57 protein-coding genes and 8 pseudogenes (1 of these 65 only partly in view) are annotated in these 54,744 nt (G+C 69.2%); 35 read left to right on the top strand and 30 right to left on the bottom strand.

The features are described from left to right. The 4 genes from ACIRF9_RS47775 to ACIRF9_RS47760 all read left to right on the top strand — a co-directional run. Nucleotides 1-1,032 carry the 3' portion of an amidohydrolase gene (locus ACIRF9_RS47775; RefSeq protein WP_403836345.1) on the top strand. 855 nt of this gene lie to the left of the window's left edge, so only the last 1,032 of its 1,887 coding nucleotides appear in the window; its start codon lies off the left edge, out of view; it ends in the stop codon at nt 1,030-1,032. A 128-nt stretch (nt 1,033-1,160) separates the two neighbouring features. Beyond that, nucleotides 1,161-1,823: a hydrolase gene (locus ACIRF9_RS47770; RefSeq protein WP_403836343.1), complete on the top strand. Its 663-nt coding sequence runs from the start codon at nt 1,161-1,163 to the stop codon at nt 1,821-1,823. A 55-nt stretch (nt 1,824-1,878) separates the two neighbouring features. After that, nucleotides 1,879-2,403, top strand: a complete 525-nt coding sequence (locus tag ACIRF9_RS47765) for a DoxX family protein (protein WP_403836341.1) — start codon at nt 1,879-1,881, stop codon at nt 2,401-2,403. Continuing rightward, complete coding sequence (locus ACIRF9_RS47760; protein ID WP_403836339.1) at nt 2,384-3,121, top strand: YoaK family protein; 738 nt, start codon at nt 2,384-2,386, stop codon at nt 3,119-3,121. The genes ACIRF9_RS47765 and ACIRF9_RS47760 overlap by 20 nt, the downstream gene beginning before the upstream one ends. On the opposite strand, the gene ACIRF9_RS47755 is transcribed toward ACIRF9_RS47760, so the two are convergent. The 7 genes from ACIRF9_RS47755 to ACIRF9_RS47725 form a co-directional block, all read right to left on the bottom strand. Then, nucleotides 3,057-3,422, bottom strand: coding sequence for an XdhC family protein (locus tag ACIRF9_RS47755; protein WP_403836374.1), 366 nt, complete (start codon nt 3,420-3,422; stop codon nt 3,057-3,059). The genes ACIRF9_RS47760 and ACIRF9_RS47755 overlap by 65 nt on opposite strands. Before the next feature lie 70 nt (nt 3,423-3,492). Beyond that, entirely contained in the window at nt 3,493-3,858 is a 366-nt protein-coding gene (locus ACIRF9_RS47750) for a hypothetical protein (protein WP_403836337.1), read from the bottom strand. A gap of 69 nt (nt 3,859-3,927) precedes the next feature. Continuing rightward, nucleotides 3,928-4,314: a hypothetical protein gene (locus ACIRF9_RS47745; protein ID WP_403836335.1), complete on the bottom strand. Its 387-nt coding sequence runs from the start codon at nt 4,312-4,314 to the stop codon at nt 3,928-3,930. 513 nt (nt 4,315-4,827) lie between these two features. Then, nucleotides 4,828-6,072 (bottom strand): MFS transporter, encoded by a 1,245-nt coding sequence (locus ACIRF9_RS47740; RefSeq protein WP_403836333.1) that lies wholly within the window; start codon nt 6,070-6,072, stop codon nt 4,828-4,830. Between the two features lie 247 nt (nt 6,073-6,319). Continuing rightward, complete coding sequence (locus tag ACIRF9_RS47735; RefSeq protein WP_403836331.1) at nt 6,320-6,619, bottom strand: hypothetical protein; 300 nt, start codon at nt 6,617-6,619, stop codon at nt 6,320-6,322. Nucleotides 6,620-7,013: 394 nt separating this feature from the next. Next, nucleotides 7,014-8,117: a sensor histidine kinase gene (locus ACIRF9_RS47730; protein ID WP_403836329.1), complete on the bottom strand. Its 1,104-nt coding sequence runs from the start codon at nt 8,115-8,117 to the stop codon at nt 7,014-7,016. Between the two features lie 8 nt (nt 8,118-8,125). Continuing rightward, a complete protein-coding gene (locus tag ACIRF9_RS47725; protein WP_403836327.1) occupies nt 8,126-8,779 on the bottom strand; it encodes a response regulator in 654 nt (217 codons plus the stop codon). Between the two features lie 232 nt (nt 8,780-9,011). On the opposite strand from ACIRF9_RS47725, the gene ACIRF9_RS47720 reads away from it, so the two are divergent. Next, entirely contained in the window at nt 9,012-9,575 is a 564-nt protein-coding gene (locus tag ACIRF9_RS47720) for a histidine phosphatase family protein (RefSeq protein ID WP_403836325.1), read from the top strand. A gap of 736 nt (nt 9,576-10,311) precedes the next feature. Beyond that, nucleotides 10,312-11,166, top strand: a complete 855-nt coding sequence (locus ACIRF9_RS47715; protein ID WP_403836323.1) for a Ku protein — start codon at nt 10,312-10,314, stop codon at nt 11,164-11,166. A gap of 86 nt (nt 11,167-11,252) precedes the next feature. Here ACIRF9_RS47715 and ACIRF9_RS47710 read toward each other — a convergent pair whose 3' ends face one another. After that, the gene (locus tag ACIRF9_RS47710; protein WP_403836321.1) at nt 11,253-11,471 is read right to left on the bottom strand and encodes a hypothetical protein; all 219 of its coding nucleotides are present in this window, start codon (nt 11,469-11,471) and stop codon (nt 11,253-11,255) included. Nucleotides 11,472-11,837: 366 nt separating this feature from the next. Here ACIRF9_RS47710 and ACIRF9_RS47705 point away from each other — a divergent pair, with 366 nt between their 5' ends. Together ACIRF9_RS47705 and ACIRF9_RS47700 are read left to right on the top strand one after the other, a co-directional pair. Further along, on the top strand, nt 11,838-12,017 hold the full coding sequence (locus ACIRF9_RS47705) for a hypothetical protein (protein ID WP_403836319.1): 180 nt from the start codon (nt 11,838-11,840) through the stop codon (nt 12,015-12,017). Continuing rightward, nucleotides 12,014-12,265 (top strand): hypothetical protein, encoded by a 252-nt coding sequence (locus ACIRF9_RS47700; RefSeq protein WP_403836317.1) that lies wholly within the window; start codon nt 12,014-12,016, stop codon nt 12,263-12,265. Before ACIRF9_RS47705 ends, ACIRF9_RS47700 begins: the two co-directional genes overlap by 4 nt. Before the next feature lie 234 nt (nt 12,266-12,499). Here the strand turns inward: ACIRF9_RS47700 and ACIRF9_RS47695 are convergent, their stop codons facing one another. The 3 genes from ACIRF9_RS47695 to ACIRF9_RS47685 form a co-directional block, all read right to left on the bottom strand. After that, a complete protein-coding gene (locus tag ACIRF9_RS47695) occupies nt 12,500-13,495 on the bottom strand; it encodes a phosphotransferase family protein (protein ID WP_403836372.1) in 996 nt (331 codons plus the stop codon). A 293-nt stretch (nt 13,496-13,788) separates the two neighbouring features. Next, the gene (locus ACIRF9_RS47690; RefSeq protein WP_403836315.1) at nt 13,789-14,538 is read right to left on the bottom strand and encodes a class I SAM-dependent methyltransferase; all 750 of its coding nucleotides are present in this window, start codon (nt 14,536-14,538) and stop codon (nt 13,789-13,791) included. 54 nt (nt 14,539-14,592) lie between these two features. Beyond that, nucleotides 14,593-14,727: a hypothetical protein gene (locus ACIRF9_RS47685; protein WP_403836313.1), complete on the bottom strand. Its 135-nt coding sequence runs from the start codon at nt 14,725-14,727 to the stop codon at nt 14,593-14,595. A 700-nt stretch (nt 14,728-15,427) separates the two neighbouring features. Here ACIRF9_RS47685 and ACIRF9_RS47680 point away from each other — a divergent pair. From ACIRF9_RS47680 to ACIRF9_RS47670, 3 genes and pseudogenes are all read left to right on the top strand, one after another. Continuing rightward, a pseudogene (locus tag ACIRF9_RS47680) lies at nt 15,428-15,591 on the top strand (cold-shock protein). An 89-nt stretch (nt 15,592-15,680) separates the two neighbouring features. Beyond that, nucleotides 15,681-15,908, top strand: coding sequence for a hypothetical protein (locus ACIRF9_RS47675; RefSeq protein WP_403836311.1), 228 nt, complete (start codon nt 15,681-15,683; stop codon nt 15,906-15,908). Between the two features lie 211 nt (nt 15,909-16,119). Beyond that, the gene (locus ACIRF9_RS47670; RefSeq protein WP_403836309.1) at nt 16,120-16,932 is read left to right on the top strand and encodes a hypothetical protein; all 813 of its coding nucleotides are present in this window, start codon (nt 16,120-16,122) and stop codon (nt 16,930-16,932) included. Nucleotides 16,933-17,748: 816 nt separating this feature from the next. On the opposite strand, the gene ACIRF9_RS47665 is transcribed toward ACIRF9_RS47670, so the two are convergent. Both ACIRF9_RS47665 and ACIRF9_RS47660 read right to left on the bottom strand, forming a co-directional pair. Next, a complete protein-coding gene (locus tag ACIRF9_RS47665) occupies nt 17,749-17,931 on the bottom strand; it encodes a hypothetical protein (RefSeq protein WP_403836307.1) in 183 nt (60 codons plus the stop codon). 17 nt (nt 17,932-17,948) lie between these two features. Next, nucleotides 17,949-18,335 (bottom strand): VOC family protein, encoded by a 387-nt coding sequence (locus ACIRF9_RS47660; protein WP_403836305.1) that lies wholly within the window; start codon nt 18,333-18,335, stop codon nt 17,949-17,951. A gap of 63 nt (nt 18,336-18,398) precedes the next feature. Here ACIRF9_RS47660 and ACIRF9_RS47655 point away from each other — a divergent pair, with 63 nt between their 5' ends. Further along, nucleotides 18,399-19,364 (top strand): helix-turn-helix transcriptional regulator, encoded by a 966-nt coding sequence (locus ACIRF9_RS47655; RefSeq protein ID WP_403836303.1) that lies wholly within the window; start codon nt 18,399-18,401, stop codon nt 19,362-19,364. Between the two features lie 232 nt (nt 19,365-19,596). Next, complete coding sequence (locus ACIRF9_RS47650; RefSeq protein ID WP_403836301.1) at nt 19,597-20,085, top strand: GNAT family N-acetyltransferase; 489 nt, start codon at nt 19,597-19,599, stop codon at nt 20,083-20,085. A gap of 297 nt (nt 20,086-20,382) precedes the next feature. Here the strand turns inward: ACIRF9_RS47650 and ACIRF9_RS47645 are convergent, their stop codons facing one another. The 3 genes from ACIRF9_RS47645 to ACIRF9_RS47635 all read right to left on the bottom strand — a co-directional run bounded on the left by ACIRF9_RS47645 (nt 20,383) and on the right by ACIRF9_RS47635 (nt 24,094). Continuing rightward, entirely contained in the window at nt 20,383-21,129 is a 747-nt protein-coding gene (locus ACIRF9_RS47645; RefSeq protein ID WP_403836299.1) for a phosphotransferase family protein, read from the bottom strand. Between the two features lie 144 nt (nt 21,130-21,273). Next, nucleotides 21,274-23,163, bottom strand: coding sequence for a pentapeptide repeat-containing protein (locus ACIRF9_RS47640; protein ID WP_403836371.1), 1,890 nt, complete (start codon nt 23,161-23,163; stop codon nt 21,274-21,276). A gap of 142 nt (nt 23,164-23,305) precedes the next feature. Continuing rightward, nucleotides 23,306-24,094 (bottom strand): metallophosphoesterase, encoded by a 789-nt coding sequence (locus ACIRF9_RS47635; RefSeq protein ID WP_403836297.1) that lies wholly within the window; start codon nt 24,092-24,094, stop codon nt 23,306-23,308. A gap of 312 nt (nt 24,095-24,406) precedes the next feature. Between ACIRF9_RS47635 and ACIRF9_RS47630 the strand changes: the two genes are divergently transcribed. The 3 genes from ACIRF9_RS47630 to ACIRF9_RS47620 all read left to right on the top strand — a co-directional run bounded on the left by ACIRF9_RS47630 (nt 24,407) and on the right by ACIRF9_RS47620 (nt 27,360). Continuing rightward, nucleotides 24,407-25,054: a hypothetical protein gene (locus ACIRF9_RS47630; protein ID WP_403836295.1), complete on the top strand. Its 648-nt coding sequence runs from the start codon at nt 24,407-24,409 to the stop codon at nt 25,052-25,054. Between the two features lie 563 nt (nt 25,055-25,617). After that, nucleotides 25,618-26,094 (top strand): nuclear transport factor 2 family protein, encoded by a 477-nt coding sequence (locus ACIRF9_RS47625; RefSeq protein ID WP_403836293.1) that lies wholly within the window; start codon nt 25,618-25,620, stop codon nt 26,092-26,094. A 597-nt stretch (nt 26,095-26,691) separates the two neighbouring features. Further along, complete coding sequence (locus ACIRF9_RS47620) at nt 26,692-27,360, top strand: Type 1 glutamine amidotransferase-like domain-containing protein (protein WP_403836291.1); 669 nt, start codon at nt 26,692-26,694, stop codon at nt 27,358-27,360. 842 nt (nt 27,361-28,202) lie between these two features. On the opposite strand, the gene ACIRF9_RS47615 is transcribed toward ACIRF9_RS47620, so the two are convergent. The 3 genes from ACIRF9_RS47615 to ACIRF9_RS47605 all read right to left on the bottom strand — a co-directional run bounded on the left by ACIRF9_RS47615 (nt 28,203) and on the right by ACIRF9_RS47605 (nt 32,464). After that, nucleotides 28,203-31,406, bottom strand: a complete 3,204-nt coding sequence (locus ACIRF9_RS47615; RefSeq protein ID WP_403836289.1) for a family 78 glycoside hydrolase catalytic domain — start codon at nt 31,404-31,406, stop codon at nt 28,203-28,205. 328 nt (nt 31,407-31,734) lie between these two features. Beyond that, the gene (locus ACIRF9_RS47610; protein ID WP_403836287.1) at nt 31,735-31,935 is read right to left on the bottom strand and encodes a hypothetical protein; all 201 of its coding nucleotides are present in this window, start codon (nt 31,933-31,935) and stop codon (nt 31,735-31,737) included. Between the two features lie 175 nt (nt 31,936-32,110). Then, nucleotides 32,111-32,464 carry a hypothetical protein gene (locus tag ACIRF9_RS47605; protein WP_403836285.1) on the bottom strand — a complete coding sequence of 118 codons (354 nt, stop codon included), beginning with the start codon at nt 32,462-32,464 and terminating at the stop codon, nt 32,111-32,113. 175 nt (nt 32,465-32,639) lie between these two features. Here ACIRF9_RS47605 and ACIRF9_RS47600 point away from each other — a divergent pair, with 175 nt between their 5' ends. The 4 genes from ACIRF9_RS47600 (at nt 32,640) to ACIRF9_RS47585 (ending at nt 37,506) form a co-directional block, all read left to right on the top strand. Next, nucleotides 32,640-33,113, top strand: a complete 474-nt coding sequence (locus tag ACIRF9_RS47600; RefSeq protein WP_403836283.1) for a nuclear transport factor 2 family protein — start codon at nt 32,640-32,642, stop codon at nt 33,111-33,113. 25 nt (nt 33,114-33,138) lie between these two features. Next, nucleotides 33,139-33,687: a TetR/AcrR family transcriptional regulator gene (locus ACIRF9_RS47595; RefSeq protein WP_403836281.1), complete on the top strand. Its 549-nt coding sequence runs from the start codon at nt 33,139-33,141 to the stop codon at nt 33,685-33,687. 525 nt (nt 33,688-34,212) lie between these two features. Then, nucleotides 34,213-34,365 (top strand): DUF6417 family protein, encoded by a 153-nt coding sequence (locus ACIRF9_RS47590; protein WP_403836369.1) that lies wholly within the window; start codon nt 34,213-34,215, stop codon nt 34,363-34,365. A gap of 510 nt (nt 34,366-34,875) precedes the next feature. Then, on the top strand, nt 34,876-37,506 hold the full coding sequence (locus ACIRF9_RS47585) for a SpoIIE family protein phosphatase (protein ID WP_403836279.1): 2,631 nt from the start codon (nt 34,876-34,878) through the stop codon (nt 37,504-37,506). Nucleotides 37,507-37,705: 199 nt separating this feature from the next. On the opposite strand, the gene ACIRF9_RS47580 is transcribed toward ACIRF9_RS47585, so the two are convergent. From ACIRF9_RS47580 to ACIRF9_RS47570, 3 genes and pseudogenes are all read right to left on the bottom strand, one after another. Further along, a complete protein-coding gene (locus tag ACIRF9_RS47580; protein WP_403836277.1) occupies nt 37,706-38,380 on the bottom strand; it encodes an L-2-amino-thiazoline-4-carboxylic acid hydrolase in 675 nt (224 codons plus the stop codon). Between the two features lie 291 nt (nt 38,381-38,671). After that, nucleotides 38,672-38,779: pseudogene (locus ACIRF9_RS47575) on the bottom strand (transposase); the annotation flags it as partial. Nucleotides 38,780-38,869: 90 nt separating this feature from the next. Next, nucleotides 38,870-39,766, bottom strand: a complete 897-nt coding sequence (locus tag ACIRF9_RS47570) for a LysR substrate-binding domain-containing protein (protein ID WP_403836275.1) — start codon at nt 39,764-39,766, stop codon at nt 38,870-38,872. 115 nt (nt 39,767-39,881) lie between these two features. On the opposite strand from ACIRF9_RS47570, the gene ACIRF9_RS47565 reads away from it, so the two are divergent. The 3 genes from ACIRF9_RS47565 to ACIRF9_RS47555 are packed head-to-tail and all read left to right on the top strand — an operon-like array spanning nt 39,882 to nt 40,811. Then, a complete protein-coding gene (locus ACIRF9_RS47565) occupies nt 39,882-40,322 on the top strand; it encodes a YybH family protein (protein WP_403836273.1) in 441 nt (146 codons plus the stop codon). A gap of 59 nt (nt 40,323-40,381) precedes the next feature. Beyond that, nucleotides 40,382-40,615 (top strand): YceI family protein, encoded by a 234-nt coding sequence (locus tag ACIRF9_RS47560; protein WP_403836271.1) that lies wholly within the window; start codon nt 40,382-40,384, stop codon nt 40,613-40,615. Beyond that, the gene (locus ACIRF9_RS47555) at nt 40,608-40,811 is read left to right on the top strand and encodes a YceI family protein (RefSeq protein WP_403836269.1); all 204 of its coding nucleotides are present in this window, start codon (nt 40,608-40,610) and stop codon (nt 40,809-40,811) included. The genes ACIRF9_RS47560 and ACIRF9_RS47555 overlap by 8 nt, the downstream gene beginning before the upstream one ends. A 62-nt stretch (nt 40,812-40,873) precedes the next feature. On the opposite strand, the pseudogene ACIRF9_RS47550 reads toward ACIRF9_RS47555, so the two are convergent. Continuing rightward, nucleotides 40,874-40,969, bottom strand: a pseudogene (locus tag ACIRF9_RS47550) (transposase); the annotation flags it as partial. Between the two features lie 233 nt (nt 40,970-41,202). Here ACIRF9_RS47550 and ACIRF9_RS47545 point away from each other — a divergent pair. Beyond that, nucleotides 41,203-41,964, top strand: coding sequence for a class I SAM-dependent methyltransferase (locus ACIRF9_RS47545; RefSeq protein ID WP_403836367.1), 762 nt, complete (start codon nt 41,203-41,205; stop codon nt 41,962-41,964). A gap of 158 nt (nt 41,965-42,122) precedes the next feature. Then, a pseudogene (locus ACIRF9_RS47540) lies at nt 42,123-42,376 on the top strand (IS110 family transposase); the annotation flags it as partial. Here the strand turns inward: ACIRF9_RS47540 and ACIRF9_RS47535 are convergent. Then, a complete protein-coding gene (locus tag ACIRF9_RS47535; RefSeq protein WP_403836267.1) occupies nt 42,374-42,805 on the bottom strand; it encodes a hypothetical protein in 432 nt (143 codons plus the stop codon). The pseudogene ACIRF9_RS47540 and the gene ACIRF9_RS47535 overlap by 3 nt on opposite strands. Nucleotides 42,806-42,886: 81 nt before the next feature. Then, on the bottom strand, nt 42,887-43,159 hold the full coding sequence (locus ACIRF9_RS47530) for a hypothetical protein (RefSeq protein ID WP_403836265.1): 273 nt from the start codon (nt 43,157-43,159) through the stop codon (nt 42,887-42,889). 234 nt (nt 43,160-43,393) lie between these two features. Between ACIRF9_RS47530 and ACIRF9_RS47525 the strand changes: the two genes are divergently transcribed. Both ACIRF9_RS47525 and ACIRF9_RS47520 read left to right on the top strand, forming a co-directional pair. Further along, nucleotides 43,394-43,804 carry a hypothetical protein gene (locus ACIRF9_RS47525; RefSeq protein ID WP_403836263.1) on the top strand — a complete coding sequence of 137 codons (411 nt, stop codon included), beginning with the start codon at nt 43,394-43,396 and terminating at the stop codon, nt 43,802-43,804. A gap of 153 nt (nt 43,805-43,957) precedes the next feature. Continuing rightward, nucleotides 43,958-44,737 (top strand): annotated as a pseudogene (locus ACIRF9_RS47520) (alpha/beta hydrolase); the annotation flags it as partial. 625 nt (nt 44,738-45,362) lie between these two features. On the opposite strand, the gene ACIRF9_RS47515 reads toward ACIRF9_RS47520, so the two are convergent. The 3 genes and pseudogenes from ACIRF9_RS47515 to ACIRF9_RS47505 form a co-directional block, all read right to left on the bottom strand. Next, on the bottom strand, nt 45,363-45,608 hold the full coding sequence (locus ACIRF9_RS47515) for a transposase (RefSeq protein WP_403836261.1): 246 nt from the start codon (nt 45,606-45,608) through the stop codon (nt 45,363-45,365). Nucleotides 45,609-45,681: 73 nt separating this feature from the next. Continuing rightward, nucleotides 45,682-45,890: pseudogene (locus ACIRF9_RS47510) on the bottom strand (transposase). A gap of 201 nt (nt 45,891-46,091) precedes the next feature. After that, nucleotides 46,092-46,442: a VOC family protein gene (locus ACIRF9_RS47505; RefSeq protein ID WP_403836259.1), complete on the bottom strand. Its 351-nt coding sequence runs from the start codon at nt 46,440-46,442 to the stop codon at nt 46,092-46,094. A 295-nt stretch (nt 46,443-46,737) separates the two neighbouring features. Between ACIRF9_RS47505 and ACIRF9_RS47500 the strand changes: the two genes are divergently transcribed. The 7 genes and pseudogenes from ACIRF9_RS47500 to ACIRF9_RS47470 all read left to right on the top strand — a co-directional run bounded on the left by ACIRF9_RS47500 (nt 46,738) and on the right by ACIRF9_RS47470 (nt 52,298). Then, nucleotides 46,738-47,832 (top strand): hypothetical protein, encoded by a 1,095-nt coding sequence (locus ACIRF9_RS47500; RefSeq protein WP_403836257.1) that lies wholly within the window; start codon nt 46,738-46,740, stop codon nt 47,830-47,832. Nucleotides 47,833-47,911: 79 nt separating this feature from the next. Further along, a complete protein-coding gene (locus tag ACIRF9_RS47495) occupies nt 47,912-48,775 on the top strand; it encodes a DUF3592 domain-containing protein (protein WP_403836255.1) in 864 nt (287 codons plus the stop codon). 106 nt (nt 48,776-48,881) lie between these two features. After that, complete coding sequence (locus ACIRF9_RS47490; protein WP_403836253.1) at nt 48,882-49,088, top strand: hypothetical protein; 207 nt, start codon at nt 48,882-48,884, stop codon at nt 49,086-49,088. 13 nt (nt 49,089-49,101) lie between these two features. Continuing rightward, nucleotides 49,102-49,300, top strand: a pseudogene (locus tag ACIRF9_RS47485) (hypothetical protein); the annotation flags it as partial. A 250-nt stretch (nt 49,301-49,550) separates the two neighbouring features. Further along, nucleotides 49,551-49,703 (top strand): annotated as a pseudogene (locus ACIRF9_RS47480) (response regulator); the annotation flags it as partial. Between the two features lie 153 nt (nt 49,704-49,856). Continuing rightward, on the top strand, nt 49,857-50,807 hold the full coding sequence (locus ACIRF9_RS47475; protein WP_403836251.1) for an SDR family NAD(P)-dependent oxidoreductase: 951 nt from the start codon (nt 49,857-49,859) through the stop codon (nt 50,805-50,807). Nucleotides 50,808-51,464: 657 nt separating this feature from the next. Beyond that, nucleotides 51,465-52,298 carry a PIG-L family deacetylase gene (locus tag ACIRF9_RS47470; RefSeq protein WP_403836365.1) on the top strand — a complete coding sequence of 278 codons (834 nt, stop codon included), beginning with the start codon at nt 51,465-51,467 and terminating at the stop codon, nt 52,296-52,298. On the opposite strand, the gene ACIRF9_RS47465 is transcribed toward ACIRF9_RS47470, so the two are convergent. Continuing rightward, on the bottom strand, nt 52,240-52,722 hold the full coding sequence (locus ACIRF9_RS47465; RefSeq protein WP_403836249.1) for a hypothetical protein: 483 nt from the start codon (nt 52,720-52,722) through the stop codon (nt 52,240-52,242). The genes ACIRF9_RS47470 and ACIRF9_RS47465 overlap by 59 nt on opposite strands. Nucleotides 52,723-53,455: 733 nt before the next feature. Here ACIRF9_RS47465 and ACIRF9_RS47460 point away from each other — a divergent pair. Further along, nucleotides 53,456-54,133: a serine hydrolase gene (locus ACIRF9_RS47460; protein WP_403836247.1), complete on the top strand. Its 678-nt coding sequence runs from the start codon at nt 53,456-53,458 to the stop codon at nt 54,131-54,133. Here ACIRF9_RS47460 and ACIRF9_RS47455 read toward each other — a convergent pair. Further along, entirely contained in the window at nt 54,123-54,497 is a 375-nt protein-coding gene (locus tag ACIRF9_RS47455; RefSeq protein ID WP_403836245.1) for a hypothetical protein, read from the bottom strand. The two genes, ACIRF9_RS47460 and ACIRF9_RS47455, sit on opposite strands and share 11 nt — an antisense overlap. Between the last annotated feature and the right edge of the window lie 247 nt (nt 54,498-54,744).

Genomic DNA, 54,744 nt, shown 5'->3' with positions numbered 1-54,744 from the left:
ATCGACGACCTCACCCGCTGGATCGAAATGGCTCGGCCCGAGGACGGGGACGAATGGCTGCGCCTCAATGGTGCGGGCGAGAATCTGACATGGGCGGCCGCGGATTTCGAGAACTTCGCCGAGCCACGGCCAAACCTAGCCGACTTCGAAGCGGAATTCGAGAAGGCCGTACGCCTGCTCATGGAGAACGGCTGGGGATTCCGGCTGCACGCCACCTACGACGAGACGATCCGCCGGGATCTCGAGGTGTTCGAGAAGCTAGCCGCGGAAGGGCTCTTCCCGGCCGGCAACCGGTGGCTGTTCGACCATGCAGAGACCGTGTCCGCCGACAGCCTGGACCGCATCGCCGCCCTCGGCGGTGCCATGTCCGTGCAGAACCGGCTGTCCTTCCAGGGCGAGGCGTTCCTACGCCGCTACGGTCCCGGTGCCGCCGCGGACGCCCCTCCGATCCGGGCCATGCTGGAGCGCGGCCTGACCGTGGGCGCCGGCACCGACGCGACCCGGGTCTCCACCTACAACCCGTGGGTCGCCCTGCACTGGCTCATCACCGGCCGCACCGTGGGCGACCTGGTCCTGCGCCCGCCGCACAACCGGGTCGACCGCCGCACCGCGCTGGCGATGTTCACCGAGGCGGGCGCCGCGCTGACCGGGGAGGAGGGCGTCAAGGGCGTCCTGCGCCCAGGCTTCCTCGGCGACCTGGCAGTCCTGTCCGAGGACTACTTCACCGTGCCCGAGCAGGACATCGCGCACATCGAGTCCCTGCTCACGGTCGTCGGCGGCCGGATCGTCCATGCCACCGCCGAGTACGAGGGCCTTGACGAGGAACTGCCACCGATCAGCCCCGCCTGGAGCCCGGTGGCACACTTCGGCGGCTACCACGCCACGCCTGGTACGGGCCTGTCGGGCGCCCGCCAGGCCGAACTGCTCGGCCAGGCCGTCGCCGAGTCGGAACAGCACCGTCAGTGGCGCGCCCGACGCGGCCTCACCCCTGAGTCCGCGAGCACGTTCTTCGACCCCTGCTTCTCCCTCTGATCTCCCGGGAGGGGCCCGGTCACGAGCCGCCCCTCCCGGGACACCACCCCAACTCGCACCGCACCGCGCGGTTGCGCTCGACAGCGGACACCCGTCCGTGATCACAACACCCCTGGAAAGGCCCTCCCATGGTCAACATCTCCGAGGTCACCGCGGCCCCCAGCCCCGACCTGCTCACCCCGGACAACTGCGCGGTGCTGTTCATCGACCACCAGCCGCAGATGTTCTTCGGCACCGGCAGCGGCGACCGCACCGCGATCATCAACTCGACCGTCGGCCTGGCGAAGGCCGCCAAGGCGTTCGACGTGCCGGTCGTGCTGAGCACCGTGGCCGCCGAGTCCTTCTCCGGCCCGATCATGCCGCAGCTGCCCGAAGTCTTCCCCGACCACAAGGTCATCGATCGCACCACGATGAACGCCTGGGAGGACGTCAACTTCGTCGAGGCGGTCAAGGCGACCGGCCGTAAGAAACTGGTCTTCGCGGGGCTGTGGACCGAGGTCTGCATCGTCCTGCCCGTGCTCTCCGCCCTCACGCAGGGCTACGAGGTGTACGTGGTCACCGACGCGTCCGGCGGCGTCAGCCCGCAGGCCCACGAACACGCCATCCAGCGCGTGGTCCAGGGCGGCGCGGTCCCGGTCACCTGGGTGCAGGTGCTGCTGGAGCTGCAGCGTGACTGGGCCCGCGGCGAGACCTACCTGTCGGTCATGGACGTGGTGAAGGACCACGCCGGCGCCTACGGCCTCGGCGTGGTCTACGCGCAGGCCGTCATCGGGGCCCACGCCGCCGGCTGATCCCGCTCCTTCGCAGAGCAGTCAAGGACAGAGTGTCAGGAACAGGCAGGAAAAGATGAACGCTGGACTGCTGGTCCTCCGGCTGGTGGCGGGACTTCTCATCGCCGGCCATGGGGTTCAGAAGGTGAGTTTCCGACTCGGCGGCCACGGCTTGGCGGGCGGCACCGAGGAGTTCCGCGACGACGGGTTCCGCGGCGGTCGGCTGACCGCGATCGTCGCCGGAGCCAGTCAGATCGGTGCCGGTCTGTTCCTGACCGCCGGACTGCTCACACCCCTGGCCGCGATGGCGGCCATGGGGGTGATGACGGTCGCGGGCACCGTGAAACGGCCCAAGGGCCTGTGGGTGCAGAACGACGGCTACGAATACCCGATGGTCCTCGTCGTCGTCTCCGCGGCGCTGGCCCTCACCGGGCCCGGCCGGTGGTCGCTCGACCAGGTGCTGGGCGTCACGCCCTGGCCGCTGTGGGTCGTCCTCCCCGCCATCGTGGTCGGCCCGGTGAGCGGACTGCTCACCCGCGTCGTACTGCACCGTCCGCCCACCGCAACGGAAGGGAAGCAGTATGCGCAGGCTGCTGAATGACGCGGTACGCACACTCGCACCGGCCCGAGAGGACCGCCACGGCCCGCTGCCTCCCCTCATGCTGACGCTGACGGTGGTCACGGGGCTGGTCGACGCGGTGAGCTATCTGGCCCTCGGGCACGTCTTCGTCGCCAACATGACCGGCAACGTGGTGTTCCTGGGGTTCGCGCTGGTGGGCGCCGCGAACCTGTCCGCGCTCGCCTCCGTCGTCGCGCTGGCGGCGTTCCTCGTCGGCGCGCTCGCCGGGGGCAGGCTCGGCACCCGGTTCTCGACGCACCGCGGAAACCTGTTGAAGACGGCCACCGCCGTGCAGACGGTTCTGTTCGCCGTCACCGTGGTCGCCGCCGCGGTCACCGGCGGCCAGGTCACCACCGGTGTCCGGTACACACTGATCGTGTTCCTCGGGCTCGGCATGGGCCTGCAGAACGCGGTCGCCCGGCGCCTCGGCGTCCCGGACCTGACCACGACCGTACTGACCTTGACCCTGACGGGGCTCGCCGCGGACTCCACCCCGGCCGGCGGTGCGGCTCCACGGCCCGGCCGCCGGATCCTGTCCGTGCTGGCGATGCTCCTCGGCGCCTTGGTCGGAGCCCAACTGGTCCTGCACGGCCACCTCGTGCTCACCCTGAGCCTGGCCCTGCTGCTCCTCGCCCTCACCGCGGTGACCACCCACCGCCTCTCGGCCGACGACCCGGCCTGGACCCGGTCACCGTCCTGAGACGGGCACCGTTTGCCCGGCTCAGGGATGCGGAATGTCGCGCGTGGCGGGATCGGTGACGACGTCGACCAGCAAGGGACCTTCCGTGAATGGGTCCGTCCAGCAGGGAGAGCCAGCGGCCACTGCGGCCGCTGCGCACCGCGACGAGTTCCGCCGCGAAGGAGATGGCGGTCTGCTCCGGCGTCGACGCGCCCAGGTCGAGGCCCACGGGTGCGTGCAGCTGCGCCATGGCCTCGGGGGACACGCCGGCCTCCGCGAGATCGCGGATCCTGCGTGCCTGGGTACGCCGGGAGCCGAGCACACCCACGTAGGCCAACGGCCGTCCCAGTCCTCACCGAGGACAGGAATGTCGAACTTCGGGTCGTGCGTCATCACGCACACCACGGTCCTGCGATCCGGCCGATCTGGCTCACGGCGGCGGCGTGGGCGTCGGCCCCGAACACCAGCAGCCGTGGCGGCGGGGACCAGGCCTCGAACAGAACCCGGGCCTCGCCCTGCACGCCGAGGTACGTCCGTACGGTCGTGTCGTCCTGGCTGAGCATCAGGCGCGCGTCGGCGAGGACCCCGAGGTCCAGACCGGCACTGCCGGTGCTGCCGAGGTGCCCGTCCTTCCAGACGGCGACGGCTCCGCCGGTCTGTTCGCCGAGGTCCGACATCGCCCGCGCCACGACGACCCGACGCCTTGCCGCGGCGGCCAGTTGGGCGGCGGCGAGGACTCGAGCCGTGCCGTCCGCCACGGCCTGGACGAAGACGTCGATCTCGCCACCGCACGTCAGCGCTCCGCTGCCTGCCGGTTCGTCAGGCCCTCAGCCACCAGCCGGATCACCGCGACGGGCGAACCCGACTTCGGCCGCCAGGGCCGAAGCCCGGTCCGCACACGCGAACGCGGCAGTCCAGTCCATCCGGTAGAACCGCACGACCGAGTCGACGGCGACCGCGGTGGCCTCGGCGGCCTTGTCCTGAGCCTGCGCCGCGGCCTCCAGGGCATCGGACACGGCATGGGCGGTCACCTCGTCATCCCCCACCATCGACAGGTCGAGGGCCCGCAGCCCGAGCAACTGGGCTTTGAGCGAGGCAGGAATGCCGGGAAGAGCGACTCCGGCCGCGGCCAGCCGAGCCGCCTCGGTGAAGTCGCACTGGCCGGACATCCGCGCCAGGCCGAGCCGCACCCGCGCTTCGGCCTCCGGTTCCATGCTGCCGCCAGGGCCGGAGCCCACCGGCCTGCCAGAGCAGCAGCATCGTCTCGGTGCTGATCGCCGGCCGGTCCGGGGCCCGCTCGGCGGTGAGTCCCAGTGCCTGGCGGCTGAGTTCCACCGCTGACGACGGCGCGGACGTGGCGAGTTCCGCCGCAGCGGCCCTCACCAGCTCCACGGCCCTGCGGTCACCCGGCTCCGCACTGTCCGACAGAACGCATGGAAACGGGTGAGTGCCGCCACAGCGCTCCATGTCCCGCTGCCCGGCCGCAGCACCTGTCCGTCAGGCGAGGACCGCGCCTCTTGCTTTCCCTCTACAGTGGGCCCGGACCTGGTCGGAGGGCGAAAGTGTCGAGTGAGGGATGGGCGGCGAGTGACTGCCGCCAGGCGGTGCGGAGGCCGCGCGGTACCAGCCCCGGTGGCTCCACAGCGCGCTGCCGACAGAACCTCACCGGCTCTGTCGGCAACCGCCCAGCCTCGCCTGACCTCATGTGACTCTTCGGGCACCCGGCGTCACAGGCCCGCGGGGCCCGGCTCCGCCGCCGCCCCCTGCCGCCGCTCGGTGGTCCAGTAGAGGAGAGCGATGAGGGGGAGGGCGGCACCCAGGACGGTCAGGGCGGCCCAGCCCCCGGCGTGGTAGACGACGGAGCCGAGTTGTGAGCCGACCGCGCCGCCGACGAAGAACATGGCGATGAAGGCGCTGTTGAGGCGGGCGCGGGCGGCGGGGTCGAGCTGGTAGACGGTGTGCTGGCCGAGGATCAGGGTGGTCTGTACGGCCATGTCGATGAGGATCGCGGCCAGCGCGATCAGTACGACGCTGTGTCCGCCGAACCCGGCGAGCGCGAAGGCCAGGACGGCGACCACGAAAGCCACGCCGGTCATGGAGCGGACCAGCCCACGGTCGGCCCAGTGCCCGGCGAACGGAGCGATGGCCGCTCCGGCCGTGCCGACGAGGGCGAACACGCCGACTCCGATCGGGGAGTAGTGGAAGCGGGGGCCGGTCAGGACGAAGGAGACCGTGGTCCAGAACGCGCTGAAGGCGCCGAACATCGCCGCCTGGTAGAGGCCACGGCGCAGGAGTACCGGGTGCGTGCGCACGAGCCGGACGGTGGAGCGCAGCACGTGGTGGTAGGGGATGGTCGTGGTCGGCGCGTGCTCCGGCAGGGCCGCGCGCAGGGCCACGGCGAGCACGGCCATCAGAGCGGCGGAACCGAGGAAGACGACACGCCAGCCGGCAACGTCCGAGACCAGACTGCTCAACGTACGGGAGAGCAGGATGCCGGTGAGCAACCCGCTCATCACCCGGCCGACGATGCGACCGCGGGCGTGGTCGGGGGCGAGGCTGGCGGCGAAGGGCACCAGGATCTGCGCGACGACCGAGGTGGCGCCGCTGATCAGCGAGGCGATCAGCAGCATGGGGAAGCTGGTGGCGAGTCCCGCCACCACCAGGGCGAGCGTCGTGACCGTCAGCAGAACGGTGATCAGGTTGCGCTTCTCCAGCCGGTCACCGAGCGGGACCAGGAAGAGCATGCCGATCACGTAACCGACCTGAGTCAGCGTGATCAGGGAGCCGGCGGTGGCCGTGCTCGTGTGGAAGACACCGCTCAGCGAGGACAGCAGGGGCTGGGCGTAGTAGAGGTTGGCGACCGTCATGCCGGAAGCGACGGCCAGGAGTGCGACCAGCCACCCCGGTACGCCGTGAGGGGCCGTTGCGGTCGCAGGCCGGCGCGAGGTCCGGGGATCGGATGAGGCGGACATGGGCACCTTCTTGACGGGGCGAGCCGGGAGACCGGCACGGGCGGGGCTTGCTGGGTGGGATGGCCGACAGCTTCTTCGATGCCGTCACGCAGGTCTAAGCGCTGATGTACCCCTCGGTGCTTCCTCACCTGATGAGATGGTTCGGGATGTCAGTCATCTCAATCAGAGATAAGCAGCGGCAGGCCGAGGATCTGTCCGGACATCACCCCGCCCCGTCCCCCACAAGCACGACCTCGGCACGAGGCGATCACCTGAGCGGCTGCCCAGGCCCCAGCGATATCTGGGCGGAGTACACGGGAACGGTGGCCGCATTCGGGGCCGGCTCTTCATAGCACTCGATCAGCAGGTCACCGCGTAGATCGTCGAGTTCGCTCCGGGCCTCCTGCAGGAAGGCGGTGACCCACGCTTCCAGGGACGAGTCCCTCAAGGCGACATTCGGAACCTGGCTGAACTTCGGTCCGCCCAGTCCCTGCCATCCGGCCCACGGCTCACTGGCTGTACGAATGCGTAGGCGATACCAGTAAGGCTGCCAATAGGGCTTCTTCATCAGGGCTCTGCTCCAGACATCATTCAACCGCCGACCTGGCTACTCTTGCCCCCTCAGTCAACGCGGCAACTGCGCTACCTGGCCAGGCACATGACCGCCCGCCCAGGTCGTAGGCGTCCTGGGCCTGCTGAGGGTGCACTCCCAGAACGCCGAGCGTGGCGGTGCGAAGGCAGGCCGCTGCCTCGCTCACCGTCATCCGGCCGCTCTGGATCCCCTGACTTTTAGGTGGGGGAGGAAGTCAATTGTGCTGTTACGGGCAGCTGCCGGTTGGATGCCCTTCCGCTCTTGGCGGCAGGGCGTGTGCCTGGTGTCCTCCCGCAGTCACCACACACCGGCCAGTGCCGACGAGTCGTCCCGCCGGCTTCAACGCCCCGGAGCACTCAGGCTCGCCTGGCTACCACGTGCCCTCGGCCGGGAGTTCCAGGCACAGTTGGTAGCCGCCGTCTGTGGTTGGGCCACAGGTGACGGTGCCGCCGAGGAGCGCGGCACGTTGACGCAGGCCGACCAGGCCGTGGTTGGCGCTGGGAAGGGACAGAGCGGGTCGGGTCGGCGCCGTGTTGGTGACTGTGACGCGGACGGTTGTGCCCTTGTGGTGGATGCGGATGGCCGCTGTCGCGCCGGGGGCGTGCTTGCGTACGTTGGTCAGCGCCTCCTGGACGGTGCGGTAGATGGCGCGCTGGACGGGCGGAGGAAGGCTGCTGGACAGGTCCGTCTGCAGCTCGGCCTCGATGTCGCTGTTGTCGACCAACTGCTGGAGATCAGCCAGGGAGGGCTGCGGGATCAGTTCCGTGGGCCGGCCGCCGGAGGTCCGCAGGACGCTGACCATGTGCCGCAGCTCGTCCAGGGTCTGCACGCTCAGCCTGCGGATCGTGGCTGCGGCTTGTCTGACTTCGGCGTCCGGGCTGCCGACCTGGAGTACTCCGGCCTGCACCGCGATGAGGCTCACCTGGTGCGAAACCACGTCATGCATTTCGCGGGCGAGTGTCGTGCGTTCCTTGGCCAGCACGGTCTGGGCGGTCAGGTGCCGCTCGTGGTCGCGTGCCTGGGAGATCTCGGCGAGTCGCAACGACAGATCACGCCGGGTCTGAACGAGCTGGCCGAGGAACACCGGTGCGGCCGCCGTCGCTGCCGTGTAGCTCAGGGTGACAAAGGTCGACGGTGTCGAGAAGTCGAGGTCCGGCGATGGAAACGGGGTCATGTCGCTGACGGTGAACGCCACAGCACAGGCAGCCAGCAGGGCGCGGTGGCGGGTGAGTGAGGCGAGCGTGTACAGCGCGGCCAGGGCGGCGAAAATCGCGTCGGAGACGAGGACTGCAGGAAGGGTGAGCAGGAATGTGAGCAGCGGCAGGCGACGGCGCAGGAGAAGAGCGAAGGCAGCGGCCAGGGCGCAGGCCATGCGCAGCGGCTCGGAGGTGTCGACGTGGGCCCAGACATCGAGCAGTGATACTCCGACGAGGGCGGCGTCCAGCAACGGGGCGGACAGACGGCGAGTACTCATGATCTTTTCTAGCCACGCGGCGGCTTGAGCAGGCCGGCTCGTTCCGCAAGCAGGGCGGCCTGGACGCGACTGCCCACCTCCAGCTTGGTGAGGATCGCGCTCACATGGTCCTTGATCGTGCCGGTGCTCAGGTGCATCCGTGCGGCGATGTCGGTGTTGGACAGCCCGTCGGCGATGAAGGCGAGTACGGCGCGCTCGCGGTCGGTCAGCCGGTCAAGGCAGCGGACGGCGTCTTCCTCAGGACCGGCGTTCAGGTAGCCGTCCACGATGGTCCGGGTGACCTTGGAGGACAAGACGGTGCCGCCGTCGGCCAGCGCCCGTACCAGGGAGGGTAGTTGATCCGGGTCGGTGTCCTTGAGCAGGAAGCCGGCGGCGCCCGAGCGGAGTGCCGTGGCGACGTACTCGTCCATGCCGAACGTCGTGAGCATGGCCACCACCGGAGGGTGCGGTAGACGGCGGAGGTCGGCCAGGACGGTGAGGCCGTCCACGTCAGGCATCCGGATGTCCAGCAGGACGACGTCGGGGTGTCGCTCCTGCGCCGCTCGGACCGCCTCGCCGCCGGGAACCGTCGCCACGACTTCGATGCCGTCGGTCACCTCGAGGATGTGCTGGAAGCCCGTACGGATCAGTGCCTCATCGTCGACCACCATTACCCGGATCACGCGTGCTCCCTCGCCATCGGGCCCACTGTCCGATTCGTACCACGTCGAGGGCGGTTCTGCGGATGCCCCGCCCCGAATGCGGCCAGGTGGCGGGAGTGCACCAGCCAGTCGGCGGGTCGGTTCCGGTCAGGTGCCGGATGGTTGCCGTGCGTAGCTTTGCCTGACTGTGGAGGTGGGAATTCCGGCCGTCTCGTACCAGCCGGCCCGCTGCCGGGTACGAAAGGGATCAGCCATGACGATCAGCCTGACACTGCTTTGCGCGATCGCCGGGGACGACACCAGCGAGGCAGTCTTCGATGACGGTGCCCTGAGTGAGCGCGGCCTGCCTGAGGCAGGCGCCACCAGAGGAACCCTGCCCCGCTACTCGGTGGCCGTCCGGGCACCTTCGACGCGCTGCGCCCAGACCGCTCATGCCCTGGCCCTCAAGACGACCCTCGAGCCTGCGCTACGCGACGTCGACTACGGCAAGTGGCGCGGTCGCACGGCCGCCGAAGTCGCCGCCACCGACCCCTACGGGTTCTCCACCTGGATGACGGACCCGGATGCCACGCCCCACGGAGGCGAGTCCGTGCGCCAGCTCTGCCAACGGATCGCGAACTGGCTGAACAGCCTGCCCCTCGACACGGGCGGCGCACTGGCCATCACGGAACCGGCGGTCACCCGGGCCGTGCTTGTCCACGCTCTGTCAGCACCTGTGAGAGCCTTCTGGCACCTCAAAGTGCCGCCTCTGTCGACGGTGTCTGTTACGCCACGTGCCGGACGTTGGCAGGTGCGGCTGGGGCGCGTCTCGCTATAGGGAGGGAGTCTCTCCCCGTGACCGTGCGGCGGATCGCCGATCTCTACACGGGCGAGGCCACGTCCGATGCGCGTCAGCGGCGCGACGACCAGGCACAAGTCCAAGTCTCCCCGGAGCGACCATGACCGGTCCCGTGGCGGGTGCCGACGCGTCGGCTTGGCCAGAAAATCGAACACGTGGCCTAATTTTGGTTAACGAGTACGCCCCCTTCCCCCGCGATCTGATCGAGCTCCAGGTGGACTGGCAGCGCATGTACGCGGCGCTCGCCGTGCCGCGCCCGGTGCACACCGTCGCACGGCGGCGCCGCCTGCGGGCGCTGTCCAGCCAGCTGCTGTTTCACCCGTACCGGGTGGATGTACTGGGTGGGGCTGGGCATGTGGGCAGACGACCCCGCGTCCGAGGCCGTGGAGTCACGCGAGCCCACTGAGCCTTGAGGAGCCGACGCCGCAGGCGGCCGACCGCTGGGCCTGGAAAGTCCGGCGAATGCCGTCCGTCGGCAGTCGCCCCGCCGGGCTCGTCGTGCACGTGTGAGACTGCGAGGAGGCGCCCCAGGAGGGGGAGGAGCTGGACGTGTTCACCGCGCTCGACGCGCTGGGGCCCTCGGGTGCCGTTGCCTGCGCGAGTGCGGGGCGGACGTCGCGCTGGGGCCGCTGACGTAGACCGGAGACGCCCCGCGGTCGCCTGCGGCATAGCATGAAATCCCAGCTCACGAGGGGAGTGAGGGAGGGCAGCCGTCATGCCCGGGCCCGTCATCTGGAACGGCCACATCACCTTTGGCCAGGTCTCCGTGCCGATCGGCCTGGTCAGCGCCGTCGAGCGCGGGACGACGCCGCTGCACCAGGTCCACACGGCCGGCGGCTGCCTCGGCCGTATCCGTGACCGCCTGGTGTGCGAGCTGGACGACCAGGAGGTTCCCCTGCCCGCGATCGGCTGTGGCTATGAGACGCCCGCCGGCATCGTGCCGCTGGCCGACGCCGATCTCGACAGCCTGCCGATCGCCACCGCGCGCGCCATCGAGCTGGTCGCCGTCGTCCCCACCGACCGGATCGACCCCCGGCAGATCGGAGCCGGCGGCTATTACCTCGCCGCCATCGACTCCCCCTCCACCGCTCGGCCCTACGTCCTTCTGGTAAGTGCCTTGAAGCGCCGGTCGCGGGTCGCCATCGTCAAGTACGCGACCCGCGGGGACCGTGAGCGGCTCGGCATGCTCCGCCCCGTCGGCGACGCCCTGGTCCTCAACGGGCTGCGCTGGAGCGACGAGATCCGCGATCTCGAGCCAGGCATCGCACCCCTCCCGGCCGACGTCACCGAGGACGAGCTGGCCGCCGCCCTGGAACTCGTCGAGGTCCTCAGCACCGACGAACTGGACAGGATCCCCGACCTCACCGACCACTACCCCCAGGCCGTCGCCGAACTCGTCGACGCCAAGATGCACGGCCACGGGCTCACCCAGCCCACCGAACCGCCCGAGCACGTGCAACCCGTCGACCTCATGGCCGCCCTCCAGTGGTCCATCCGCACCGCGCGCGCCAGCCGCGGCGAGGACGTCGACACCGGCCCGCACGGGACGGGGCCCAAGGAATCGCAATGAAGGCTTGGGCCTGGCACTCGGCTGCGATCTTTTCCGAGGAAACGTCGTGGGCAGGGCCTCGTTCGCCGCACTTCTCCCTTGGTGGGTCAGGGCAGCTGGGACCAGTGGCCCATGGCCTGCTGCGGCGTGGACTGAGTCGCCGAGGGGGTGATGGACCGGCTCGCCGGGCTCGCCGCCGAGCTGGCCCAGAGCCCGACGACCAGGCTCGCGGCCTTTATCCAGCGGGCCCGCTGTGCCCCGGACGAGAGCGGCGAGGACGTCGTACCGGCCGCCGTCGGCCTGCTGCGCGAGACTGCCCGCGCCATTCCCGTGCGGCGGATCGCACCGCCCCCCGCGCCGCCCGGCAGCACCCACGGACATAGTCGCGCCCCACATCGTCGCCGCCTTCGAGGACCTCGACCGGCACACGCGCGTGTACGCACCGACCACGGCCCTGCTGCGTACGTTCCACGAAGTCCTGGGCGCTCGGGTGCCCGAGCGCACCGCGGTGCCGGCCGAGCAGCTGAGCAGCCCTGACCCCGGCCATCCTGAAGTCCTCCCACCCGATCGCCGCCCCGGCCAGGGAGGCACTTGCCGCGCACATCGACGCCCAACGGGCGGCGCACGGCCCCAACGTATGGGCCGCACAGCAGGCGCGGCCGCCCAGCAGCCACCAGGAGGTCGACCGGGCCTTGGCGCGCCTCGGCGACGCACGCGCCCTGCCGGGTCTGCTGGCCGCGCTGGACAGCGACCTCGACGCCCGGCGTGCGATCCAGGTCGCAGGGCATCTGCCGCAGGCGGCGGACCAGTTGGTGCCCGGCTCTGCGACCACCCGCGCCGGATCGACCTCTCCCAGCAGCGGAAGGAGATGAGCGCCAACGCGATCCTGGGCACCCTGGCCGCGCTGGGTGACCCGGCTGCGATTCGTGTGGTGGTGGACACGCTCGGCGCCGCAGTGCGCCATGCGCAGGACCGCGTCACTCGATCAGCCCTGAAGGCACTGGGAGCGTTCGGCCCGGGCGGCGGCCGGCGCACGGTAGTCGATCCGGTCGCTGACCACCGCCACCGACGCGCGCATACGACCTGCCGCCGTCGCCGCGCTGTGGGCCGTGGGCGGTGACCTGGCCGAGGCCATGCCGCTCCCGCTCGGCCTCCTCGACGACCGCATTACCTTTCGCATCGGTGACGCGGCTGATCTGCTCGGAGAGACTTGCTTGCGTGTGCCGGTCAGAAGCGGGCGAGGTCGCGGACGATGGCCAGGGCCGCTTCGATGGTGCTGTCGGTGCGAGGCAGGGTGCCGGCCTCGGGCAGCATCCTTTCGGGCGTGATCCGCAACGCCACGTCCTGGCGGTGCTTAAACCACCGAGACCAGTGCCAGCGCTTCGTTGCCGTGATGCTCGGCGATTTCCTGCATGAATGCCCGGTCGGGGAAGTCTCCCTCCAGCAGCCGGAGCGGCCCCGCCGTCAATGACAGCCGCTGTGTGAGCGTATAGAGCGCGAGCCGGTCTTCGTCGAGGCCCTCCACCGCCAACCGCCGATAGTGGCCCTCGGGGTGGCGGAGCCGCAGGAACACGTGCTCCCACTCGGCGTCGAAGTACATCAGGTCCTCGGTGTCGATGAGAACGGGGTTGCCGTCCCGGTCCACCAGTACGTGGTCCAGTCCCAGTTCGCCATGGACTACGGAGTACTCGGCACGCGGCCGCACCGCTGCGACGAGCTCGTGCAGACGCTCCTCCAGCCGGTCGCTAGCCTCCGCGATCCTCCGATCACGCGAAGCCGCCTCGGCGAGGCAGTACAGCCCGAAGTCGAGCGCGGCTTCTTCGCATGACGTCCCCCGCGACACCCCGCCGGCGTCGATCAGGCCGACCTTGCCGAACGACGGACCGCGGTGACTTCCCATCGCCGCCAGCCCCTCGGCGAGGCGGGCCATGGTCGGTTCCGCAGTGTGCGGATCGCGGTTGAGCAGGTCCAGCAGGTCTTCGCCGGGGAAGTCCTCCAGGATTGCGAGGTCGGCCGGGTAACGGGCGCGGTCGCGGTCGGTCAGGTGGACCTCGGGAACGCGCAGCCCCAGCGATTCCAGCCGGGCGTGGGCGGCTTCGTACAGGTCGAGCCCGCTACCAGGTGAAAACGGATCGGTGCGGTCGTCGTCGCCCTCGGCCGCAGGCCAGTAGTTCTCCGACGCCTCCCACAGATAGGCGATCGCCGTCGTGGCGTCATCCATCGTCAGCCGGTAGACGCCCTTCCTGGTTCCGCCCGCGAGCCGCTCGACCGTCTCCAGCCGCCGCCCGCCGCCCAGCGCGGCCCGCGCCGCCCCCGCCAGATGGTCTCGCGTCACTGTTCGGGGTGCCATGCCCACGACCTGCCTTCCCACTCGACAACTGGGGCAACCTACGTGAGCCATCACTCAGTGACGAACGATTCTTTGGAGCCTCAACTTTCGTCCATGCGCCTTCAGGAGAGGTCTTCAGGCGACCGGCGGCCTTCGACGTCCTTCGGAGGTTGCTCTCAAGCCGCGAGCTTGCCTCCTGTTGCGGCAGTCTGACGGGCTGTGCAGCAACCCAGTGACGTCAATTCTCGGTTCTGGCACAGACCTTGGGGAGCGGTCGTGGAGGGTAATCGGTGGCCTTCGCAGAGGCCCGGTTGTCAGGTGGCTTGGAGGCGGAAGTGCAGCAGGTCGGTGGCGTCCGCAGGGGCTGGTCTGCCGTCCGAATCGGTGATCGCGGTCACGGCCAGGCCGGCGGTCGTGACCAGTTTCTCGAAGTGGGCCCGGGGGTACCAATGCATGATCCACGGGCGGTCCACGATGGTGCTGTCTGAGCCGTGGTGCCGTTCGTAGCGAAGAAGCGTCGTCTGTGTCCGGGCTGTCTCGTCACGTTGCTCGGCGACGACGGACACGCGGAGCTCGGCGCCGTCGGGTGCGGCGGCGGTGCGCACCTGGCCGAGCTGTTCGGCGGGGGTCGGTGCGGGGGTGAACAGGGGCACCAGAGCGGCGCCGCCCTCTGCCAGGTGAGCGCGGATGCCGCGCAGGGCGGCGAGCGCTGTGGCGTCATCGGGGAGCAGGGTGAAGGTCGGCCCGGCGAGAAAGATCGCCCGGTAGCGGCGGGGCAGGTTCAAAGCCTCCATGCGCTGGTGGAACACGGTGGCACGAATGTCTTGTTCGGCTGCCCGGCGCCGGAGCCGTTCCAGCATGTCGGCGGAGGAGTCGACGCCGTCGACGTCCAGGCCACGTCGGCGCAGTTCGAGCAGTGGATCACCGTCTCCGCACCCCAGCTCCAGTGCCGGCATGCCGACTTGCTGGATGAAGTCTGCGTAGGGTTCGGGGTCCTGCGAGTGAGCCTTCAGCGGTCCGTAGATCTCCGCGACAATGCCGGTGTAGAAGTCAGCTGGGTTCACGGTGGTCACCCTACGCAGCCCCTTACGTACGTTCACTTGACTATCGATGGCGCGTCACTGCAGCAGGATCATCTCGCGGAGCGGGTCGAATCCCGCTCGTCCGTGGAGTTGCCTCTTGATCTTCTTGCTGCGGTTCACGGCACCTTCGGTGCCACCAGAAATCCAGTGCAGGGTGAATTCGGCCGTCACGGCGTCGAGGTCCCGGAGCAGGTGGGGGTCGAGGTTGGTGAGGCCCGGCAGCTGACTGGCGTCGACGGAGTGCGGCGCTGTCCTGCTCGCTCAGGGCTGTGAGGTGAAGGGTGAGCCAACCCGTGACCTGCCGCATCGTCGGCGGTGGAGGCTGCGCCTGCGGCGGCGCGGCGCGCAGGGTGGCATTGTAGGAGCGGACCATCTGATGGGGGACGGGGGCGTTCTCGGCGAGGAGCTCGCGATGCGGAGGGTGACGTTCGAGCAGCCGGCGGCGAACCATGCCTTCGCCGCCTACGGACTGAACGATGCCGCCATCACGCCCTCCGTGCTTGGGCACTAGTGTGGGCCGCAGACCTCGCAGCCCGCCTTCTTGACGTCCGATGACCTGGACATCGACTGACCACGAGCGTGCAGTAGCGCGGCTGCGGGTTTGCTGACACGGGGGTTTCGTCGGCGAAACGCGGGCACGGCCCTCCAGTCGGGTAGAGGGAGACGCAGCGGACGACAACGGACGCTACGACAGCGGCTACGACGACATCGCCGAAGGTGCCTCCGTCACCGTCTACGGCGCATCCGAGGGCGTTTCCCCCCGGCACATCGCGCCCTGGTGCGGGCGTTTTTTGTTGTGCAGTGCCGGGCCAGGGCGATCACCTCCAGGACCGCGTGGTGTGGTTCCTGACATAGACCGAGAGGTGCCAGCATGGCCAGCGGAACCGTCAAGTGGTTCAACGCCGAAAAGGGCTTCGGCACTACTCCAACACCAACGCCACTGGCTTCCGTGAGCTGCGGGAAGGCCAGGCGGTCACCTTCGACATCACCCAGGGCCAGAAGGGCCCGCAGGCAGAGAACATCACGCCTGCCTGACCTGGCGGCCTCGCCAGGGCCGTAAGCAGGGCACGGGGCAGGGTACAACTCCTCGCTCGCGCTACGCCGAGTCGGCGCAGACTGCTGCGGTGGAAGGAGACGACCTGGCGCGGAGCAACCTCCTGGTGGTGCTGTGCGCGCTGCCCGACTGGAACCGTGCCGAGAGCCAGGTGGACGTCTTCCTGTCGTTCTCCCTCCGGTACCAGATCACGGAGGCCGTGGACGATCTGACAGCTCTCCAGCGCGCGCTGTCCGTCGATCCGCACCGGCTGGCTGCGGTTCTCGGTCGACTCCAGCAGGCGTTGCAGAGGCACTGACCGTCGAGAGCGCAGCCCGTGCCCGGTACAGGCGGCCCCGAGGTGCGCGTACTCGATCCTGGTCCATGTGCTCAGGATGTTCCCGGCAGTACTGTGCGCGAGGGGCCTGCCCGTAAGCAGAACACCAGTCGGCCAAGGGGCTTGAGCACCCTCGTGGGCCGACCACGCAGAACTGCGATCGGTACGGGCCGAAGCGGAGAAGGGACGGGTCGTGGGAGCTGGCGAGGATGTCTGGGCGGCCTTGGGTGACGCCTGGTGGGACGGGATGCTCAAGCAGTCCGAAGGGCTGGCCCAAGCGGCGGAAGCGCGGTGTCCGGGTGCGGTGAGGCGGCTGGACGCGCTGCTGCAGGCGTGGGCGGTCGGGTTCGCGACCGTGCGATCCGATGTCCTTTCGCCGCGCCTGACTGTGTCCCGGCGGGGCCTTCGCACGGACGAGGCAGCGGGTTTTCTGAGGGCACTCGATGCACGCGTGCTGCATGTGGATTCCGCCGGGTTCGTCGTGCCGCAGCTTTTTAGGCCCAAGGCTTCCGGGGGTCGGTACGCCCTGTTCAGCCGGAACGGCTCGGGCGTCGCGCTCAACTTGGAGTATCTGATCCAGATGGCCGCGGCCACGGAGCTGCTGGTGGATCACCAGGTGGCCGGCGCGGACATCTGTTTCGAGCACGGCGAGTTCGACGCGGTGGCGGAGAGCGGCGGCGTACCGGTGCTGGCCATGGAGGCCAAGGCCAGAATTGAGGGAGCGGATGGGCTGCTGGAGCTGTTGAACTCGCTGCTGAAGCTTGGTGTGAATCCGCAGACTGCGGTCAACGGAAATCACCGGCGTAAATACGCGGCACTCCTGGACATGGCGGCACGGGGACCGGTGGTGCTGTGGCTGGTGGCTGACGGGGCACGCTGGGCCTTCGACGCGGACAGGCTCGACGGGACACTGCGGCTGACGCCCCGTAAGACCGTGGGCAGCCCCCACCTGGTCGTCCCCACCGCACCGTCGGCTGCCGCCTCCGCGCCAATCCCTCAGCCGTAGCCTGTTGCGCGAGGAGGGCATCTGACACAGGCAGTTGATGTTCTGGGAGGTTTCGGAGTGACCATGGCGGAGTCTCAACGGATCCTGCTGCGGCTGGTCTACACACGAGGACCTTCGCAAGGCCAACTGCGCCATCCGCTCGGGCTTGGAAGCGGGGGAGTGGCTGATCCCCTCCCCAGGCTGCCGGTGTGGGTTCGGGCGGCGTCCCGATGCCGTGGGTCTTGCCTGGGGAGTGTCGGACGTCGGCTCGGTGCGGCTAGTGGATCAGTGGTCCCCGCATCATGGTGGCGAAGACTGGCGAGTCATCGAAAGGTTGCTGACAGGCGATTTTGCTTGTATCCCCAGGATTCGTAGACGGCCTTGAGGCGTCCTTCGGAGAGTTCCTCGTGGAGGGCTCGGCTGCGCCCTGGCCATGCGTGCCTCGCCAGGGCCTGAGCATGAGTTTCTCGTTGAGGGCGAGGGTTTTCTTGCCGTCTTCCTGACGTATTCAGCGGGGAGGGGGTGTTGCTCCGCGGTCCACCATCCCCAGCAAGTCGGACAAGCCGGCCCGCGCCGAAGCCGACCGGTACCGGCCGAGCCGAAGCCGACCGGTACGGCCTGTGGTCCGCGCTCGCCGAGGCCCAGGGCGACCTGATCTCTGCCCGGCAGGACCTTCGGTCCATGATGCGCGACCAGAACCGCCCCGGTGAGTGACGGCGTGCAACCGGACGGCGAGGGCCTCCGGTCGGGATTCCTGCGTAGGCCCTTTTGTCAGAGCCGGCCGCCGGGAGGGAGGCCTACCCCGCCCAGAACGGCCGCCCCTGCTCCGTCCGACGCCTACGGCTGGAGCGTCGCGGCGGCCCCGACCGCCTCGGCCCGCTCCAGCGGGGGCCGAGGACGGCGTCCCGCGTGGCTGATGAGGTAGATCTCGCAGCCCGGGAAGCCACGAAGCCTCTCCGCGACCCTCAGCAGGACGCCGGCGAGTTCGCCACTCTTACCCGAGTGCGCTGTCATGGTCATCAATCGGCCGATCATGTTCAGACCAGGGTGGTGATACAGAACGGGTGGCCGGCGGGGTCCAGCAGGACCCTCCACCGATCAGGCTGAGGCTGGGTGGGGGGCTCGACAGCACCCAGGGCCAGCAGGTGAGCCTGCGCGGACTCCAGGTCATCGACACCCAGTTCGATGTGGGCCTGCTTCTCCTGGGAGGGGTCCGGCCAGGTGGGCCGTCGGTAGTCGGCCAGCCGGTTGAACCCCAGTCCGGCCGAGCCCTCCTGGCCGAGCAGGATGAAGTCGTCGCTGGAGTAGGCGACCGGCAGGCCGAGTGCGTCGCCGTAGAAGCGGGCCAGTTCGGCGGGGTCCGGGCAGTCGAACGTGACGGCCGCGTAGCGGATCGCGGGTGCGGATGTGTTTCCAGTGCTCATGGGAAAGACACTATGACCCGACCAGGACAGATTCGGTCCTGGTCATGCGAGACACTTCACGATGTGATCAGCACATCCGCCCGCCTGCTGCGACTGGTTTCTCTGCTGTCCGCACGGCCATCGTGGACCTGCGGCGAGCTCGCCCTGCGGATGGCGGTCACCGAGCGGACGGTGCGGCGGGACGTCGCCAGGCTCCGGGAACTCGGCTACGGAATCGAATCCGACCCCGGGCCGTGGGGCGGCTACCGCCTTGGCGGCGGCACCCGGATACCGCCGCTCATCCTCGACGACGAAGAGGCACTCGCCGTGGCGGTCGGGCTGCGGGAGGCCGCGCTCAGCGGCGTCCTCGGCAGCGATCAGGCCGCATTGTCGGCACTGCTGAAACTGCGGCAGGTCCTGCCGCCGCGGATCGCGGGCAGGCTGGACGAGATGGACGCGGCATTCGTGCACACCCCCCGCCCCGACGAGCCGCAGATCGCGCCCGGCATGCTGCTGGAACTGGCCACCGCCTGCCGCCGGGGTGAGCGCACCAGCCTGTCCTACCGTGACAGGGAAGGAAAGGCCACGGTCCGGGATGTCGATCCCTACCGCCTCGTGCACACGGGACGCCGCTGGTACTTCGTCGCCCGGGATGTGACGCGGGGCGAGTGGCGGACGTTCCGGGCCGACAGAGTTGTGCAGATACGGCCGACCGGGCATGCAGTGGAAATCGTCGATTCGCCCGACCCGGCGCTGCTCGTCTCCCGCTCCATCGCTGCCGGCGCCTACCCCCTCTACGTGACGATCCGCCTCCCGCTGCCCATGGACCAGGCGCTGCGGCTGATCCCGCCGACGGTCGGCACCCACCGCCCGGAAGGCCCCGACGCAACGATCGTCGACATCGGCGGCCCGGACGCGGACGGGCTCGCCAAGTACCTCCTCAGTCTGGGTACGCCGCTGCGGGTCCTGTCGCCGGACAACGTGCGAGAAGCACTGTTGCGCCGTGCCCGGGAACTGTTCGAGGTCAACATGAACACTCAGTTCCCATAGAGGCGCTCCGTGGACTGCGAGGTGGGTGGCGATCAGCTCCTCGAACTGTTCGGGGTGGGTGTAGATCTTGGTGTTCAGCCAGGGTGCCTGCACACCAGACACAGCAAGATCTTCTCAACTGCCGGCCATTGCCTGAGCAGCAGTGGCCCGTGAGCCAGGGGTGTGGGCCGGGGGAAACGGCTTTGCGCCCTGTGTGATCGGCATGGATGCTGGCTCGCCGGAGGTACTGAAGATGATCAACGTTGTGTTGAAGCTGTCAGCCCGTGATTTGGTGCATGCGGACCTGGCGTCGTGCGGGTGGGCAGGGTCTGACCACCACCTGGCCAGCGTCGCCAAGCAGTTGGAACGTGTCCGGACCGGCGAGGTCGACTACCTTGCGGTCTGCCCTGCAACGGACATCCCTGTGGCGAAAGGCGGCGTCGACTACCAGGTCAAGAAGGGGGTCGGCACTCTGTGGCAGCTGGCAGTCCACCCCGCATTGCGGTCGTGCGGGATCGGCACGTTCCTTGTTGAAGCCGCAGAACTGCGGATCAGGAACCGCGGTCTGCGGCAGGCCGAGCTCGGTGTGGAGGAACGCAACCCCCGGGCACGTGCGCTATACGAAAGGCTGGGTTACGTCGCGTACGACCGTCAGCCGGACTCGTGGGACGAGCAAGCCCCTGATGGATCGTTGCGCCGCTACGAGACGATGTGCACGTTGATGCGGAAGGAACTCACGTAGGCTCAGTCACCTTCGCGGGGCCTATCAGCGGACGCGGCATCCCAGTTCATGGTGTCGTCAGATCCGGGCGCCGTACTCCGAAGCTGTCGGCCACGGCGGAGGCCTCTTCCTCAGATCCAGCCAAGCTGTGGTCGCGCAGCGGGCTCATCCGCACCCAATTCGCCCTGCCCGTGCATGCTGCGGCACGTGCGTACTCGATGGAGCGAAACCGGACTCTGCGGGACGGCTTGTCCGACGACGAGAGAGTGCGGACGTGGCGACGTAGCCCAAGCGGTCACGAGATAGGCCCGCGCAGCCTCACATCCGGGATCTCAGCACGTCGACCTCACAGCCTGGCGCGAAGGGGTCGAAGCCGTGCTCGATCAGCCAGCGAACTATCAGCAGGCTTCGCAACGACCACCACGCGTGGATCACGTCGAGGTCGACGTCGGTGCCATAGCCGGCGATGACGTCGTCGAGGTGCTCCTCGTGTCCGAGCGTGAAGGTGGCGAGGTCGTACAGGGCGTCACCCTGGCCCGCCTCGGACCAGTCGATGATGCCGGTGACCTCGTCGCCGTCGACGAAGACGTGCGCGATCTGCAGGTCGCCGTGTGTGAACGCCGGAGTCCACGGCCGGAGCGCGGCCTCGGCGACCTGGCGGTTGCGGGAGACCAGGTCAGCGGGCAGGACATCGTTCGTCGCGAGCACCTCGCACTCGTCATCGAGTTCCGCCGCCAGCGCGACGATGCTCCGCCCGGCCCGGCCCGGCAGGGGCGGCAGGGGCGCTTCGTGCAGCTTCCGGATGGCGGCGCCCGCCGCGGCCCACGCCGCCGGCGATCCGGTCGACGGTCCGCCGAGGCGCCCAAGCGTCGTCCCCGGGAGTGCGGCGATCGCGAGCACGGGCGGCTTGCGCCACAGGATCTCCGGGGTCGGGACCGGCGCGAGGGACATCGCCTCGACCTCGACGTCGATGCGCGCCTGATCGGGGTCCACCTTCAAGAACACGTCACCGACGCGCAGAGTCGCGCGCTCGCAATGGGCGACGACGACTTGGACCTCATCCATGGGCGACCAGTATCCCGGGGATGATTGCCGACGTCGCCAGGTTTGTCGCGTGCGATTAAGCGGCTGACCGCGTCCCGCTACCGGCGGCCTCGTGCACGACACCGGCCTCTGACCAGGTCAAGCCCTCCACTCTTGTAGGAGTCCTCAGTCCGCGTCCAGTGCGGACAACAGCATGGTGATGACGCGAGTGGCGGCATCCCACTGCTCCGCGGTGAGTTCGGGGAAGGCCTCCGCCACGGAGGCGGGGATGGGCGTGCCCTCGATGTTCCACGCCACGTCGGAGACGAGGACGTCGGTGTCGGCGATCTTCAGCCCGGACCGTTGCGACTCGGGGGCGTAAGGGGGGCCCGGCACCGGGCCGTAGGCCAGGTGGCGGACGCTGGTGAGGTTGTCCGGGGTTTCGGAGCCGGCCGTCAGGAACGCCTGCCGGAGCCTGCCGGTGAGGTCGCCCGGGTCCGCGGTGCCTCTGGCTCCCAGAAGCATCCTGACCAGGTCCTGCTTGGTGTTGGTCTCACGCACGAACGTGTCCGCGTGGAAGACGCAGTGCCCCAGCCCCCACAGCTGCCGGAGCCGGGCCCCCGAGAAATCGGCACGGCCGTGGAAGGCCGCGCGTCCACCGCGCCCGCCGGGCAGGCAGAAGTCGATGCCACCGCGGCGCACTTCACCGAAAGTGGCGCCGGCGAACGTGGTGTTCCCGTAGAACTGGGTGCCGGTGAAGTCCCCGTAGGCCAGTCGGCAGCCGCTGAGGTCGAGGTCGATCAGCGTGGCGCCCGAGAGCCCCAGGCGTATGCCCTCCCAGAACGGCCGGTCCGAGGACGGGCGCGTACGGTCGGCGAGAAGCCTCTGGGCAGCGTGCCGCGCCCGCAGTTCACCGAACTGGGAAGGGGAGAGCGCGAACACGTCGGAGGTGACCTCGAAGGCCAGAGGGGTCCGTAGATAAGCGCAGAGGGTGTCGGCCACACGCTGTCTGAGTCCGGGGGCGAGGTCGCCGAGTGCCCCCAGCAGGCCCACGCCGGTGAGGCGGACGTCGGGGTCGGGGGCGGCCAGTTGGCGGTGGTACGGCGCGACGGACTCGTCAGGTATCAGGCGCCCGTGGCGCCCGCCCTCGGTCCCTGACATGGTCGCGCTCCAGCCGAGCGGCCAGTCCTGACTTTCGCCCCTGGTGGCGTCGGACACCCGGGCGTCGGTGAGGTCGGCGGCGGGTTGTTCGAGGTGGACGCGCCCGCCGAAAACGGCCCGGTGGAACAGCGCCTCACCGCCGAATCGTGCCTTCCAGAACCAGGCGGCTTCCGCGAACCGGGCATCGGTGAACGACACCCGGCCGTTGAAGCGCGCCCCGTCGCCGCCCTCCTCCCAGTCCTGGTAGTCGCCCTCCAACACCATCATCGGCCAGTGCGGATCGTCCTCGTTGAGCTCGTCCCAGGGGACGGGACGCCTCTCCTCCGCTTCCTCCCAGGCCGGATCGTCCTCGTCGAATTCGTCCTCGCCGCGGCCGAACCAGGCGATCCCCTGGAAGCGCGCACCCGAGAAGTCGGCGGTGCCACGGAATCTCGTACGTCCGAACACGGCCATGCGGTCGAACCCGGTCCCTGAGAAGCGTGCCTCCCCGTCGAACACCGAGCGCTGGAAGAGCGCTTCCCCGGTGAAACAGGCGCCGTCGAATGTGCACGCACCGAGGAAGCGTGCGTCCGCGAAGTCCGCCTCTCCGAACCGGCAGCCGCTGAAGTCCACATCCGGCAGCAGGGCGCCGGAGAGATCGACATCGAGGTGTTCCGCGCCCTCGGCGGGATGTGCGCGCGCCAAGGCGGCGAGCACCCCGACCGCCACCGCCCGTACCCCGGCCGAGGGGTCGCCGGGGTGTGCCACCGGCTCGCGCAGATAACGGCAGACGGCCTCGGCCACCTGCTGCCGCCGCACGGGATGCTCATCGGCGAGTGCCCTCAACTCCCGCAGCGCGGCGCGGTGTACGTCGATGTTCGCTCCGGCCAGCTGGCCGACGGCGCGCCGGCACACCTCGGAGACGTCCGACTGCATCGTCAACGAACCTCCTGTCGCCGGCCTCGCCGGCAGACATCGCGATGTGCGTTTATGCCAGGGGACAGTACCGGTCACCGCTGACATCCCGCCTTCGGCAGGCGCCGCGGAGGCGCACTCGCCGCGGGCTTCGCGTAGCCGATTACCTAGGTGTGCGCACCTTGCCGGTCGGTGTCGGCACCGTCTGCTCGACAAGTGTCAGGCGCCCGGCGGCGTCCCGTTCGAGGACGGCCAGCGCGCCCGGTCCCGAGCGTATGTGGTCCAGACACACCACTTCGGTGGGGCCCACGGTCGCCCTGTGACGACGGTGCATATGGCCGCAGAAGTACCAGCGGGGCCGGAGCTCCGCGCACAGTTGCCGCAGCTCCGGGCGCCCGATCGAGCTCTCCCGGTGCGGTTCGGCGATGCCCGACGGCCAGTCATGGGTCAGCAGGATGTCCACCTGCCCCCCGCGCCGTGCCGCCCGTGCCGTCTGCCGTACCTCGTCGGCGACGTAGTACGTGCGCTCCCTGGGGGTGGTCCGGCGGGCCCTGGGGACGTCGGTCAGGCGGGGCGAGTGGATGCCGGACAGATACGCGACCCTCACCCCGGCGATCTCCGTCACCCCCGCCCGGCCAAGGAAGCAGGCGCTGTTGCCCCACCGCCCCGGGCCGGCCGCATCGAGCGCGGGCCACGGTTCGTGGTTGCCGCCGATGAAGTACAGCGGTGCTCCCAGGTCGAGCAGCCCCTCCTCCACCAGGGGAAAGTCACCAATCTTGCGGAACTTCGCCGGGCCGTGTACTCCCGCGGCGTCCTCCTCGTCGCGGTTGGCCTCCACATCGCCGACCGCCAGGATGGCATCCAACGGGCCCCGGGCCTCCCGGACGACCGCCGACCAAGCGGCGAGCAGCTCGAACTCGCCGTGAACATCCCCGACCACGAGGATGCGCACTGGGCGATCGGTGTTCCTGACGGCGCTTCTGGTCACAGTCGGGTTCCGTATCGGTCCGGTGAGCGGTGGTTTCAGCGGACACTACGGTCGCCAGCAGCCGGACCGCCACGGGATTTACGGCCCCGGCGCACGAACCCGGACGGGCGGGCGCCTTCGGCGCGGCCCGCGGAGAGTGTCAGAGGGCGGTTCGCGAGCTGATCTCCGTTTCCGGAAGAGGTGAGGGGCAGGACTGCTGGTCGCGGGGACTCCAGGAAGTACGACTTCCCGGCGAAGCGGCCAGGCACGATGTGGCCGTGCTGACAAGATCGGGTCATGGGATTGAACATGGTCGTCGGTGTGCTCAGCGATGCCGAGGACGACGACTACACCGAGATGCTCCGAGCTGACTTCGTTGCGATCGCCGAGCTACTGGAGCGGGCGGGAGCGCAGCAGTGGACCGAGCCCGATCTGGTTGAGGCGGAGGACACGGAGTTCGAGATGTGGGGTTACTCGGGCCTGCATGCCGTTCGTCGTCTCGCCGTCCACCTTGTGGCGAATGGACGCCTGCCCGAGCCGTTGCACGAGGCCCAGCGGGCGACTGACGACCCGCTGTTGAGCAAGGTCTACAAGACTCTCCCAGGCGGCCCTCCGGGACCGTACGACCACCTGATCCATCATTCGGACTGCGAGGGGTACTACGTCCCTGTCGACTTCACCCACGTCCTCGTCGACAAAAACGCACCTGGCGGCTACCTCGGTTCCTCGGTGCGACTGCTGGCGGAAACCCGTCGACTCGCTGAAGCCCTTGGTCTTCCAGAAGACCTCGATCCGCACTCCGAAGAGGTCTTCGAGGCCACCGATGCCGAAGAGCCGGCCGGCCAGGGATGGCAACGTCACGGTGTCGAATCCTATGTCTGCCTGCAACTCCTCCGGGCTGCGAAACTCTCGATCGCGACCGGAGCAGCCATCGCCCTCGTCTGAGAGCGCGCTTCATGAGTCGGTGTCCGCTCTCGGCCAGGGCTGCTGCTGGCACGACTTCGGTACCGCGGAGTTCCTGTTCCGCGTGTTGAATGCCCAACCGGGCGTCGAGGTGATGAACGAGACGCCGTTGTGGGGCGACAGGAGTCCTTCGTACGTGAATTCCGCGGAGCGTCGCCGCGCACGGGGAAAGTGAATCGACCAGGGTTCTCATGAGACCTACGACGAGGGCTTCGCTGGGCGGGGCGGTACTGGCCACCCTGTCCACGACCCGCGTGCTCCAGCGACGGCAACGCCGACACCGCCGAGCCTCGTCTCTCCCACGGCGGACACGACCAGCACGGTGGGGTGGCGGGTGTCGGCCGACAACGCTGGAAGAACCGGTGGCGCTCCCCGATGCCGTGATGGTGGCCGGCCTTCGGGCGGAGTAGAGGTCGTTCGGCCTCGGCTGCGCCCGCGGGCGCTCCACCTTGACGTAGTAACGCGGCCGACGAACGCGGCATCTATCGCGGATGCGCCAGGCAAAGGAGTCGTGGACGCGCAGGCGGGGCTGGTAGGAAGTGGAGATGACTACCAGTGATCTTGACCCGATGGAGCGTCTCCTCGCTGAACACGCCTGCGAACGTTTGATCTTGGAACTCGTGCGTCGTCTCGATCTCGGTGAGCCGAGCACGGTCTCCGACCTCTTCACTCCCGACGGAGTCTGGGAATGGCCGTATGACCAGCGGCGGATCGAAGGCCGGGAGGCTCTGCGCGAGTACTTCGGCTCTCGACCGGTGGACCGGTTGTCCCGGCGAATGTGCACGAACATCCTGGTCACCGTCGACTCGCCTCACACTGCCGCAGCGACTACTTACTTCGCGACATACCGAGTCGACGGTTATACCGAGGGGACGCTGGTGGCGCCCCGGTTGCCGGCGAACATCGGCCACTACCAGGATACTTTCCGCAAGATCGACGGCTCTTGGCTCTTGGCGACACGGACTCTCGTGCTGCCTTTCGGCGGGCCGACCGAACGCCTGGACAGTCCCATCCCGTCCTGATCGAGAGCCGGCCTCAGCTGGTGGTGGTCTCCGGTGTTCGGGCCGCCCCAGGTGCTGGCGAGTTGAGTGCTTCGGCGTGCCTTGGCCCCGGCCGGTCCGCCGCATCCTGCTACGATCAGGCGCACGATTTGAACGCGTTCAAAAGGATGGGATTTGTATGGCTGAGCCGACCACGCCCGACCGAAACGACACGCCCGCCGTAGCCTTGGGTCCGACCGCGCTTGTCCTCGGGACCATCTCCGCGTTGGGCGCATGGCCTGCGCTCGTTTTCGTCGCATTTCCTTGGTCAATCCTTGCCGGCGCCCTTTCTGTCACCTTTGGCTTGGCGGGTATCTACTGTGCTAGGCGCGGCGTCGGCCGCTTGTGGGTCGCCACTGCTGGAGTCATCCTTGGAACGATCGGGCTGGCTGGCGCTGTCGCCTTTATCGGGGCATATGGCGCCTAGGTCTCTATGTGGTTGTCAGCCCATCATTGCGAGGGGGTATCGCGAGGAACAGAGCACGTGGCACTCGGCGCCTGTTCCTGATGTGATGCCATGACGGCGGTGGTGAACCCGGGTTCGTTGCGCGCGCCCGTCAGCCATGGTTGGCTCGCCCGATGGATCTTCTGTTGACGGCGAGTGGCCTGCGCAACGAGACACTGCGGGATGCGCTGCGGGACATGCTGGGAAAGCCTTTCGGGTCGGCGAACGTGGTGTTCGTTCCCACGGCGTCAGTTGCCGAGCCCGGGGACCACGGGTGGCTCGTCGCGGACATGAACCGACTGCACGGCCTCGGCTGGCGGGAGTTCGACGTCCTGGAGCTGAACGGCCTGCCCCGGCGTATGGTGCTCGACCGGCTGCTCCACGCCGACGTCATCTATGTCGAGGGCGGCAGTCACTACCATCTTGCACGCAGCATCACGGGCAACGACCTGGCCGACGGCTTCCTGAAGGCGCTGGAGAGCCGGGTCTATGTGGGGGTGAGCGCCGGGTCAATGATCTTCAGTCGGAATCTCACCGAGCACTCCGCTGATGTCATTGGGGACGCGACGGACCTCCGCGTGCTCGGCGCGACGACATTGGAGCCGCCGTTCGGCCTCTTCGACTGGTATCTCAAGCCCCACCTGTACTCGCCGGATTTCCCCGAGCGGGACGACGCCTGGGCTGATCACATTGCCTCGCGGGCCGACTTCCCGATCTACTTCATCGATGACGAAACGGCCATTCGAGTCAGGGACGACAAGCTGGATGTCATTTCTGAGGGCCGGTGGCGGTTCCATCCGTGACTCGACGCGTGGGTGGGAGCCCCGGGCGGGGAAGTGCGGCGCTCAGTGGCGCGCTGATGCGGAGCTGTCGGGGTGAGTGCCTGCGTCAGGCGGCCTGCTCGAGGTAGTTCGGGCTGATGTCGCGCCGGTCGGTGGGGCGGCCTTTGCGGTGGGTGAGCCGTCTGGTCAAGAGGGGGATGGCGGCCCGGACACCTCAGGCACGTAAGAAGTCACGCGGCCGGGCATGACCTCGCCTATCGTCAGCTCGGTGAAGAACCGCCCGTTCTCCTCGCGTTCGAGGCGGACGCGGGCGGGCTGGAACCTGTCTCCTGTCTCATCTCCGCAGAACGGGTCGAGGCCGTGCGGGAAACCGTTCTGCGGTACTGGCGCGACGACGCAGCCCCTGGCCAGCGGTTCGCGACGTGGGTGCGGCCACCGGCGCCGCAGGCGGACTGAGCTGCCACCACCAGGTCAGATGGGGGTGGGAAGGCCACGGCCTCCTGCCTTGGCGAGGTTCGGCGGCGGTGCAGGCGGCTTCCAGCTGGACCAGGAGGGCGATCATCTGCTTGCCGAGGGCGTACTCGACAAGTGCAGGTTGGTGGGCCCAGTCGGCTCGGAAGACCTCACGGCGCCGGTCGGCCTGCGCTTCGATCCCCCGTGTAGCTGTCACGCGCCTTCATCTCGTACTCCGGCACCGGCCGTATCCGGGCGAGGTTGCCCTGCCCGGTTTTCCGAAGCCCGCACGCTAGTGCAGGACTGGCCGGCCGCCCGGTTACCGGACGATCCACTTCAGCCTCCCTTCGGCCCAGCCGGGTGTGCTCCAGGTGGGCCGAGGCAGCCGGCGCATCACCCTCGCGGGCGGGCTACCCCGTCAACGCAACCGTCGCGGTGCCGGAGCCGACCGGACCGACCCGCAGCACTGTTCCGGTCACGTCGGTGAACGATGTCACGTCGGGGCACCCGTTGTTCCCCGGGGTGGCCGCGGTCACCCGGTATGCCGCCGGGTCAGCGTCGCCGATCTCCAGTTCCAGGACGGCGCGGGTGTTGGGCGGCAGGGTCACCTCCAGAGAGTGGGCACCGGCCGAGCGGCGTACGGAGACCGAGACCGGACCGCGCAGTGACGGGACCATGCCGTCGACCTCGGTGAGGTCTCCGGTCCTGGGCCGGATCCGGAACGTGGCCGCGCCCGCCTCCGCTACCCGCACGCCCAGCACATGCCTGGCGACGGCGTTGGCGGGAGCGGAGGCCCACGCGTGGGAAAGGGTCATGTTGGACTTCAGCGACGGATCCCAGGCCTCGGTGACGATGGTGGCCTTCAGGCCATCCAGCATGTGCAGCCAGGAGTTGGTGGCCGTCGAGGTGAGCAGCCCCAGAGCGGCGTCGGACCGGCCGAGCCGGAAGAGCGCGTCGAGGAGGAACTGCGCCCCGTACACGCTCACTTTCATTCCGCCCGCGGCCAGCGTGTCGCCGAGCCTGGCCAGTACGGCGTCGTCCAGGGCGTCGGCGACTCCGAGCGCCACCGGGAAGGCGGTGGCGTGCTGGGCGCTGTGGGTGGTGTCGGCGCCGTCGCGGAACCTGCCCGCCGAGCTGTCGAGCAGGGTGTCGCGCATGGCGGCGGAGAGGGTGTCGGCCCGGTCGCGCAGGGACGTGGCGTCGTCGGTCTTCCCCAGTGCGGTGGCGCACTTGGCGAGGGCGTCGAAGGCCGCGTACTGGAAGGCGTTCACCACGGTGTTGACGGAGGTGAAGACGTAGCTGTCGCGGCTGGCGGCCGGCCAGTCCACCAGGTCTCCGAGGTCCTGGCTCGTGTTGCCGGGCGACTTGCGGACGAGGCCGTCGGAGCCGAGGTAGGAGGTGAGGTTCTTGGCGAGGAGCAGGTCGTAGTCCTTGGCGAGCTGCCGGTCGTCGCCGGTGGCGAGGTAGTCCTCCCAGGCGGATATCGCGCACATCAGCCTGTACTCGGTAGGCCAGGTGCCCTGGCGTACCAGGTAGTCGTTGGACCACCGGGCGAGCGCGTAGGAGCGCTGGACGCCGTACTCGGAGAGCTGGTTGATCAGTGCGTCGCCCTCGTAGGGGCCGCGCTCGCGGGTCGGGGTGTCCGTGTAGAGGTCGCCGCGGGTGGCCTCGATGGAGTAGCGGCACAGCTCCCAGACCCGGTCCAGATCGGGGTTGGAGCTGCTGAAGGAGGTCTGGGTGTCGTCCCAGTCCAGCTTCCAGGCGCGGCCGGTGACGGTCGCCTCGGAAAGGTCCAGAGAGGTGCGCAGCTCCGCCCAGCGGAAGCCGCGGTAGCCCCAGTGCTCGAAGCGCTGGGCGCCGTCGCGCAGGGTCCACACCTCGCGGTAGGTGTTGGTGGCGCGCAGCTGGTACTTGACGGTGCCGTCGGTGTTCAGCTCCTCGCCGAGGCGCACCTCGACGGTGTCGCCCGCGCTTCCGCCGACCTCCAGCGCCAGCCCGCCGACGATCTCCCGGCCCAGGTCCACCAGCCAGCGGCCGTCAGCCACCTTGGTGACCTTGGCCGGGGCGATGTCGTGCAGCCGTACCGGCTCGATCGGGGCGGGGACGAGGCCGTCGATGGCGGCGCGGGCGGCGGGGGTGGACCAGTCTCCGTCGTCGAAGCCGGGCTCGGTCCAGCCGACGGGCTCCTGGCGCAGGTCCCAGTACTCCTGGGGAACGACGTAGTAGCTGCTGCCCGCGCTGCCCTTGGCCGGCAGCAGACCGGCCTGGCGGCGGGCCTTCCAGTCGCTGCCGGAGCCGATGGTGGCCCGGCTGCCGTCGGCGTACGTGACCTCCAGCTGGGCCAGGAACTTCTGCTGCGAGGTTGTGTAGCAGAGCGCGGCCAGGGCGTTGGCCCTGCCCGGGCGCAGCGTGTCGGTGATGTCGAAGGCCTGGTACGCCACTCCGCTGCCGGAGCGCACCGAGGCGTGGCCGACCAGGCTGCCGTTGCTCCACACCTTGGCCACGTACTGCCGGGCGGGGGTGGGGGAGGTGGCCGCGACGTACAGCACGGCGGCGGCGATGTCCTTGCCGGCCAGGTCGTACTCGTGGCGGAGCAGGGCCCAGGTGTCGTCGGCGCCGTAGGAGGAGAGCGAGGAGGCGCCGGTCGGGAAGGTGAGGACGCCGTTGGCCACGGTGCCGGCGGAGAAGGTGCTCTTGTCGGAGGCGAAGTCGTCCTGCAGCAGTACGGTGCCGTCGGCGGCGGTGAAGCGGACGCTGTCGTACACCTGCGATTCGGTGAGGCCGTTGCGCAGTCCGATGTTGCCCGAGGTGTAGCGGGTGTGGGTGGTCGTGTCGACGACGGTGCCGTTGATGGTGGTGGTGAAGGTGGAGCCGGACATGGTGACCGCGAGGTCCACCCATTCACCGGTGTTGACCGGGAAGGGCAGCGTGACCTCGCCGAGGACGGTGTAGGTCCCGTTCACACACACGTGCTTGCGCAGCACTCCGGCGGCGGCCCCGGCGCGCAGCTGCCACATGTAGTTGTTGGCGGTGTTGGTCGCGCGGAACCACAGGCCGGCGGCGACCGTGGTGATCTTCAGCCGGGTGGCGAAGGTGCCGTCGGTCATGGTCGGTCCGGCCTTGACCCAGATGGGCTCGGCCTCCCACTCGTCCTCCACCGAGGTGGCCAGCAGCACCGGCTCCGACCAGGACGACCGTCCGCCTGTGTGCGGCCAGCTGCAGACCCGCCACCAGTAGGCGGTACGGGGCTTCAGCGCCGGTCCGTCGTAGGCCACGGCGGTGGACGCGGCGGAGTCCACCTTGCCGCTGTCCCAGAGCAGTTGGTCGTCCCCGAAGCCGGTGGGGGTGGCGGCGAGCTGCAGCTTGTACGCGCGCTGGAGGGTGCCTGCGCCGAAGTCGGGGACCTGCCAGCTGAACCGCGGCTGCTTCCCGGCGGTGGTAACCAGACCCTTGGGCAGCAGGTCGGTCAGCATGCCGGTTGGTGCGGGGGGTGCGCCCTTGCCGGTGCCCGCGCCCTGCGCGGCGGCGACCGCGCGCGGCCCGGTGAGGACGACGGAGGCGGTCACGGCGCCCCCCAGCTGGAGGAGTCTTCGGCGCGACAGCGGTCTGGGCATGGGGCACCTTCGAGGGTGAAAGGTTTCAGTGCGGGTGCCCGGAGGTTAGAGGCAGGCCAAGAAAATGGTCAACAGATGGGACGGAATTGGCTCGTGTGACCTTGAAACGATTTAATCCGCCGGTTCGCACCAAGATCGGGTCATGGCTCCCAAGCGCCTCTTGGACAGGGGGATTTGATCTGATCATGGGCACGGGTGCGAGGACAACGGAGAGGGTGCGTTCGAGGCCCCAGCGGTCCGGGAGGTGACTGCCGAAGGAGCCGATGACGCCGCCGACGCCCCACGCGAGCAGCGCCATGGTGAGAGGGGTGCCTTTGATGTGGGCGATCTACGCGAGGGCGTCTGCGGCGTGGGTGCGAAACGTCATGTTCGAGGCGCTGATGAGCAGAATGAAGGCGACCACGGCGATGACACGGCGTTCGGCCGGAACGGTGAACTTGGTGCTGTGGTACCAGCCGCCGAGCGGGGTGTAGATCTTGCCTCCCATCGAGGTGATGTCGACGACGGTTCCGGATCGCTGGGCACGCATGCGGGGCATGACGAGCTGGGTCCGCTACACCATGTGCTGCGTTGTCGCGGACTTGGACCTCGTCGGCATGTCGTCCGTGAAGTCGCCGGCCGCGCGCCGGGTCGGCCGAGGGGCGCAGCGGTACGGGCGCAGCATCGGCGGTGGAGGCGGGGGAGGAAAGGGCCGACGCCGATAGTCAGCAGGTGAGCCGCTCTTTGCAGCTGAGGAAGTCCGGGGTGTCGTCGAGGGCGTGGGACATGGCGATGCTGGTGACGATCGCGCAGCCGAGCACCACCAGGGCGACGAAGGCGCGGAACTGGAGCGGGAGGGCGTCCCAGCGGCGGCGGGCCCGCGGGCGGGACGTCCGGCGGGTGGTGAAACCGGGGGTCGGGCGGCGCCCGCGGAGCTGGCGGGCGTGCGGGCTGTCCGGGAGGCACAGGCCCACGTCGCGATGCCCGGTGTCCTTCGCGTGCTGGAGCGACGTCCGGACCTCCCGGCCGGACTCGGCCCAGACATCGGCCCCACAGCCCTTGCAGACGTACGCGGCCACGCGCTTCCCCCCTGAAGACGACTCGTGCAGCGTAGCGGCCTGCCGCCGCGCCGAGGCGGGGAGCGGGTCAGGACTCCTCGTCGACGAGGGCGGCCGGGACGAACCTCCTGCTCGGCTACCCGCAGCGGCTGGCGTCGTGGTAGGTTATAGGTCAATCACTAACGTAGGAGTGAAGATGACGGTCAAGGAAGACGACGCCGCCCGTCGCGCCGCTGCCCAGCACGCCCTGACCGAGCACCTGCGCCTTACCGCCGCAGGACGCGTCGACGAATGGGTGGAGCTGTTCGCCCCGGACGCGGTGCTCGAGTTCCCGTACGCGCCGGCCGGCGTGCCCCAGCGGGTGACGGGGCGAGACGCGCTGGTCGCGCACATGAGCAACTTTCCCGAGACCTTCGACGTGGAGTTCGTCGACCTGGTGTTCCATGACACGGTTGATCCGAGTCTGGTGATCGCTGAATTCCGCTCGAAGGGCACTGCGCTGCCGACCGGCAAGCCGTACGAGCAGACGTGCATCTCCGTCGTGCGGACCGATGACGACGCGCGCATCACCCACTACCTGGACTACTGGAACCCGCTGGTGGCGATCGAGGCGCTCACGCCCAACGAGGTGCCGGCCGACTCCGACCTCAGCGTGACGTTTGGCGGCTGAGGGGAGCCGTGTTTGACTGACGCCCATGCCTGCCGCCGGTACCAGCACGAAGAGCGACGAACGACGTCGAGCCATCATGGCCGCCGCGGTCGACTGCTTCGCGCAAAAGGGTTTCTACGGTACGACGACGCACGAGATCGCAGAGTGGGTCGGCATCTCTCAGCCGTATCTCTATCGCCTGTACCCGAACAAGGAAGCGCTGTTCGCGGCGGTGGTCGACCACGTGTCCGTCGTCATGACCGACACGTTGGTCGCTCACGCACCGGCGTCGGGTGGGGCCTGGCCGACGCCCGAGGCCGCGCTGGATGCCGCGCGCGGCGCCTACGCCGCGCTCGTGGCAGACCGGAACATCCTGCGTTTCCTCATGCATGCGAACTGTGCCGCCGGCGAGCCGCTGGTTGGACAGGCCGTGCGTCGGTGCTACGCCAAGCAGGTCGACACTGTTCGGCAGCTGCTGGGCGACGACGACGCCGTGCGGCGCTGGTTCGGCGCCGGAATGCTCGACAATGTCGTCGCCGTGCTGGGTCTGGCCGACATCGACGAGCCGTGGGCGCACGTCCTCACCGCTCGATGACCCGCCATCGGCAGTTCGGCGACGACGGCCCCGAGTCTTCCCCGTAGGCCGGCTCGGCCGGTGGGACTCGGCTTCTTCGCCCAGCCGCGGGGAGGCTTCTTCCGGGTCGGCCTCCCGCTGGGCGGGCGCGAGGGCGACGGCCACGGCGGTCTCCGCTGCGGCCAGGTCCCGCTCGGCAATCACGAGCTCCTCCCGCTCGGCTGGCCTCCTGCTGGAGCTTGGCCAACTCCGCAGCGAGCGTGGCCAGTTCACCCCGGCGAGCCGTGATCCGCTCCAGCTCATGCATCCCCGCGCCCTCCCACGCTCTCCTGGCGTACCTGCGGGCCACGGATCGTAAGAGCGGCACAGCGGGCGGCGCAGCAGAACCCGAAGACACCCCGAACGACATGTCAGACGATCTTCGCTGCATGTATCGCCTGCAGGGACGATCGTTCGGCTGAAGCCTTGCAGAGCCATTCGCCCCGTAGACGAAACCGCCGCTTTACGACCGCGCACGTTCTCCGCCGGTGACCTGACCTCGATGAGATCGACTTCGCTCCCGTGGAGCACGACACCGAGCGGCTGCGGCTGCTGACACTGGACGAGACGTGCGAGCTGATCAGGGTGCTGCGCACGGTCGCGGAGGAAGGCGAGCCGGTTGCACGGGAGGCGGACCGGCCGGTGCGGGAGAATTTCTAGGCCCGGACCGTTCCGGCACGGACAACTCCGCAGGAGCGGCACGCAGACGACGTCCGCGAAGGCGGCGTCGCCCTGCGTCCCGGCGGGGTCCTGCCCGGCATGCGGGCCCGGTCGATTCAACGATCGTCCGGGCCCCTCGGTATCCGGCTCACGCCGGGGGCTCCGGCCGATGCTCCAAGCCCGATGTACTGCTCCAGAAGCCCGATGTATAGCTCCAGCCCGGTCGCCCTGAACACCGTGCCCGCACCAGGAGAATGCGCCTGCTTCCGGGCTGCCACGCCCCGGTTGACCGTTCGGGATGGCTGACCCGCGGGACTTACGGATCTCTTGGTACTCCCGGGGTGCCTGTCGCCTCAAGTGGCTGGTGGGGTGCCAGAGGCGGTGAATTGTCGGCGCGGACAGGGACGGCTCGGAGGCGGGCCCGTGACGGAGTGGGGTGACCAGTGTTAGAAATGCCGGATGGAAGACCGCTTTGCCCGATTCCGGCACATATCGTGGCTACGGTCACTGATGCGGAAGAACACGCGAAGTGTCGCGGGACAGATGTTCCTCATGCAGGTGACGCTGGTGGTGCTGCTCGTGGCATTCGCCGTCTTCGCCCTTGTCCTGCAGTCGCAGCGGCACACCAATGCCGAGGCCAAACGGAGATCCATAGCCGTGGCGCAGACTTTCGCGCATTCTCCGGGTGTGCTGACGGCACTGCGAGGGCCCGATCCCTCGAAGGTCCTGCAGCCGCTGACCGAGGCCGGACGCACGGCCGCGGGCGTCGACTTCGTCGTCGTGATGGACACGAAGGGGATCCGCTACACCCACCCCCTTCCGGACCGGATCGGGAAGCGGTTCGTGGGAAAGATCGAGCCGTCGCTCGCGGGGAAGGTCTACACCGAAAGCGTGCACGGCCCCCTCGGTGAGGAAGTCCAGGCGACGGTGCCGATCCGGAACACCCGGAGCCAGGTGGTGGCCCTCGTCTCCGCCGGGCTGAAGGTCAAGAACGTGACCGGTCTGGTGGAGCGGCAGATACCGATCATCCTGACCGCCGGGGCGGTCGCCCTCGCAGCGGCCACCGCCGCCACGGTGCTGGTGAGCAGGCGGCTGCGACGGCAGACCCACTGCCTCGCCCCGAACGAGATGACCCGCATGTACGAGCACCACGACGCCGTGCTGCACTCCGTGCGCGAAGGGGTGCTCATCGTCAATGACGAGGGGCGGCTGCTGCTGGCGAACGACGAGGCCAGGCGGCTCCTGGAGCTGCCCCCGGACGCGGAGGGACAGCATGTGTCCCGGATGCCGGCCCTCGAACCGGAGATGATGTCGCTGCTCAGGTCCGGCCGCGAGGCCAATGACGAGGTGCATGTGGCCGGACCGCGGCTGCTGGTGGTCAACCAGCGGCCCACGGACTGCGGCGGAGGCCCCAAGGGCACCGTTGTGACGCTGCGAGACTCCACGGAGCTACGGGCCGCCTCCGGCAGAGCCGCGATCACAGGAGAGCGGCTGAAGCTCCTCTACGACGCAGGACTGGGAATCGGCACCACCCTGGACGTGATCCAGACGGCCGACGAACTCGCCCGCATCGCCGTCCCCCGTTTCGCCGACTTCGTCACCGTGGACCTGGCCGACGCCGTGCTGCACGGTGAGGAACCGGCGAGCACGGCGAAGGGCATGAGACGCGTCGCCGTATGCGGTATCCGCGACGACCAGCCGCTCTACGAGAAGGGCCGGCTGATCGACTTCGTGCCCTCCACGCCCCAGGCGCGCGGCTACGGCACCGGCCGCTCGGAACTGGTGACCGACCTGTCCACCGCGACGGGATGGCATCTGCAGGACCCGGAGCGCACCGGTCTCATCGTGGACTACGGCATCCATTCCCTCATAGCGGCTCCGATCCAGGCCCGCGGTGTCGTCCTGGGCATGGTCAACTTCTGGCGCTCCGAGGAGCACGACCCCTTCGACCAGGAGGAGCTCTCGCTGGCGGAGGAACTGGTGGCCCGTGCGGCGGTCAGCATCGACAACGCCCGCAGGTACACGCGGGAGCACGCCCTGGCGGTCACTCTCCAGCGCAGCCTGCTGCCGCGAGGCCTGCCCGAGCAGAGCGCCCTCGACGTCGGCTACCGGTACCTCCCGGCCCAGTCGGGTGTGAGCGGGGACTGGTTCGATGTGATTCCGCTGCCGGGCAGCCGTGTGGCCCTCGTCGTCGGTGACGTGGTCGGCCACGGCCTGCACGCCGCCGCGACCATGGGGCGGCTGCGGACAGCGGTGCACAACTTCTCCACGCTCGATCTGCCCCCCGACGAACTGCTGAGCCATCTGGACGACCTGGTCGGGCGCATCGACCAGGACGAGGCGTGCACGGAAAGTCCCGCCGCCGTCGTGGGCGCCAGCTGCCTGTACGCGATCTACGACCCCACGACGCGCCGCTGCACCATGGCACGCGCGGGACACCCGGCTCCCGCGCTGGTCCATCCCGACGGAGACGTCACCTTCCCCGACCTGCCGCCGGGTCCACCACTGGGTCTCGGCGGCATGCCCTTCCAGGCAGCGGAGCTGGACATCGCCGAAGGCTCCCAGCTCGTGCTGTACACCGACGGTCTCATCGAGGACCGGACCCGCGACCTCGACGAGGGAATGGAACTCCTGCGCAAGGCCCTGGCGGGTCACCCTGAGCGCGCTCCGGAGGAAAGCTGCAAGGCCGTGCTGGGAGCGCTGCTGCCCGAACGCCCCACGGATGATGTCGCTTTGCTCATCGCCCGCACCCATGCGGTGCAGCCGGACCGGATCGCCGAGTGGGACGTGCCCCCCGATCCGGCAGCCGTCGCGGGGGTCCGCGCCGCGGCGAGCGACAAGCTCGACGAATGGGGGCTGCCCGAACTGGGCTTCACGATGGAACTGGTACTGAGCGAGCTGGTCACCAACGCCGTCCGCTACGGTTGCGAGCCGATCCACATGAGACTGATCTACGACCGCACGCTGATCTGCGAGGTGGCTGACGGCAGCAGCACCTCGCCCCACCTGCGCTACGCCGCCACGACCGACGAAGGCGGCCGGGGCCTGTTCCTGGTGTCGCAGCTGACCGAGCGCTGGGGAACCCGGTACACGCCCCAGGGCAAGGTGATCTGGGCGGAGCAGGCCCTGCCGAAACGCTGAGACGACATCCGCTTGTCGACCACGGGCCTGGTCTTCAGGCCGGGGAGGAAACGAAGCTCCTGCCGTTCACGCGGGCGGATCGGCGTCGGCGTACGTCGGCGGGTGACTCCGACCGGGAGGCGTTGGCGCGCACCGGTCCGAGCCCCCGCCGTCGGGTGCCGTCGACGGCACCGGGCGGGTTCACCATGCGCGAAGCTCCTCAGCCGTTGCGCTCCTTGTCGTCGACGAACCGCTTCTCGAGAGCGTCGCTGTAGCCGTTGAGAGGGTCGTCGGTCTCAAGGACGGCGAAGCGGCACCTGCTGTCACCGAGTGACAGCAGGGAGGTGCGTTCGGCGCGCAGTCCGCTGACCGCGGGGTCGATCGACTTCATGAAGTTCACGTCGAACGCGCACATCACCGTCGTGACGGGCGTGGCGTCGTGGCGGGCGAAGAAGTCGCGCCAGAAGCAGCGCCTGACGTTCATCTCGAAAAGGCCCGGCTCCGGTCGTTGAAAGTCGAACTCGAAGTGAGCGGGGTAGAGCTTCACCATCACGCGGCACGTCTTCTCGATCTTGTCGAGCGCGTGGTCCCGCTCGTTGAGGGTCGAGAAGACCATGTCGTACGGGCGTTTCAGCACCGGGCTCATCGCGTGCTGGAGATAGCGGATCGCACGCTTTTCGTCCCCGTCGAACAGGGGGACCAGCTTCTCGAACGCGGCCAGTACCACCGCGCCGATCGCCAGCGCGCCCTTCGACGGTCCGTCGGTGGCCATGTCCTCGTCCGCGTCGGCGATCTCCTCCGCCCGCGCGCGGATCGCGTCGATCAGCTCGTCCTCGAGATCGGGTGCCACATGGTGGAGGTGTTTGCGGACCTCGCCCAGAAACCTGCGGGGCATGACGCGACCCATCAACCAGTGGGCCTCCGCTCCGATTGCCTTGTCGATGGCATTCATAGAGTCACCCCTGCCTGCTGATCGCGATCAGAGACGGCCAAAGGGGTGCGATCTCGGTGGGGGCTTCGGCCCGGTTCTTCGATCCCGATGCTGTGAAAAAGCGTACTGCCGGGCCTATCCGGACGCTATCCAGCCGCCGGGCGCGGGTGATTGCTGGGGTGCCGGTACCTGACTGCTGTACCGCAGGATGCCGTCAACGATCCCGGTCATGCCGGTCGTTCCCAGACACTCCACGACCGCGGCCAGAGTCCGCAGCCGCACTCCGGGACTGACGGTGCACCCTCGTTCGGCGAGCAGTGGCCGGACCTCGCTGATGGCCCGGGTGATGGTGGAACGGTCCATGTGATCGCCGTACGAGTCGCGTTCTCCACCACACGACCATGATCGACGATCAGGAGCTCGACGCCTCACCGCCTACCGTGCACGAGCTCGTTAGCGGGAGGGAGGTTCGCTGGTGGTCCAGTTCCAGTCGGTGATGGTGGTGCGCATCAGGCGGGCCGCGGTGGACAGGTGGCTGTCCGGGGCCCAGTACAGGGTCACGGTCCGGCGGGAGGCGGGGTCGTCGAGGGGGATCCAGGCGAGGGGGGCACGGGTGGCGCTGCGGCGGGCGAAGGCGGGGATGAGGCCGATGCCCAGGCCCGCGCTGATCAGGTCCGCGATCGCGCTGTGCTCGTCGCTCTCGCACACGATCTTCGGGGTGAGGCCGTGTGCCGCGAAGAGTCGATCGAGCAGGCGGCGCAGCCAGTGCCCGTTGCGGGCGGTGACGAACGGCTGGTCGGCGAGGTCGCTGATGGTCACGGACGCACGGCCCGCCAGCGGGTGATCGAGCGGGAAAGCTGCTCCCACCTGCTCCTCGAACAGCCGTGTCGCCTCCAGCCCCTCGGCGTGGACGGGTTGCGAGGCGACGCACAGATCGATTTCCTGGGCGCGTAGCCGGCGGGCCATGTCTTCGGGCGGCGACCAGTGGAGCCCGATCTCGACGGCGGGATGGGAGCGTTTGAAGGCCGCCAGTGGCCCGGTGAGGGTGAGGAAGGTCTCCGACGCCAGTCGCACCGCGCCCAGGCCCTGGTCGGCGGCGTCGGTGACGGCCCGCCGTCCTGCCTCGAGCTCGCCGAGGGCGCGTTCGACATGGTCGCGGTAGAGCCTGCCGGTGTCGTTCAGCCGGAGCCGGCCACTGCGGTCGAACAACGGCGCGCCCAGCTCGCGCTCCAGCCGGGCGATGGTGCGGCTGAGCGACGGCTGGGCGATCTGAAGCTCGTCGGCGGCCCGGCTGAGGTGCTCCAGCCGCGCGACCACCAGGAACTGCCGGAGCGAGTTCAGCTCCATCATGTCCCCCAAGTCATAGCCTCATAGCAATATTGATCTTAGACAAGATAGCTCAGTCATCATAGTTTCGTAGTGTCAGAAGCCGAGCGGCCCACCACGAAGGGAAACTCCAGTGACGATGCCCACGCCACGCGAGGCGGACGAAGCCCTGATCCGCCGCCAGATCGGCAAGATCGTTGAAGGGCTGCGGGACAAGGACCTTGAGGGTCTGGAGCGGCTCTACACGACGGACGTGGTGTCCTTCGACGTCGAACCGCCGCTCCAGCACGTCGGGGTCGCGGCCAAGTCCCGGAACTGGGCGAACGTGTTCGCGTTCTTCGAGACCGTGACCTACGAGGTCCGGGACCTCGTCCTCGCCGTGGGCGACGACGTGGCCTTCGGGCACGCCTTCGCCCGCCTCAGCGGCACACTGAAGAACGGCACGGCCACGAGCGGCATGTGGGTCAGGATCACCTACGGCCTGCGGAAGATCGACGGCGCCTGGCTGATCGCCCACGACCAGGTCTCGGTGCCCCTGGACATCGTGTCCGGCAAGGGAGTGACCGACCTCGAACCCTGACGAACCACTCACCCGAGACCAGCCACGCCCTGCGCAACCCCACACCCACGGAGACGACCATGGAGACCATCCCCGCGACCGTCACGATCCCCGACTACCTGGTCGGCATCTGGAAGGCCGACCCGGTCCACTCCGAGATCGCCTTCTCCGTACGCCACCTCATGATCAGCAAGGCGCGCGGCCGGTTCACCGCCTTTCGACGTCACGATCGTCACGGGCGAGGACCTCCTGGACTCCTCCGTCACCGCGACGATCGACCTGGCGTCCGTCGACACCGGCAACGCGATGCGTGACGAGCCGCTGGCGGTTGAGGTGAACGGGTTCGGCTCCGACCAGTGGGGCGGGCAACGGGACGGGTTCTCGGCGACCGCGGAGATCAACCGGCGTGACTTCGGCATCGACATCAGTGTCCCGCTGGACGCCGGAGGCGTCGCGGTCGGCGACACGGTGTCGATCAGTCTCGAGATCCAGGCCGTCCTCCAGAAGTGACCCGCCCCTGACCGACGGCCACCCGCTGGTCCATGACGAGCGGCGAAACCCCACATCCTCAGCCGGTTGTAGACGCCTTGCCGGTTGCCGTACCTCTCCGGTAGATGGACCCACTGTGTTTCGGTCTGGAACTTGTAGGCGATCGCGTCGATCACCTCGCGGTGGTCCCGCCAATGGCCTCACCGCTTCGGCGTCCGGTCCGGGAGTAACGGCTCGATCCGCGCCCACTGCGCGTCAGTCAACGGCACAGCCGGGCCAACGATCAGATGATCCAAACGAAATGACCTAGCTCCAGGGCGCATGGCGGCGCGGCGGGGAAGAGGGTTCCTGACGCGGGGCTACCGTCTTGAGGGTGACAGGAATCGATGCCGACCGGCAGTGGTCGGAGTCCATGCCGGCGGCGTATGAGCACTACCTTGTGCCGGTGGTCTTCCAGCCCTTCGCCAAGGACCTGACCGGCCGGGCGGCGGCACTCCACCCTGGGCGGGTCCTTGAACTGGCTGCAGGGACTGGCGTGTTGACGTCGGAACTGCTCGCAGCGGCACCCTCGGCCGAGGTGACGGCCACCGACCTGAACGAGGCCATGGTCGCTTTCGGGTCGGCCAGGGCGCCGGGCGCGGTGTGGCGGCAGGCCGACGCACAGCGGCTGCCGTTTTCGGACGGAGGATTCGACCTGGTGGTCTGCCAGTTCGGCGTGATGTTCTTTCCCGACCGTATCGAGGCCTTCACCGAGGTCCGCCGGGTGCTGGCCCCGGGCGGCCGGTTCCTGTTCAACACCTGGGGCCCGCTCGGGACGCACGCCTTCGAAGCCGCACTGCAGGCCGGGCTCGAGCGAGCCTTTCCGGCCGACCCGCCGCGGTTCTTCCCGACGGTTCCGCACGGCTACGCCGACCCCGCTGTCGTGGCCGCTGACCTGGCCGCCGCCGGGTTCGCCGTCGAGGACGAGCAGGAGCTGACGCTTCAGGGCCGGGCCGCGTCGACCGCTGACCTTGCCACCGGGTACCTCACCGGGACACCGGTGCGCGTGGCCGTCGAGGAGCGTGGCGACGTACCGGCCATCCGGGCCACCGTCATTGAGGAGATGACGGCCCGTCTGGGCCCGGGGCCGGTCACCGCCCCGATGACGGCGTACGTCTTTCGCGCCGCGGCCTGAACGCAGGACGCGCCCGCGCCGAGGACGGGCGCGAGCCGACCTCGGCACGGCGCTGTACCTGCGCAGGCAGGGTGTCGCAGCCGTCGTGGAGGAGCTCCGCTGAGAGGACGAGGAACGGGCTCGTCTTGCGCCTCGGGCCGCTGAGGGCCGCGGCTGTCGCCCGCATTCTGATCGAGGTCGGCGACGACAGCACCTTCCCGACCGCCGGCCACCTCGCCGCCTACGCGGGGCTGGCCCCGGCGATGCGCAGCTCGGGGCTTCGATCCGCGGCGAACAGCCCTCCCGGAGGAGAAACAAGCAGCTCGAACGAGCCTTCCTCCTCTCCGCGTTCGCGGCCCTGGGCGACCCGGCGTCGCAGGCCTACTACGACAGGAAGATCGCCCAGGGCAAGCACCAGACCCAGGCTCTGCTAGAGCATGGTCAGGAGGTGATCCGTGGGGCTGTAGTCGATCTTCCAGTCGGCATAGACCCCGCAGAATCCGTCCTTGATGCACCGCAGGCCCACGGTCACCCAGCGGACCGCTCCGTCGCCGCCGAGCGAGAACGCAACCGCGGTTTCGAACTCCTCGCTCCCACAAGGGCAGCCGGCCGCACCGGGCTCGTCGTCCTCCCAGGACTCCTCGTTCCAGTACTCCTCGCTGTCCGCGATGAACGCACGGCTCCCGCAGCCAGAACACTCCCGTTCCGCTCCGGACGCATTGACCAGCGCGAAGAACACGCAGCCGCCGCATCCCTCACAGACGGAAGGAGCGATCTTCACCGGGCGGCCGTCGACCGCTCCCCGCAGGAACGCCGCGAGCTCCGCGGAAACACCCTCGCCGACCTGATCATCAGCATGCACGGACACATCCTTCCAGACGCCCCCAACCCACCCCCGACCAGCTTGACCAAAGACATAGGGGCCCCGGCTGAGGGAGCGCGGTCAGCTGTTGCGGCTGCGCATGCCTGCGGCCGCGAACACCACCGTGGGGACGGACACCAGGACTGCCCAGCCCAGGCGGCGCGTCTGGTAGGTGGCGCACATCGCCTCGACGCCGTCCTCCACCGACCCTCGCATCGTGGTCTCGTCGTTGCCGAGGACCGAGTGACATTCGGAGCGCTCGAACGCAGAGCTGATGTCCGGGGCGCTGGTCAGCAGCCAGAGGATCGCGCCGAAGCCGACGCACGCCAGAACCCACAGAATTGTTCTGTTCATGCCGCGACTATAGGGGTGCAGCTGACTACCAATTGAAAAGACCGGCCACCGCCGCCCAGGGCAAGCCACAGCTGCACCTCTGACGGCTTCTCGCATGCCGGGACCAGGAACACCTGGCAACAGTGGGCTGATCGGTCGAATCCTGCTCCAGGCCGGAGTTGGCGATGTCGACCGTGGTGCCGGTGGGACCTGGGTAACGGCGACCGTGTACTTGGCCCCTTCGCCACCAACACCATGGCGCCTGCCGACGCCTGGATGGCATGGGCGAAAGTACGCATGGTCAGGCTCGCCCGACTGCTGTGCGCCGAACGTGGCTACGACCTGCTGCCCAGCGGCAGGCCGTACCGGACGCTGCCCGGCGACGCCGGCCGCCGACGCCTGCTCACCGGCCAGGTCCTCGCCACCGACGAAGGCGTCCGTCTCGCCCTCGGCCCCCACATTGTCGCCGTACCCCCACCACTGGATCAGCTCCTGATCCACCTCGCCGAAGACCGCGACGGTGCCCTCGCGCTCGGTCGGAGCACGGGGACCTCTCCTGGCTCCTGCCCGGCACTCACCCGGGCCGCCCCCGCAGCCCCCGCCAACTGCGTACGCGCCTCGCGTCCTACGGTTTGCCCTCCCGGCGCGGACGCAACAGCGCGCTGATCGACCTCGCAGCGCAGTTGCCCCCCGCCGTCCTCAGTGAGGCGCGCAGTACGCCGCCGAACTCAGCGGCCGCTCGAAGAGCGGAGACCAGGGTCGGATGCTTGCGGTGACACTCTCGAAGAACGCAGGCCACGGCGTGAGTGAATAGGGGACATGCTCTCCGACTTCACGCACGACCACGACGGTGAACGACTCAGTGGTGTGTACGGCGGTGATTCGTCCGAGGTCACCGCCGTGGTGCTGCATGGCGCAGGCACCAGCAGCACGGAGCGATTGCTTCCGCTGGTGCGGGAGTTCGTGGCCCACGGCTGTCGAGGGGTTGCCTTGGACTTCTCCGGGCACGGCGAAAGCACCGGCAAACTGAGCGAGTTGAGCCTGCGGCGACGGTTCGAGCAGGCTGTCGCGGTGATCGACACGTACGCGGGGGCGGACGGGCCGCTGGTCCTGGTGGGGTTCAGCATGAGCGGGCAGACGGTGGCGGATCTCGTCCGGCATTACGGGGATCGGGTGGCGGCGCTGGGGCTGTGCGCGCCCGCCGTGTACACCGCCGAGGCGTGGGACGTGCCCTTCGGGGACGGAAACGGCCGGTTCAGCGAGATCATCCGGCAACCGGACAGCTGGCGGCAGGCGCCCGCGCTTGAGGTACTGCGGGCGTACGAGGGCCGGGCGGTGCTCGCCGTGCCGGGCACGGACACGGTGATCCCGCCCGCGGTCACCGAGGCCTTACAGGATGCGCTGGCCGCGCGCGCCCAGTACACGCGGTTCGACCTTCCGGACGCGCAGCACCAGCTGGGAATGTGGTTCCGCGATCACGGCGAGGACCGGCGGGAGTTCGTGGAGGCGGTGCTGACCGGCGTCGACGACCGTGGCTGGACGGCCACGCGCGCGTGGGTGGCCAAGCAACTCGGCCATGGCCGGTCGGTCGCCGACTCGCGTCTGTGACCAGGCTGCCGGCCTTCTGATCCGCTCCGACATCAACAGCGCCGCACTCCTTGAGCCACGGTCAGCAGGGACGAGGCTCACTCGCGCAAGCGTGCGAGCCTCGACCTGATCGTCGTAGTCGGCTGGCCGAACCTCGTTGGTGCCCGGGGGAAAGCCGTGCCGGCGCTCGAAGTCGTCCGTCATTACAGGGCACCATGGTCACCGTCTTCGGCGCGGTTGCGCAGGACCGCCTCCATCCCCCGTTCGTGAAGCGATGCGTTGAGTCTCCGACGTGCATGGACGTCCGTGAGAGCGCGCTCTGTGAGTTCCGAGAGTCGTTCCGCACGGGCGAGCAAATCCATATGCCACAGATGGCTGTCGTGCCTGGATGGATCGGCGGAGTAGCACTCGGCGTGGGCGCTTACCAACGCGATGGCCGCATCCCAATCCCGGCGCTGTTCCGCTGCCTGGGCCTGCTCGAACCACTCCACAGGACGAGTATCGCGTAGCACTGGCTCGCGCAGCATCGTGGGAGTGGTCGCCGACAGCCGACAATGTCCGCCAGGATCAAGCCCCCTACCGCTGCCTGCCGAAATACTACTGGCGCAGATGCCGTGGGGCTGTCCCCGCTCGGCGATCACGGGCCGGATCCCGCGCTGCCGCAGGAACGGGCGGTACTTGTCGTGGTCGTAGCGGCGGTCCGCGAAGAGCATGTCGGGCCGCTTGCGCGGTGGCCGACGACTCCGGCCACTGCCGGGATCTTGTCCAGCAGGGGCAGCAGTTGGGTGATGTCGTTGCGGTTGCCGCCGGTCAGTGACACCGCGAGCGGGATGTTCTGGCCGTCGGTGATGATGTGGTGTGTTCGCTGCCCGGGCGTGCGCAATCGACCGGGCTGGGTCCGCTTTCGGGCCCCTGCCGGCGGCCCGGACGTGGGAGGAGTCGATCACCGCCCGCGATCAGTCCAGCTGGTTCTTCGCCCGCAGCTTGTTCAGCAGCAGCTGGTGCAGTTGGTCCCAGACGCCGGCCTCGTTCCAGGCAGCGAGGCGGCGCCAGCAGGTCATGCCCGAGCCGAAGCCCAGCTCCTGGGGCAGGTACTCCCACTGGACAGCACGAACAGGATGCCGCACAAGGCCTGCCGGTCGGGCACTCGCGGCCGCCCCTCCACCAGCTTCGGCGCCGGCTCGGGCAACAACGGCTCGATCAGCGACCACAGTTCGTCCGACACAACGTCCCAGCGTCGCGCACTGAGCCACAGCCCTACGAACCGCTACGAACGCGATTTCCGATGCGGGGGGTCTCCCTGTGGTGGCGCCACCGATGCTCCGCGGCAACCCTGAGATTCGTCACGCTGCGCCAAGTGCTGGCGTCACAGGCTGTGGGCGATGGGGTGCAGCGGTTCGTACAGCGGTAGTTCGGCGCCGCTGGGGAGCCGGATCGCAGTCAGTTTGCCCCAGCGCTGTTCGCTGACCGGGCGGGTGATCTCGACGCCTTGCGCGCGGAACTCGCCGAGCTGGGCGTCAAGGTCGTCGCACATCAGGAAGAACTCGTGCCGGGGCGGGCCGTCGGTCGGGTGCACGGCCACCTCGGCCGGGGGCAGCTTGAAGATGAGCCAGCCGCCGCCCGCGTCGACGCCGGGAAAGTCGAGGACGTCACGGAGGAAGGCGCGGTCCGCCTCGGCGTCCTGGCTGTAGAGGATGACATGTGCACCGCTGATCATGGCTTGCTCCTGGCCCTTCGACGTGCGCGCGGTCGTGTCCTCGGCATCCTGGCACGCTCAGATCCAAGAAGACCTTCGACTGCATTCGATGACACGACGACTGAGTTTCACGGCAGCGGACATCGTCATAGCGGCGCATGCCTGCTGTGAGGTGGGTGTTGAGGTTGTCCTACAAGCGGACTCGGCGCCGTGCTCCACCACCTCGGCGAAGCGATCGAGGCGATCCCGCCCTGACCTGCCGGAAGATCATACTGAGGTCTACCGGCCGTCACCTGAGCCCAGCACAATCGCCCGTATGACGATCACCACGGGCGCGCCGCCGCCCACGCACCGTACACCCGTCGCGCTCGCACGGGGGTTCCTGACCGGTGGGGTGGTCGGCACGTCGCTCGCCGCGCTCGTCCTGGGCGGGATCGTCGAGAACGTGCCGCTGTTCGTCACGGGGCTGGTCCTGCCCGCGGTCTACGGACTGCTGTTCTTCCTGACCGGTATGCCGAGGCGTGCCCGGGAGGCGGCGGTCGTGCCCCGCACGGCGCTCGCGATGATCGAGAGCCTGGAGGCCGTCGGGGGCGAGACGAGCGACGTACCGGTGCGCTTCGAGCTCACCGTCGCACCGGACGACGGGCCGGCGTACCGGGTAGAGATCACGCAGGACATCAACCTCGTGGACCTGTCCGACTACCGGCCGCGCGGCGTCGTGGTGGTCCAGTACCCGCCGGACAGGCCGTGGCGGGTGCGCATCGTCAAGCGGCCGACACCGGAGTGGGAGGACCGGGCGGCCTCGGCCCGCCTCGACTCGGCGCCCGGGACGGCCAGGGTGGCCGCGCCCCCGGAGGGCTGTGCCTTCGGCTTCATCATGCTCCTCGGCCTGCTCCTCGGCGCGGTCGTCGTGGTCCTGCTGTTCCGCGCGGACCTCTTCGCCCGGGACGACACCGCGAAGCCGCCTTCGGCCGCACGGCCGTCCGTCTCCTCCACGTCGTCGACCACGGTGGTGTCGTCGGCCTCCGGAACGGTCGCCCTGGGCCCAGGCCAGTCGTTTCTCGACAAGGGTGAGCTGGACCGGGCGGTCGGCTCGCTCACCAGGGGTGGGGACACCCGCCCGGCGCTCACCGTCGTCGTGCAGGAGCGCCTGCTGACGGTCGTGTTCTCGCCGACCGGCACGCAGACCCCGGGGCTCGACCCCCGTGCGCTGCCCTACGACGGTTTCCCCGCCCTGGTCGAGGAGGCCACGACCACCCTCGGCGTCCGCTCCCCGCAGACCTGGCAGATCACCGCCGACCGTCTCACCGGCTCCCTCGTCATCAGGGTCGTCGTGACCGGGCCCGAGGGCACGGCGTCACTGGAGGCGAACGGACAGGGCAAGGTGGTGCGGCGCGCGCCCGCACGATGAGGTGCCCTGGGACCGCACTGTTCCGGACGGTAAGGGGTGTGCTCGGTGGCCGTCCCCGAAGTGGCAGGAGGAAAGACGGATGGGCTGGCACGGATATCTGGTGCTGTGGTGTGGCGTGTTCGGCACGGTCGCGCTGGTCGGCTACGGGAGGTCGCTGGCCGGGGTGACCCGGGCGCAGCGAGCGGTCCGGGCGAAGGGGCGGATCGAGAGGGTGGGGGAGCCCCGGCACGGAAGCTCTCCGAGCGAGGGGATAGCCGTGGTCGTCTCCTTCCAGGATCCGTCCACCGGGCAGGAGTTCACCGTCACCAACGACGGTGAGCGGGGCGAGAGGATCAGCGCGGCCTGGACGGGCCGGGAGATCGGCGTCCCCTACCCGAGCGGCAGACCCCACGCCTTCCGGTTCACCAACGACCCCTCCGAAGAAGGCGGGCGCGGACTCGGCTGGCCGACCTTCGCGGTCTTCCTCGTCTACGCCGGTCTGGTCGTCGTCGCCGCGATCGACTGGGGCTGGCCGTGGGCTCTGCTCGGCTTCTGCGGGCCGTGGGCGCTCTCCGGGGTGTACCACCTGCCCGGGAACGTACGCGACAGGAACCGCCGTCTCGACGAACTCGCCGCCATGGCCGCCGTACCCGGCCGCGTCGTCGCCGTACTCAAGAGCGTCAGCACCGACGACGACGGACACACCTCCACCCATCTGGTACCGGTCGTCACCTTCACCACCCTCGACGGTACTGCCGTCACGGCCTACTGCGAGTCAGGACTGCCGGACCCCGCCGGATCGCAGGGCCGGGACGTCGCGATCCACTACGCCCCCGACGACCCGGCCGTCTTCGTCCTGGACGTCGAGGCCGAACGCCGGTCCTGGAAGCGGGACATGGCCGTCAACGTCGTGGGTGTTCTGGTCGTGGCAGCGGCGGCCGTGGTGGGGGTGGTCGCGCTGTGACACGGGTGCCGGGCTATCTTCCCGCCACGGATCCGCTCACGTTCGACTACGAGTATCTGCAACTGCGCGTGGACCGGGGGCCCGTAACGCTACCCCGCCGGCCTGGGTGACGGTGTACGCCAAGGCCCTTCGAGGGGGCCGGACCCGGCTGCAATTCGGGATCGCCGAGGATCTGGGCGAACCGATCTACGGGTGCGTGCCGAACTCCGGACCGGTGTTCTTCCGGCACGAGATCCCGACCGCCGACGAGCCCCTCTACCGCGCCTTCTTCACCGACCTCGCCCACCTGGCTGACCGCCCGATCGCCTCGTAGGGCCAAGGTCGGGACCGATGCTGAGCTCGAGGAGTCCGGCCGCCGCCACGCCCGGGGCCGTGTCGAGCGTGAGGACCTGCAGGCGAACCTCACGGGCGCAGAGTGGACTGACGACGATGCCTTCGCTGCCTGGGGACTGAACGATGCCGCCGGTACCGCCCCGCGCTTGGGCACTGGAGTGGACTGGAGACCTCGCGGCCCGCCTCTTTGAAGCCCACTCGGCATTGGTGCGGTTCCACAGGTCGGCCACGTCTGGCTGCATGCCGCGGTGGTGGGCATGTGCACTGCCCACGCTTCTGCGGCTGGGCCGGGAGAGGTCAGATGGGGAAGGCGGATGCCGCGCGGCCTGCTTGCGGGCCTCGTCGCCGCCGGACTGGCGATTCCGTTCTTGCACCGCCTCATCGACACCGAGGGCAGTGGGAGCCGGCAACGCCGGCACGAGGGAATGGACTCAAGGCACTGCTGCCCGTCATCTTCCTTACCGCGATGGGCATGAACCCGGAACACTCCGCCCGCGGATACGCAGCCGGCGCTGTCGACTACATCAGCAAGCCCATCGACCCTTGGGCCCTGGTGCGGCGCTCGCTCTCAGTTTCTGCGCCGGTCGTGCTGTAGGGGCCCTTTTGTTCTCTGCAGTTCTCCGGAGGGCGTCGGAAATCTGTCGGCGGTGTGCGTGATCTGTCGGCGGTATGTCGGTGGAGGTTGCGACCTTGTGGGGGTTGGTGCTCTCCATGAGCGGCTGCCCCAGAACGCAAGGAGCCTGTCATCGTGTCTTCCGCATCCCAGAGCCGACCGTGGGACGTTCACCGGCTGCCGTCTGCCGAGGACAGGATCTTCCTGGTCACCGGGGGTAACGCCGGGATCGGCTACTTTGCCGCGGAGCAGCTCGCCGCCACCGGCGCCGTCGTCATACTCGGCAGCCGGGACCGCGCGAAGGCCGACGCCGCCATGGCCTCGATCCGCTCCCGCGTCCCCGGCGCGCAGGTGCGCCGCCTACAACTGGACCTCGCCGACCTGTCGTCCCTGAAGACCTCCGTGGACAGGCTGGACCTCGATCGTCTCGACGCGGTGGTCTACAACGCGGGGGTCGCGCTCGACGACCCGCCGCGTCGCGAGACCAAGGACGGCCACGAGCTGATGTTCGGCACCAACCACCTCGGCCACTTCGCGCTGACCCAGTGGCTGGCCCCCCTGCTGTCCGCGGCGCCGGCGGGCCGCATCGTGACGGTGGGAAGCTTCGCGGCGCGGTCCGAGCGACTGGACCTCGGCGATCTCCAGTCGATCCAGGACTACCGGCCCAAGCGCGCCTACGGCCGATCGAAGCTGGCGCAGATGTGCTTCGGCTTCGAACTCGATCGCCGCCTGCGTGCCGTCGGCAGCACGGTGCTCAGTGTGGTGGCCCACCCCGGCGGCGCACTGGACTCCCTCACCCCGTCCCGCCCGCAGGTAGGCGTGACAACCCCGGGCGAGCGGCTGCGCGCCTTGCCCTCCGCGCTCTTGGTGCAGGGCAAGGACGCCGGAGCATGGCCCGTCGTCCGTGCCGTCCTCGACCCGGACGTGCAAGGAGGGCAGCTGTGGGGGCCGAGGGTCTTCGGCCTGCGTGGCATACCGCGGCGTGAGCCCGTCCCCTCCCACATGGCCGACCCGGCCGTCGCCGCTCGCCTGTGGGCGGTCAGCGGTGAGCTGGTCGGCACCGATCCGCACCTCGGCTTTCGGTAGGCGCGAAGCCGCACCCTGGGCGGCCATCCGGCGGGCTCCTGCCATGCTCAGCCCGGCCAACCAGGGTCAGTCACAACCAGTTGCCTGCAGGGGTCGGCAGGCTCGTTCGCTGGCGTAGGGATGAACCGGTACGGCGAGGCCGACCCCGGGTGGTACATGCCGACCTGTGAGGGCCTGGCCCGAGGAGACGCCAGGAGCTGTTTGGCAGGACGACAGGGCTCGGCGCCCCCGCACACCGCGCCCTGGTCCGGGGCCGTCCGACAGCCCAGGGCAGGTCAGCCTCAGCCCAAACCGCCGGCTGTTACCCCGGCCATGCGGGCCCGGTGGTTCGCGGGTGCTGCTCGGCCGGGCGGGGTGTGGCTGGACTTGGCCCGGGCCGGTGCACCGGGTGGAAGTCGGATCCGGCGTGGCGCTGAGACATGCAGGTCGCGCCTGTACCTCGTTCGCGTTGAAACGCCGAAGCCTGGAAGGCCAAGCGGCCGCCCCGGGAACAGCCGGGCCGGCCTGCACGGTTGCATCGACCGAGGGACCGGTGCCGCACGGGCGGGGAACACGGAGACCACAAGGTCGTCCGCCCACCAGGATCCGGGTCCCCGGGGTCGCGGTATGCCTGCCGCGCACTCGGACCAAGACGAATTTGTGCAGGAGGACTGTTTCATGACTGACCGGCCTTTGACGCTCATGGCAGTACACGCCCACCCCGACGACGAGGCCACCGGAACCGGAGGGGTCCTCGCGCGGTACGCGGCGGAAGGCATCCGCACGGTTCTCGTGACGTGTACCGACGGCGGTTGCGGTGATGGACCGGGGGGTGTCAAGCCGGGGGATCCCGGGCACGATCCGGCGGCGGTCGTCTTGATGCGCCGTCAAGAACTTGAGGCGAGCTGTGAGGTCCTGAAGGTCAGGGATCTGGAGCTGCTGGACTATGCCGACTCCGGGATGATGGGCTGGCCGAGCAACGACGCCCCGGGATCCTTCTGGCGGACCCCCGTGCAGGAAGGCGCGGCGCGACTCGCGGAACTCATGCGGCACTACCGACCTGATGTGGTCGTCACCTACGACGAGAACGGCTTCTACGGCCACCCCGACCACATCCAGGCCCATCGCATCACGATGGCGGCGCTGGAGATGACCGCGCTGACACCGAAGGTGTACTGGACCACGATGCCCCGCTCGATGATGCAGCGGTTCGGCGAGATCATGCGCGAGTTTCATGAGGACATGCCGGAGCCGGATCCTGCCGAGGCCGCCGCGATGGCCGAGATCGGCCTCCCCGACGATGAGATCACCACGTGGGTGGACACCACCGCCTTCAGCGGTCAGAAGTTCGACGCGTTGGCCGCACACGCCAGTCAGGGCGAGAACATCTTCTTCCTCAAGATGGGCAAGGAGAGGTTCGGCGAGTTGATGGGCATGGAGACCTTCGTTCGCGTCAAGGACGCCACCGACGCGGCCCTACCCGAGAACGATCTCTTCGCCGGACTGCGCTGATCCGCCCGCCCGCCCGCCCGCCCGGCCGGTAAGCGCATCGACCGCACGGCGCGCTCGAGCGGGTCACATACCCGGAGGCTTCCACGCGAGTTCCACTCCGGCAACCAGCCACGGGATGTGGCTCCTGCCAGCCGTAGCGGGTTGCCTGCTCGACGCCGAGGTTGATGACCATTGCCGCTCGGGCGCTCAGCCCGCACAGGCGCACCGCCGCCAGATGGCAGGCGCCACGGTGTTCCCGCAGTACATGTATGCGCTGCATGGCCGCACCGACCGGGTCGTTGCCGGGGCAGTGCTGCCCGCGCCAGCCGGCGAACAGTGGCAGTGTGTCGGCGTCGTCGGGGGTGCGTAGCAGGCGGCGGCTTCCTCCGCCGGTATCACGGACCGTCCCGCCGGCCAGCCCGCGGTGACCAGGTGGGGCGCCCACGCCTGCCGGACGAGCCCTCACCCGCACCGCAGACAGCCCGTGCACTCCACGCCCGGATCCAGCCCCGGTGACACCCTCAGCGGCGCCGCGCAGCTCCCCCAAACGCCGCGGGGCACTCACCGTCAAGAGTGGCGTGCACCGGCCACGGCACCCGGGACCATCAGGCTGCGCCCGCGGGGCATGCCGGCGCGGAGCAGGTGCACGGGCCCGCGAGAGACGGGCCTTCGTTCCGTTTCCAAGGAGCTGTCAGACGGCGGCTGCGGCAAGCGCGTTACGCCTCCAGGGGGAAACCGGCCCGGGATGCGGCGCGCCTCGCCCCAGAAAAGACTGTGGGCATGCCTTTCCCCCCGGTTGTCGTCCGCTCGTACGATTGAGGTTTCCGATGCATCCGAACCATGCGCTCTGTCCACCCCACGGGATGGAGCACCGGCCTGTCCCGCCCGGTCCGCCCGGCCCGGCCGGACACGACAGGGCCCGTGCGCGGCGGGAGCGGATACAGCAGGTGCTGGCCTGCTCGGCGGCGGGCATGCTGCTCACGGGCTGCTTCGCTGCCGGTCAGCACACAGCCGCCGACCGGGCCGGACGCTCCCTGGCATCCAGCCGGGCACCGTGGACGTCGGCACACAGCAGCCCGGCCCAGGCGCCGCCGGGCACGCGGACGCCGGCCCCGCCGGATGTGAACAGCGTGCTCGCTCGTGCGCTCGAACCGGTCCGGACACGGAGCGGCACCGAGGTGTCCGCCGCCGTTCTGGAGCCCCGGACCGGCCGGCGGGCGGTGTACGGCTCACAGACATACATCACCGCGAGCCTGGCGAAGGTGAACATCCTGGCGGCCCTGCTGCTGCACGCCCAGCGCGAAGGGCAGTCACTCGTCCCGTGGGAGACATCGACGGCCGCCTCGATGATCCAGAGCAGCGACAACGACTCCGCGGATGTGCTGTGGCGGCGTATCGGCGGCGGCCCAGGGCTCGACGACGCCAACAAGACCCTGGGGCTCGCCTCCACCCAGGCAGGACCAGGTCCCCACTGGGGCCTCACTCGCACGACTGCGGCAGACCAACTGACCCTGCTGACGGCCGTGTTCGCCAACCATTCACCGCTCAGCGAAGCCTCACGCCACCTGATCCAGACCTTTATGGGCCGGATCGACGCCGGCCAGGACTGGGGAGTGTCCGCGGAAGGCAGCCGCTGGCAGCTCAAGAACGGCTGGCTGCAGCGTTCCCACTCCCAACGCTGGGCCATCAACAGCATGGGGCGCCTCGAAGCACACGGGAGCACGTTCTACGTCGTCATCCTCTCCCACGGCAGCCCGAGCATGTCGGACGGCATCGCCGCCGTGGAGCGAGCCGCGCGAACAGCCGTACATACCCTTTGCGGCACGCCCCCTCCCGTGCCCCCGATCATCCGCTGACCACTGGCGGCCTCCTTTTCGAAGCCGGTGGACGTCCACGGCGGCCGGCCGCCGCCCCGGATACCGGATGCCGCTCGTTTCCTCGTTCGCCACCGGCCGGCCGCACCCGGGCCGGCCGTGCCTTCAACGGCTCCGGCGCCAGGCGCAGCCGGGCCCATCCGCAGCCGGCTCCAGCTGGGCCCGGCCGGTCGCGCGGTGGTCCTGAGCCCGCCACGTGCCGCTTCCAGGCGGCGGCGTGCTGGTCGGCGGCCATCCGGGCGACCATGCCCAGCGGGCGCGTCAGCGGCAGCATCCGGCCGAACAGCCGGCGGACCCGCTTGTGGCCGTCCTCGCCGGTCAGGCCGTACGCAACGGCGCCGTCCACGGACACCACCCCCGCGGCGCGGACCGGGTTCCGCTCGGCCCAGTGCGCCGGGTGCCGTCGCGGAGCATCGCGAACAGCACGTTGATGCGGCGGCGGTCCTGGACGCAACCCCCGGAATCGAGGTCAGGACCGCGGAAAGACATCTCACGGCGCTAAGAGTCAAGCCGGAGTGGCTTCGAGGAGCGGGGCGAAGGCTCGGTGTTCGTCGTAGGGAATCTGGTGTTGCAGGCAGTGATGGAGCATTCCC

Origin of the sequence: Streptomyces sp. NPDC096132, assembly GCF_044763345.1 — a bacterium.
Taxonomy (GTDB): Bacteria; Actinomycetota; Actinomycetes; order Streptomycetales; family Streptomycetaceae; genus Streptomyces.
This window is presented reverse-complemented; position numbering and strand designations above follow the sequence as displayed.

Coding starts and splice junctions, on each gene's coding strand:
- ACIRF9_RS47770 (WP_403836343.1), top strand. CDS start 1,161: ATGGTCAACATCTCCGAGGTCACCGCGGCCCCCAGCCCCGACCTGCTC.
- ACIRF9_RS47765 (WP_403836341.1), top strand. CDS start 1,879: ATGAACGCTGGACTGCTGGTCCTCCGGCTGGTGGCGGGACTTCTCATC.
- ACIRF9_RS47760 (WP_403836339.1), top strand. CDS start 2,384: ATGCGCAGGCTGCTGAATGACGCGGTACGCACACTCGCACCGGCCCGA.
- ACIRF9_RS47745 (WP_403836335.1), bottom strand. CDS start 4,314: ATGGAACCGGAGGCCGAAGCGCGGGTGCGGCTCGGCCTGGCGCGGATG.
- ACIRF9_RS47740 (WP_403836333.1), bottom strand. CDS start 6,072: ATGTCCGCCTCATCCGATCCCCGGACCTCGCGCCGGCCTGCGACCGCA.
- ACIRF9_RS47735 (WP_403836331.1), bottom strand. CDS start 6,619: ATGAAGAAGCCCTATTGGCAGCCTTACTGGTATCGCCTACGCATTCGT.
- ACIRF9_RS47730 (WP_403836329.1), bottom strand. CDS start 8,117: ATGAGTACTCGCCGTCTGTCCGCCCCGTTGCTGGACGCCGCCCTCGTC.
- ACIRF9_RS47720 (WP_403836325.1), top strand. CDS start 9,012: ATGACGATCAGCCTGACACTGCTTTGCGCGATCGCCGGGGACGACACC.
- ACIRF9_RS47715 (WP_403836323.1), top strand. CDS start 10,312: ATGCCCGGGCCCGTCATCTGGAACGGCCACATCACCTTTGGCCAGGTC.
- ACIRF9_RS47710 (WP_403836321.1), bottom strand. CDS start 11,471: ATGGCGCGGGCAGTCTCGCGCAGCAGGCCGACGGCGGCCGGTACGACG.
- ACIRF9_RS47700 (WP_403836317.1), top strand. CDS start 12,014: ATGAGCGCCAACGCGATCCTGGGCACCCTGGCCGCGCTGGGTGACCCG.
- ACIRF9_RS47695 (WP_403836372.1), bottom strand. CDS start 13,495: ATGGCACCCCGAACAGTGACGCGAGACCATCTGGCGGGGGCGGCGCGG.
- ACIRF9_RS47665 (WP_403836307.1), bottom strand. CDS start 17,931: ATGACCATGACAGCGCACTCGGGTAAGAGTGGCGAACTCGCCGGCGTC.
- ACIRF9_RS47660 (WP_403836305.1), bottom strand. CDS start 18,335: ATGAGCACTGGAAACACATCCGCACCCGCGATCCGCTACGCGGCCGTC.
- ACIRF9_RS47650 (WP_403836301.1), top strand. CDS start 19,597: ATGATCAACGTTGTGTTGAAGCTGTCAGCCCGTGATTTGGTGCATGCG.
- ACIRF9_RS47645 (WP_403836299.1), bottom strand. CDS start 21,129: ATGGATGAGGTCCAAGTCGTCGTCGCCCATTGCGAGCGCGCGACTCTG.
- ACIRF9_RS47640 (WP_403836371.1), bottom strand. CDS start 23,163: ATGCAGTCGGACGTCTCCGAGGTGTGCCGGCGCGCCGTCGGCCAGCTG.
- ACIRF9_RS47630 (WP_403836295.1), top strand. CDS start 24,407: ATGGGATTGAACATGGTCGTCGGTGTGCTCAGCGATGCCGAGGACGAC.
- ACIRF9_RS47625 (WP_403836293.1), top strand. CDS start 25,618: ATGACTACCAGTGATCTTGACCCGATGGAGCGTCTCCTCGCTGAACAC.
- ACIRF9_RS47620 (WP_403836291.1), top strand. CDS start 26,692: ATGGATCTTCTGTTGACGGCGAGTGGCCTGCGCAACGAGACACTGCGG.
- ACIRF9_RS47615 (WP_403836289.1), bottom strand. CDS start 31,406: ATGCCCAGACCGCTGTCGCGCCGAAGACTCCTCCAGCTGGGGGGCGCC.
- ACIRF9_RS47610 (WP_403836287.1), bottom strand. CDS start 31,935: ATGCGTGCCCAGCGATCCGGAACCGTCGTCGACATCACCTCGATGGGA.
- ACIRF9_RS47600 (WP_403836283.1), top strand. CDS start 32,640: ATGACGGTCAAGGAAGACGACGCCGCCCGTCGCGCCGCTGCCCAGCAC.
- ACIRF9_RS47595 (WP_403836281.1), top strand. CDS start 33,139: ATGCCTGCCGCCGGTACCAGCACGAAGAGCGACGAACGACGTCGAGCC.
- ACIRF9_RS47585 (WP_403836279.1), top strand. CDS start 34,876: ATGCGGAAGAACACGCGAAGTGTCGCGGGACAGATGTTCCTCATGCAG.
- ACIRF9_RS47580 (WP_403836277.1), bottom strand. CDS start 38,380: ATGCCCCGCAGGTTTCTGGGCGAGGTCCGCAAACACCTCCACCATGTG.
- ACIRF9_RS47570 (WP_403836275.1), bottom strand. CDS start 39,766: ATGATGGAGCTGAACTCGCTCCGGCAGTTCCTGGTGGTCGCGCGGCTG.
- ACIRF9_RS47565 (WP_403836273.1), top strand. CDS start 39,882: ATGCCCACGCCACGCGAGGCGGACGAAGCCCTGATCCGCCGCCAGATC.
- ACIRF9_RS47560 (WP_403836271.1), top strand. CDS start 40,382: ATGGAGACCATCCCCGCGACCGTCACGATCCCCGACTACCTGGTCGGC.
- ACIRF9_RS47555 (WP_403836269.1), top strand. CDS start 40,608: ATGCGTGACGAGCCGCTGGCGGTTGAGGTGAACGGGTTCGGCTCCGAC.
- ACIRF9_RS47545 (WP_403836367.1), top strand. CDS start 41,203: ATGCCGGCGGCGTATGAGCACTACCTTGTGCCGGTGGTCTTCCAGCCC.
- ACIRF9_RS47530 (WP_403836265.1), bottom strand. CDS start 43,159: ATGAACAGAACAATTCTGTGGGTTCTGGCGTGCGTCGGCTTCGGCGCG.
- ACIRF9_RS47525 (WP_403836263.1), top strand. CDS start 43,394: ATGGCGCCTGCCGACGCCTGGATGGCATGGGCGAAAGTACGCATGGTC.
- ACIRF9_RS47505 (WP_403836259.1), bottom strand. CDS start 46,442: ATGATCAGCGGTGCACATGTCATCCTCTACAGCCAGGACGCCGAGGCG.
- ACIRF9_RS47500 (WP_403836257.1), top strand. CDS start 46,738: ATGACGATCACCACGGGCGCGCCGCCGCCCACGCACCGTACACCCGTC.
- ACIRF9_RS47495 (WP_403836255.1), top strand. CDS start 47,912: ATGGGCTGGCACGGATATCTGGTGCTGTGGTGTGGCGTGTTCGGCACG.
- ACIRF9_RS47470 (WP_403836365.1), top strand. CDS start 51,465: ATGACTGACCGGCCTTTGACGCTCATGGCAGTACACGCCCACCCCGAC.